The sequence below is a fragment of the Chitinophaga sp. GbtcB8 genome, from assembly GCF_019091455.1.
Taxonomy (GTDB): Bacteria; Bacteroidota; Bacteroidia; order Chitinophagales; family Chitinophagaceae; genus Chitinophaga.
On the sequence record NZ_JAGXJN010000005.1, the window covers coordinates 173,014 to 216,417 of the forward strand.

Genomic DNA, 43,404 nt, shown 5'->3' on the forward strand with positions numbered 1-43,404 from the left:
CGCAACTATGTGGTGCAGGGCGCCCTGCGGGCTTATGTAACAGATGAAAATGGCATAGATAACACCATACAGTTTGCAGTGGAGGACTGGTGGATCACAGATTATAACAGCTATATATACCAGCAGCCGGCTACTATGTTTGTAACGGCTATTGAAGACAGCCTTATTTTACAGCTGGATTTTGAAAGCGAAAAAATGCTCAAGGCAGCAAACCATAAATTTGAAACTATTTTCAGGATCATGGCTGAGCGCACGGCTGCTTTCCAGCAGCGCAGGATCATCTCCGCCCTTACCCGTACCGCTAAAGAACGTTACCAGGATTTTGCAGACCGGTACCCTTTGGTGCTAAACCGGCTGCCACAGTATTCCCTGGCCTCTTACCTGGGCATGAGCACTGAGTTCCTTTCCAAAATACGCAACAATAAGGTGTAGGAAAAATTGAAGTAGTTCAAGCAATTTGCATTAACTGGTTCATTTTCCAGGCGGCTGATCCGCGGCAACTTTGTGTTATCAAAAATGCAAAGTATATGTCAGCAAAACTTAAGAACAAAGTAGCCATTGTAACCGGCGGCAGCAGTGGCATTGGATTAGCAACTGCAAAATTATTTGCCGCAGAAGGCGCAATGGTAGCCATTACCGGCCGTAACCAGGCCAACCTTAATAAAGCAATAACAGCTATCGGCCCCAATGCCATTGGCATACAGGGAGATGTAGCCAATCTGGCCGACCTGGACCGCTTATATAAAACCGTACAGGAAAAATGGGGTAAGGCCGATGTGCTGGTGGCCAATGCCGCGGTATATGTATTAGCGCCATTAGCCAATTTCACGGAAACAATGTTTGATACGGTAAGCAACATTAATTTCAAAGGCACCTTTTTTACCGTGCAAAAAGCATTACCGTTCCTGAATGATGGTGCTGCTGTTATACTGATCTCCTCCACCGTAAATGAAAAGGGAGTTCCTAACCATGCGGCCTATGCTGCATCCAAAGCAGCGGTACGTTCCCTGGCCCGCAGCTTTTCTGCAGAGCTGCTGGACCGGAAGATCCGTGTGAACGCGCTAACACCCGGCCCTGTTGATACGCCTGTTTTTGAATCAGTGAGCGGCAGCAAGGAAGAAGCCCAGGCAATGGCAGATGGTATGGCCGCCTTTACTCCCGCCAAAAGAATAGGCACTCCCCCTGAAATAGCCGCAGCAGCCCTGTACCTGGCATCAGATGAATCTGCGTACATGATAGGTGCAGAGTTATTGGTGGACGGTGGTTTACGTTCCCTGTAATAAAAAGGCCTGCTGTTATGTTGAAAAACATAGTAGCAGGCCCTTTATCATTAAAATGCAGCAGCGCCCCCTTAGCTACCTAAGTTGTAGAATAACTTACTCAGTTTAAATGTTATCCCTATAAATGCCCTCCTTTGCAGGAATGGTATATGAATTGCCTTCTGATATTCATACATTCTGCTTTAACACCCATTCAATTGAATAAAAAAACCACCAGGGAATCAGGCATTAAAAGATTCCTGAAAATATTAGGGCCCGGACTGATCACCGGCGCCAGTGATGATGATCCCTCCGGCATTATCACCTATACACAGGCCGGCGCTGGTTTTAAGTTCGCCACCCTGTGGACGGCCCTGATCACCTTTCCATTAATGGCTGCTATACAAGGCATGTGTGCACGTATTGGCATGGTAACAGAGGAAGGGTTATCCGGTATTCTCCGTAAACATTATCCCCGGGTTATATTATATATCATGATGCTTTTCAGCTTCCCGGCTATTCTTTTAAACATCGGCGCAGATATACAGGGCATGGGCGCTGTGGCTAACCTGCTGCTGCCGCGTGTTCCGGCATGGGCATTCAGCATCATCTTTACAGGCGCGCTGCTGTTCGTGATCATTAAATACCCGTATGGCAAAATTACCCGCATCCTGAAATGGCTGTGCATTACCCTGTTCCTGTATATGATAGTACCTTTTATGGTGCATGCAGACTGGAAAGATATTGGTAGGCATACCCTTATCCCCACCTTTCACGCGGATAAGGAATACCTGCTTATCCTGGTAGCTATACTGGGTACTACTATTTCGCCTTACCTCTTTTTCTGGCAGGCCACCATGGAAGCAGAGGATATGAAACACGAAAAAAAGGTGATGGTGAATAAACGTATCCTCAGCGATATGACAACAGATGTGAACACTGGTATGTTGTTCTCCAACCTGGTGATGTTCTTCATGATCGTTACTACCGGCGCCGTGTTGTATAAGGCTGGCGTGCGGGATATTACCTCCATTGACCAGGCGGCCAAAGCGCTGGAACCACTCACCGGCAAGCTTACCTATATACTTTTTAGCCTGGGAGTGCTGGGCACGGGCTTCCTGGCAATCCCGGTATTAGCAGGCTCTATGTCGTATGTACTGGCTGAAGCATTTAACTGGCAGCAGGGGCTGGACAAAAAATTCCAGCAGGCCAAAGGTTTTTATATTTCCATCATTATTGCGCTGCTGGTAGGTTTGCTGCTGGAATTTTCGGGTATCAGTCCCGTACATGCATTGCTGTACACTGCAGTGCTGTATGGTTTAACGGCGCCGGTGATGATCGTTATCATCATCCATATCTGCAATAATAAAAAGATCATGGGTAAACATACCAATACCACTTTATCGAATGTATTGGGCGTATTAACTTTTATACTGATGCTGGTGAGCGCCGTGGCACTGGTGTATTACCAGTTCAAATAAGCGTGTTTAATCCACTAAACCATCTTCCCTTAATTTTTCAAAAGCTATTAATACACCCGGCACCTGCTGCGGTTCTTTTTGATAATCAGCCAGGCTGAAATATTTAACCGCACCGATCTCTGAAGAGGGTACCGGTGTTTGTGTAAGCGCATGTATGAAACAGTCCTGCTGCATTTGCAGCCCGTTTTCACCAAAAGCAGGTGCGGAAATATGATGATACCATTGCAGCTCTTCCAGGGGGATGCGGATGTTCAGCTCTTCCGCTACTTCCCGCTGCAGGCCGTTCACGGCGGTTTCACCGGCATCTACCTTACCACCGGGCAGGTACCAGGCTTGTTTGTTATTGCTGAAAGCCAGCAGCAATTGCCTGTCTTTTACAACAATTAACCCTGCGCAATGCAATTCCTTTTTCATGAGTGCAATTTTATAACTTAAACTTGTATACTGCAAGACATGGAAATATTTATCTATATTGCAATGCTTTAATTTTAACCATGAAACTTAAACATTTTATTATTCTCCTGTTTATCAGCTTCCTGTTATACTTCACAGCTGCGGTTTTCAAGATCCAGCATTGGGTGGGTGCAAGTAACCTGCTGATAGCTGCATGGATTATAAACATCCTTGCTATTGTTGGCATAATTTATAAGTTAGTTACCCATCCGAAAATAAAAAATTTCCTGAACTGGTAAACAGGATGGCTGGCGGACTTTCCGCTATGACTGTCTGTTTAAATAGCATTACTGTTTTCCCAAATTTGCACGTCACTAAACCCGGTCTTTATAACCATCTTTGTTCCATAGACGAACAGCCTAATTAAAAGCATCAAAAATGAAAACATTTATTTTAAGCATCCTCACGGTATGCACGGTACAAATTACATTAGCCCAGAGCCTCAACAAAATGTTATGGTTCAACGAACCGGAAAAATGGGAGATCAAAAACAATCGCCTGAGCATGACGGTAACGCCGCAAAGCGATTACTGGCGTATATCCCATTATGGATTCACGGTAGATGATGCTCCCTTTTATTATGCCACTTACGGCGGGGAGTTTGAAGCAAAAGTGAAATTAACCGGCGCTTACAAAGCCCGTTTTGACCAGATGGGGTTGATGATCCGCGCGGATCATGAAAACTGGATCAAGGCAGGCGTTGAATTTGTGGATGGAAAATTAAATGTAAGCTCCGTAGTTACACATAAAACCAGCGACTGGAGCGTAATAACGCTGGATAAGGTTCCGCCCTTCATCTGGATAAAAGTTGTAAGAAAGTTAGATGCGGTAGAGATCTATTACTCTTTTGATGATAAGAACTATATTATGACGCGCAATGCGCCGCTGCAGGATAATCACCCGGTAATGGTAGGCTTAATGGCTGCCTGCCCGGATGGCAATGGGTTTGACGCTACGTTTGAAAGTTTTACGGTAAAACATTTGCCGGATCAGCGCAGAGTGGAATGGTTGAAAAAACATGCGGAGTAGAGCAGAAAGCAAAAAGCAGAAGATAACAAAGGCTGACACGGTATACGTGTCAGCCTTTTATTTTATAACGTTAACCACTTACTTCTCTGTAAAACAACCCGGGTACTCCGCTCCTTCCCCACCCGGCATGGTAAGCCCCATTAAATGCGCTACCAGCGGTGCAATATCTTCCAAACCCATTGCAGGAATGATCACATCCTTTTTCAAGCCAGGGCCGTAGGCAATAAAGCCGGTCTCTATATTATGAAAGTCCGGGAAATAGCCATGGGTACCACCTTTAGCGGGCTTTAAGGGCTCTCCGCCTGCAGCATCGCTAAAGGCAATGCCTTGTTTGGCGGCCAGCGCCAGCTGCACTTCCGGATCAGCGCCTATTTTGGTAAGCTCCTCTTTTTCTACTATCCTGAACAGCTTTTGCTGAGCGGCGGGCATAGATCTTAAGACCTCTTTTACCTTATTCAGCGTTTGCTGGTCATTCTTATCTTTCAGGTACAGGAAAGTGCTGCCACCCTGCGCATGAAAGGTAGCTTTCCAGTTGCCGCGGTCTTTTTTATCCTCCATCAGGCCGGCTTTTGCCAGCCATACATTCGGTGCAAATAAAGTGTGGATGTCCACAAAACCATGATCCCCTACTATCATGATCACGGTGCTGTCTTTAATGCCGGCTTTTTCCACGGCTTCCATAATGTGGCCTACAGCGCGGTCGGCATTGGCAATAGCTCTGTCTACACCTAAGCCATGGCGGCCGCCCAGGTGCTCAAAATGGTCCACACAAACCAGGTGTACGGTGGTAAAAGAGGGTTTATAGGTTTGTACCAGGTAAGATGTGAGGCGGGCAATATCTTCATCCAGGCTCAGGTAGTCGCCGCCTATATCTGCTGTATCCAGCTTGCCAACTGCATTTTTTTTTGCTTCTTCAAACAAATCTTTGGGTGTAGAAGCGTCGCGCATAGGCTTTAAGGGATCTTCCCCTGTTTTTCCTTTGGGCGATTCCGGCAGGTTATAATCTATATAGGTAGCGCCTACAGTTACCGGCCAGTGTACAGCAGCAGTGGTGCCCCCTTTTTGCTTAACGGCCTGCCATAAAGTAGTTGTTTTTATGAGGTTGTTGTCCCAGTTCCAGCGGCCGGTCTGTCCTTCGCGCTCAAAAGGTGTATTGTAATAGATGCCATGGCGGGCGGGCATTACACCGGTCATAATGGTGGTGTGGGATGGATAGGTTACGGTAGGCAGCACCCCTCTTACACCATCGGCAGAAACACCTTCTGCCGCCAGCCAGTGCAGGTTGGGCGTGGGCCAGGAAGCTTCGCGGTAAAAATCCGGGCGCAGGCCGTCAATGCTGATCATCACTACATACTTTGCCTTTTGCGCCTGGGCTGCAAATGCGCAGGCCAGCACCAGCATTACGGCCAGGGCTATACGTTTACAATTCCAATTCATGATACAATAATTTGCTACGTTTATGTACTTAAACAGAAGCGGCCAAATTACTGCAAAAGAAAAGTTGGTTAGGTTATCATTATGTTATGAATCATGTGAGCAGCAGCTAGAAATCTATAGGCTCCATCTTCGGCGTAAGCCAGTGGATCAGCAGCCAGGCCAGCAAAAAGGAAAGACTGCAAAAGATGAATATAATGTTGTACCCCGCGGTAATATTATCCAGCGCTTTGTAATGGTCCAGCACTGCGCCAATACCCATGGGAAACAACACCCCGCCTATAGCGCCCGCCATGCCTCCGATACCTATCACAGAGCTTACTGCCTTACCCGGCAGCATATCAGATACAATGGTGTAAATGTTAGCGCTCCATGCAGCATTACCGGCAATGGAAAGACTGATCAATCCTACCACTACCCAGATATCCTGCGTGTACCGCGAAGCAAAAATAGGCAACACTGTTAACGCAGATACCAGCAGCGCATACTTGCGCGCTTTATACACCGGCCAGCCTTTTTTTATAAGCATAGATGAAAGATAACCTCCGCCCAAAGCGCCTACTGTGGCCGCTGTATAAATAATGATCAGGGGCGGCGTAGGTTTTTTCAGGTCCAGGTGAAAGGCGCTGGAAAAATAGGAAGGCAGCCAGTACATGAAAAAGTACCAGATAGGATCTGTAAAGAATTTACCAATGATGAATGCCCAGGTTTGTTTCAGCCCAAACAGCTTAAACCAGGAAACGCCCTGCCCCTGCGGCGTTAAAGGATCTGCATCACTTTCAATATACGCCAGCTCCTGCGAGGTTATTTTTTTATGCTTAGCCGGTACCTCATACATGAACAGCCAGGCTATTAACCACAAAATGCCTAAGCTACCGGTAATAATAAAAGCGGCCTGCCAGCCATAAATGCCCAGCAGCCAGGGAATTACCACCGGCGCCAGTACAGCGCCAATATTGGCGCCCGAATCAAAAAAACCGGTAGCCAGCGCCCTTTCTTTTTTAGGGAACCATGCTACCACTGTTTTAATGGCGGAAGGGAAATTGCCGGATTCGCCCAAACCCAGGCTGGCCCTTACAATGCCAAAACCCAGCGTAGTCTTTACCACAGCATGCAGCATAGCGGCAATGCTCCATATGGCAATGGAGATACTGTATCCCAGCTTGCTGCCCAGCTTATCTATCACACGGCCAAACAGCAGCAGCCCAAAAGCATAGGCTGCGGTAAAGGCCATTACTATATGGCTGTAATCTGTTTCGGTCCAATTAAATTCCTTTTCAAGTATAGGTTTCAGGTAGCCTACCACCTGCCGGTCCAGGTAATTGATGGTGGTTGCAAAAAACAGCAGGCTGCAAATAGCCCAGCGGTAATGGCCTGTTTTGTTAGTCATGTAAGGTTATTTAGCTTGTTTCTTTCCTGCATTGCTGTAATAGATCAGGAACCCGTATGCCGGTATTAATATACAATAAGCGTATTGATTGTTAAAAATAGTTGCCAGCCAGCCATATAATAAAGGCATCAGCGCGCCGCCGGCAATGCCCATGATCAGCACTGCGGAGCCACGGGCCAGCGCTTTACCTTCCAGCCCTTTTAATGCCTGTGGCCAGATGGCGGGCCATAACATGGCGTTGGCAAGCCCCAGCAAGGCTACGCCTGCAATAGAGGCTTTTGCAGGTAATAGTATAACCAGCACCGTTAGCATGAGCCCCAGCCAGGTAGATGCATAAAAAGCTTTTTGCTGCGATACATAACGCGGAATGGCCCACACACCTGCAATATAACCTACCATCATGCAAAACAATGCATAGGAGGTAAAGTTCTTGGCTATATCCAGGCTAATGCCGTGGTACAGGCCATAATTGCCGATGGTATCACCGGCCAGCACCTCTGCACCTACGGCAAAAAAGATGGCGGTAAACCCCGGCAGAAAACGCATACTACCGGTAACAGGCGCAGTGGCAGCGGTTTCCGGCGCTGCGGGTTTAATATCCGGCAGGTGTGCAAAGCGCAGTAAAATTGCTACCAGCACCAGTATGGCAGTGAGTATACAATACGGCAGTATTACATCATGCGCCAGCTCATCCAGCCGCAGCTTTTTTTGTATTTCGTTCATTTGCGCCAGCTCGCTGATAAGGCCCCCTGAATTTTTGAGGATAATGCTGCCCATGATCAGCGGGGCCAGTATACCGGCCACCTTATTGCAAATACCCATAATGCTGATACGGCGGGCCGCGCTTTCCGCAGGGCCCAGTAAAGTAACGTAAGGGTTAACGGCTGTTTGCAATAGTGTAAGCCCGCCACCGGTTAAAAATAAACCGGTCAGGAACAGGCCATAGCTGCGGGTAAGCGCTGCCGGCACAAACAATAAGCAGCCGGCTGCCATAATGTATAAGCCGGCGCTCATGCCCCGGATCATACCGGTTTGCTGCAACAAACGGCTGGCCGGTATGGCCATGGCCGTATAGGAAATATAAAAAGCAAAAGTAACCAGGTAAGCCTGCCACTCCTGCAGCTCACAGGCTATTTTCAGGTAAGGGATTAAAGTGCCGTTGATCCAGCTGATGAACCCGAAAATAAAAAAGAAGATCCCGATCAGCAGCAGGTTCTTCCTATAGCCGCTACCGGTAGTGGTGCTGTCTTGTATGCTTACTGCTACTGCCATTCCGTTTATTTACAGGTTGGTTAATGCCGCCTGCACGCTGCCATATTGCAGCAGCAATGCTTTTGCCTTTTCATAATCAGCGATGCCGCCGGTTTCCATTAACATACGCGTGCCACGGTCCGTTAATTTCTCATTGGTGATCTGCATGTACATCATGCGGTTATCAAACACACGGCCTATGCGTATCATAAGGGCGGTAGAGATCATGTTCAGCAGCATTTTCTGTGCAGTGCCGCTTTTCATGCGGGTGCTGCCGGTAATAAATTCCGGGCCTGTTATTACTTCAATGGGATAATCCGCATAGCTGGCCACCGGCGATCCGGGGTTACATACAATACAGCCTGTAGCGATGTTATTTTTACGGCATTCCTTCAAAGCACCAACTACATAAGGTGTGGTGCCGCTGGCTGCAATGCCTATTACAAAATCATTGGGTTGTATGTTATGCTCTTGCAGGTCCTGCCAGCCGGTTTCATAACTGTCTTCTGCATCTTCAATCCCAAAACGCAGCGCTGCGTCCCCGCCGGCCATCAGCCCGTTAATAATACCTGCATCCACGCCATAGGTAGGCGGGCACTCACTGGCATCCAGCACGCCTAAACGGCCACTGGTACCGGCGCCCATATAAAAAACACGTCCGCCTGCTACCAGTAGTAAGGAGGCGGCTTCTATCAGCGCCGTAACAGCAGGTAATACTTTTTTTACTGCCAGCGCTACTTTCTGGTCCTCTTCATTAATGGAGCGCACAATTTCCTCTGTAGACATCTGCTCTATATGCCGGTAAGGCGAGGGCGATTCGGTGATCCGGTTCTCCTTTTTCATGCAAACGGGTTATGATTATACCTGCTGTTCAGCAGGGCTTTCATGTAAAGGTTTATTTCCCACTGGCTGGCCACCGGCTGCTGTGTGTAAGGCAGCACCGGCATATAAGGGGGTGGCCCAAATTCAGCCGTTACCGTTAGCTGCTGCAGGCCGGCCTGTTTGTTTATGCGCACTACCTCATCCCAGCAATCCAGGTGCACCTGTAATGCGGCTTCCCATTCCGGTGCACGCGGGTCGCTAACCTGCGCCCCCTGGGTATGTCCTACCCTGGCATGAATATGACGCGTACGGCTAACAGCCAGCGCTACGGCCGGCTGCTGCTCCTGCAAAAAACTTTCTGCTACCGCTATCCAGTGGGAAAGGTCCAGCGTTAGCTGCAGGCCGGGAAATTGCTGCAGGTATGCAGCAGTAACATGCGCAGCAAAACTGAATTTGCTGCGGTGCGTTTCATGGTATACCGGTATACCTGTTGCTGCAGCCACCTGCGCCGCTGCATCTATTAATTGCCCGTTCTGCTCCATGGTGAAAAAGTCCCGCCCGGTTTGTGAGTTTATGCATACAGGTGATACAGCAGCCATACGCTGCAGTCTTTCCACATAAGCCGGCAGGTGCACGTCGAAATCCGGCGTTACGGTTTCCCAGTGCTGTGCTACCAGCAGCAGGCCGTGTTTTGCAAGTGTTTCCAGCAGCTGCTCCCGCTCCTTTTCATCAGCCGGTACATCTGTCTCCACGCCGTCGTACCCGGCTGCTTTTACCTGTTGGGCAAATACATTCCAGGGTACATGTGCATGCCCCCAGCGGGGGCAAAAGAATAATATTTTCATCTAAAGCTTTTAGTCGGGTTGCTGATCCGTTTACAGCTGTGCCGCCGGGTCAAATAACAGCGGGTAAAACTGTCCTTTCATTTTTTCTCCTTTGGGTATGCCCGGCGTTTTAGGCAGCAGCTCCTTATCTGAATCGGACAAAGTACCGTCTGCAAATACATTCAGCACAAATGCCCGCCGGGAATGCTCCGATTTATTCGCATATGATCCATGCACCATTAAAGGATGATGGAACGCAGCGTAACCTTTCTTCAGCTCAATAGGAACGGGTTTAAAAGCAGCTTTCTGTTCCGGCGTCAGGTAATCCAGCACGCCTTCCATATCGCCCGCCAGCTCCGGTTTGTCCAGCAAACCCCAGTGCTGGCTGTAAGGCACGTAATAAAGGCAGCCGTTTTCCGTAGTGGCATCATCCAGCCCTACCCAGCAGGTTAAATGCTGCAAAGGAGTGGTACGTGTCCAGTAGGAATAAACCTGGTGCCAGGCCACTACCCCGCCATGCCGTGCGGGTTTGCAAAACAGCAGGTCGTGCCAGAAACGTACGGCCTTATTACCCAGCAGCTGGCTGGCTGCCATTACAAAAGCAGGGTTCCACAAAATATCGTGAAACCCTTTTGTAATACGCCAGGCGCCCAATGCATGGAATAATACCGTGTTAGCATCGGATGATTCATTAGAGGCAAACTCGTAAAACAGTTCATTACCGGGATGCGCAGGATCTGTGATGCCTGTCAGCTCTCCGTTCAGCTGATCCACCTGCCATTCTTCCAGCAATTTTATGTTACTCACATAACCGTACTCGTTAAAATGCGCTACCTGCTCATCTGAAAGCCGGTACTGCTCCCATTCAGCGGCGGTTTGCGGCCATTTGAACAAGTTGCTGGTCAGCTGGTGATACACTGACAGGTCTTCAATTAAAGGCTGTTCCATGTATATGTTTTTTAAGGTTTCCTGCTATTAAATTTCATGCTTCTTCAGCTAATAATCAGCGGGCTGTGCCTGCAGCTACGATCTTTTCTGCGCTGGGTTTGTCCAGGAACAACACTGCGTTGGCATGTGTGCGCAGGATGGTGGATGGATATTCTTCTGAAATATCATCGTTCAGCGTATGAAATACTGCTTCTGCTTTAGAGGTACCGGGCACCATACAAAAAATGTAACGCGCTTTCAGCAGGGCCGGTATAGTTAACGTAAACGCATCTACGGGTACCTGTGCTGTATTTTCAAAACAGCCTTCATTTACCTGCTGCTGCTTACATGCTTCATCCAGGTCCACGATCTTTACCAGCTGCGGATCGTTAAAATCCGCTACATGCGGGTCATTAAAGGCCAGGTGGCTGTTTTCGCCAATACCCATACAGGTAATATCCACCGGGTATTGCTGCAGCAATTTTGCATAACGCTCACATTCTGCGGCACGGTCTGCAGCCTGCCCGTTAAGATAGTACACCTGTTTGAAAGGCACCTTACCAAAGATCCTTTCCTTCAGGAAAATGCCGAACAAGCGGCTGTCATTTTCCGGCAGGCTGGTGTATTCATCCATATGAAAAGCCTGCACCTGCTGCCAGTTAATGTTCTGCTGCACCAGCGCTTCCAGGAATTCGTTCTGGGATGCTGCTGCGGCAAAAATAATGTTCACTGTTCCCTGCGTCTGTAACAGTTCCCGGATGCAGGCAGCTGCCATTTCCGCAGCTGCCTGCCCCATGGCTTTCCTGCTCTCGTAGATCTGTACTTTTAACTGTTCCGCTAATAACTCTGTCATGGTTTTACGTTATATTTTGTGTCTTAAATGGGATTACAATTACATCCTGAATTTTACACCTGCCCGTCCCCAGTAGGAATAAAATTGTTTTTCGTAGATGCGGTTCTTTTGCCCGAAATAGGCCCGCTGCGGCGCATTGGTAAGGTTCTGCGCTTCTACGTATATGGTAAACCGTTTGCTGATCTGGTAAGATGCGTTGGCATCTATCTGTGTGCGTGCATCGCGGATCACGTCTGTTTCTGCATCTTCACCCAGGCTTACAATGTAGGATCCATTGTAGTTCAGGTTACCCTGAATGGTAAAACCTTTCAGTGAGTATGCCAGGGATGCGTTGGCCGTGTGTGTAGCCTGGCCCGGCAGGCGCAGGTCCTTACGGAACTGGGCATCTGCATTGGAATGGCTGTAAGTATAGTTGGCAAATACGGTGAAGCCTTTCAGGAAACCGGGCAAAAAGGTGAGGTTAGCCTGTGCATTCAGCTCTAACCCGTATACATTAGCTGTGTTACCGTTCAGGATCTGGTAATAACGCCAGTTGGTATATTTATCGGCGCCGTCAAATTCATTACCGTTAAGCGTGGTTACGCTGTTATACTGGAACTTGTCGATCTTCTTATAAAAAAGACCGGCAGAGAGAATGCCCAGGTTAGATAAATATTTTTCCGCCATCAGGTCCAGGTTGGTGGAGAATGCAGGCTTCAGCTCCGGGTTGCCATCCGTGAGTGTTTCGCTCAGGATGCTGACAATACGGCCCGGCACCAGGTCCACAAAGTTGGGACGGGAATAACCAAATGTTAAACCGCCGCGGATCAGGGATGATTTTGTAAGATCATATTTGGCCTGGATGTTGGGCAGGAAACGGGTATAGCTGTTCTTTTTCTGCGTAAGCGTGGTGGATTCCCACAGCTCATCTGCATCCTGTGTGATGATGTTGCCTTTATAATCCACAGAGGTTCTTTCCACGCGCAAACCGGCCAGCAGCATTACCCTGTTGAACTGGATACGGTTCATCAGGTAACCGGCGGTAACGGTTTCCACGGCATCATAGTAATAAGCGTCCTGGCTAATGCGGGTACCGGAAGCATCCTGAGTGAAAATGCCATTGTCCAGGTTCTCATTTTCGTTGAAGTAGCTGATCGTTTTGTCACGGTCTACTCCCAAACCAAAGTTCATATTACCATCCAGCAGGTGATCATCTACCTGGGTAAGACCGGAAAAGTTGCTGAGATTACCTGCAGCCTTGTCGCCGGTATAAGAGCTTACAATGGTATTGGGCAGCTTGTAACGCTGGTTATGCATGCGTTTTACCTTGGCGCCTGCTTTGAAGATGGCTGCATTGTTACCGATCTTATAAGGGATCTGCGCATTCAGCTTGGCCACCAGGTTCTTACCTTCTGTATTCCAGTAATCCCGTTCAATGGTATTATAGGTAAAAAGGGATGGATCATTGCGCCAGTCGGTGCCGGCAGCCAGCAGGTAATCGCTTGAAATATCGGCGGTGTGCAGGGGAATATTACCGGTAATAAAGTTGAAGGTATTGGCGCGGTTCTCAAATTTTGAATTGCTGTAAAACACGCCTGCATCCAGCTTTACGCGGCCTATCTGTGTTTCGCCCTGCAGGTTGTAGTTAATATTCATGTTATCTTCCGTAGCAGTTTTCACTTCGTTGTAAGAACGGCCTTTGGTAGTTACAAATTCCCCCGTCTCATCATTAAAGGTGGTGCTGCTGGTTTGCATGCGGGTACGCTTGCGGTAACGGGTAATATCATTATCACGATCGCTGTACATAATGTTAGCCACAATGCTGGTCACCGGGCTAAAGTTATAATCAATGGTAGCGGATGCGCCGGTACGGTTACGCTGATTCTCTACAAAAAGGTAGCGCACATCCGTGGGAAAGTAAATTTCACCTTTGCTGCCGCCAAAATCCTTTTGCTGCCATACCTGCGCGTTCACCTCATCATAACCATTGGTGGTGCGGTAATAGCTGCCTGTTAACATGATGCCTAAACGGCCGTTAGGATTGGATTCATCCTGGAAAAAACGTTTACCTACAGCCAGGTTGCCAATACCGTTCGACTTCTTGCGTAAGCCGTTATAACCCAAACCGGCATCTACTGACAGCTTGGTTTTGAGCGAAGTGGCGGTAGGAGATTTCATGTTAATAGCACCGGCAATGGCATCGCCGTCCAGATCGGGCGTGAGGGATTTTATTACTTCCATGGAAGATAATACGTTGGTAGGTATAAGGTCGAGGGTGGCGTTACGTTCGCCATTTTCGCCGGTGCCCATGATCTGTTCGCCATTTACATTAATGTTGGTAAAGTTGCCGGGAGTGCCTCTGAGCTGCACGGTAGAACCTTCCCCGCTGCTGTTACGGCCAATGGTAACACCTGGCAGGCGCTGCATGGATTCTGCTACGTTCAGGTCCGGGAAGCGGCCCATTACATCTGCAGATACCACCTGTTTGATGTTATCAGCATTCCTTTGCTGGTTCAGCGCTTTTTGCTGTCCTTCCATTACGCTGGACACTGTTACGGTAGAAAGGTTGGTGGCTTTGGACGACATTTTGAAATCTTTCACCACGGTTTTACCGCCAGTTACCTCTACGGGTACTTCCAGCGCCGTATAGCCCATGTAGTTAATAACCAGGGTATGGCTGCCTGCCTTGATGCCCTGCAGCTCAAAATTGCCGGCCGTGTTGGTAGATACGCCCTGGGTAGTGCCTTTTACCTGTACAGAAGCGCCAGGCAGGGCATTCCCATCGGTGTCGGTGATCTGGCCTTTAATATTGCCAATGGTTTGTTGCGCGGAAGCGTGGAATACGCAGCACATCAGCAGCGCCAGTAAAAATACCGGCAATAGCGGCTTGTGGATACCTTTTTTCATTTGCTGATAGTTTTGGATTGATAAAATGAATGACATTACTTATTTATACTTAAACGCGAGGTAATCTGCAAAGAACCTTACTGCAAAAGAGGTCCCGATATCCCGGTTGGTGAGCCATATTTTCCCTTCTTTGGAACGGGTGCGGGTTTCCAGCACCGCGCCCCGCAGGTTCGGATCCGGATGGTCCTGTGCATAGCGGTTCTTCATTAACCATGTTGCTGACTTTTCTATACTCTTATCAAATTCCTTATAGCCGTTTTCTGACAGCGCTATCCATACAATACCTGCCAGCGCTGCTGCAGAACCGGTAGCAGAGCCTTTGTCGGAAGCGCGGCCATTGGTATAGTTATCGTAGTAGATGGTGCCGTCTTTTTTCTGCGCTTTTGCAAAAGTGCGGGCGGTGTGCGCAGCTCCTTCCAGGTATTTTTTATCACCGGTAAGCTTATACGCTTCTATCAATGATTCCGCATACCAGAGTGAAAAACGGGGATGAAAGGAATGTTCTTCTTCTGAATTGGGCATAAACCGCATCCATACCCCATCAGGCCCCTGCAGCTTCAGCAGGCTGTTACACAGCACAATGAATGCATTGCGGAAAGCTGTATCCTTTGAAAATTCATAGGCATCCTTAAACAGGGAGCCTTCGGTGTTAGGACGGGATACATCATACAGCTCCTGGTCCTTCATAGCCTTCTGCTTCCAGAAAGGGCTGTATTCTTTCAGCACCTCACCTGTTATTATGTTCAGGTTATCGTAACAGATGCCTTTATCCTTATCATACATGTTCTTCATCATCCAGGCAGCAGCGTTGGTAGCTACCTGCGCATACTTCGGATCTTTGGTTACTTTAGACAGCTCATAGATGCCGGGGGTACCATCTGATACGGTGGCAAACACCACAAAATCCGGTCCCAGCACATCGCCATGAATGGCCTTTACCATGCCATTCAGCTTGGGATTATCTTTTATCTCCATGCTGATCCAGTAGTTACCGCCTTTTTTAGCAGCAGCCAGGTAAGCTTCGTTATGGGTAACCTTATAAGCGGCCAGCAGCGCGTTCACTGCCTGCCCGGTATGCCAGGGCACTTCGTAGGGATACCACTTGCCTTCTGTAAGGTTATAATCACAGCGCGATTTTCCTTCCTCATCCAGCAGTACACCGGATACATAACCGGCGGTTTCATTAATAGCGGTAATGATCTCCTCTTTCTTCAGCTGCCCATTCACCTGTTGAGCGCCCAGCAAAGCGCCTGCCATGCAGGCCGTAAATACCGTTTTATTAATCCACTTCATATTTGGTGCTTTTAGCATTCAGTTGGTATTTATGTTTATGATTGGTGACCGTGATGTTATCCTGCAGGCGGAATGTAAAATTCCAGGGGGCCTGCCTGTTATTAACTAATTTAATGAGCAGATGGTTCACTCCTTTATTTAACGGCAGCTGTAACTGGCGTTCTGCACCGCTGCCAGTACTTTTGCAGGATATGCCATTGCAGTACAGCACTGCATTATTAGCGGCATCCAGGAATGCGGTCACTGTAACAGCACTGTCTGTTTTGATCTGGCAATAAGCATAGGTGATAGCAGCGCCGCCCTTATAGTGATAGTTCTCATCCAGGTCTACAATACCTCCATCCATGGAAGGGAATTTTTGCCAGCGGTAGATCTTATCCTGGTAATGAATAAAATCTCCCGGCGAAGGCGGTACATCCTCTTCCTTTAACGGTGCATATAAAAAACCGGGTATCACACCATATTCTTTAACCGGTAAAGGACCACATAACATCCAGTTCTTAAAATAAGTACGGTCTGTAACCATAATATTTAAGCGCGTTCTGTTAATGGGAGGCAGCTTGCCCTGCGTTGCGGCCTGCCGCAGCTGCTGCTCCAGCGCAGCCAGGGCATTGCTCTTTTTCTCATACAGCTGCATCACCACGTTTAACCAGTAAGGCTGGTTCTCCTGCAGCCAGGCCTGCTGAAACCACTGGGCAGCTGCTTTGTAACGCTCATTCAGCGCATGCAAAGTATCCGCGCAGGCTGTAACGGTTGTTACAGCCTGTTCACGGAGCATATGGGTTGACGCTGTATATTTTTTAACAACATCTGCTATGATCAGGCGGGTGGTGATCATTAGCTTGTATTGCTGTATGGCAAATTGTAAGGCGCTGATATCTGCTGCATGACTGTGCGGATTAGCCGCAGTAATGTAGCCTTCTGCCTCGTTAACGATCTGCAAAGCTTCTGTGGCAGATACATTGTTCAGGATCAGTTTTTTACCGCTGTCCGGTAATATCTTCTGCTGCCATAGCTGATCGTTCAGGTTATAGGTAAGCGGTAATGCCCGCAGCTGCATTAATGTAAACAACGCTTTCACATAATTACCGTTGCTGCTTTCGTAAGCGCAGGTTTCATAACGCTGGTCAAATGAAGCAGTGTTTGCAGTGTCCAGGTTCCAGCTTTTTTCTGCGGATACATACACGCCATACCAGTCGGCAGAGAACAGGTAAGTGCCGCCATCATCCCAGATAGTGGCAAAAGCGCCGGTAGCGCCATCCCGCTTGCCCTGCCGGTAAAAGCCGTCAATGTTGGCTTTAGCCATTACCATATCCGGAAACATGCGGTAAGAGTTGAGGATCCCGGAACATACCATGAACTCCAGCTTACGTTTGGCAAAAGGTTGCGTCCAGGCATCATAGTTCTGCTGGTCGCCATACTCCCAGCTCAGGTAGATCACATCTTTAGGCAGCAGGTCCAGCACTTCCTCATGCTGCAGGGCAATATCACCCCACATCATCATTTTCTTGCCATGCTTTTTTACCACATCATATAAGAACTGCAGGTGGTCCGCATAGTATTTTGCTACGCCCACACTATCTACATAGGCTTTTGAATATCCTTTTCCCAGGCCAAATGTTTCATCACAGTTCACATTAAACCAGGGTGCGCTAAAGGCGTCGCATAACTCGCCGATCACGTCTGAAAGGAACTGCCGCGCCTTGGCGCTCAGTGGTGATATTAAGCTGGATGTTTCGCCCATGGAGCGGTACTGCGGCAGTGAAAGTATTTTTTCAAAATGCCCGAACGACTGAAAGCTGCCGATCAGCTGCATATGATAGGTGGCTGCATAAGCCGAGAGCTCTTTGATCTGTGCAATGGTCAGCTTCCCGTTCTCCGGTGCAAAGTCTGGGTGGGAAAGCGGCTGCACCACATGTTCTATGTAAAAGGAAAGGTAGTTGATCTTCAGCTCCGCCATCCGTGTTATCTGCTCTTTTATATAGGATACGGTGGAAATGGGCCCGCGGCTGATATCATCAAAGATCACGCGGCGGCTATAGGCCGGCCAGTCAACAATTGTTAACGCGGTTTGCCAGCTGGCACGTGTGAGCTGTTTCAGTGTTTGTAAACCGTAGAATAAACCGGTTTCCGTATTGGCGGCAATGAAACGGTATTGCTCATTCATTACCAGTATATATCCCTCCTGCCCAATAGTTTTGATGGCCGCTGCTGCATACTGGCGTACCAAAGCATCTGCGCCTTTATCTTTCCCTAATAATACCAGGTTAACTGTAGCTGGCTGGCCGGCGCCTGTTTTTGCGGTAGTGGCAAATAATTTCCAGTGTGCTTCCAGGCGGGCATTCATCAGCGCATCCGTTCCTATACCGTGTAAACGCAGCTGTGCGGGAAAACCTACTTTCTCCGGCCCTATGCTTACCTGCTGCGGGTAAGGCAGCACGGGCAATATCATACACGTGGCGTACATTCCATGCAATAGCATGGCCAGTAATAGAAATATCTTTCTATAAACAGTCATTACTTAATGTCCTAAATTTTACTTCGCTGATTTAGTTGTTGGCTCGCTTCCGGTAATTTAAAAATGTCCCCCCAATCTAGTGTAATACTCCGGATCAAAAAAAGAAAAACTTCCTCTATAAAACTCGATAACTCTAATATAAAACAATTTTTCGGTAACGTACCCGTAAATTACAAAAAACATAGAAATATTATTCTTTCGTGTTATCATCTACCATGAAATATAATGCGTCTTCATTATTCAATGCTGTAATTTCAGGTTGTTCTCCGTCAATTTTAATTCTCACCAAATGCTTTCCAGCAGCCGCTTTCCAGTGAAACAATATTTGTTGTGTACGCGCCTGCAGATCATCAGGCGCTTCCAGTGAAGTGATCACCGTGCTATCTTCCACTACATCATCTACATAAAATTTTACCCGGCTGTTCACCGCTGCTGTATTTCCAATATTATGCAGCGTGATCTGTACCACGTACATGTTATTTCCGGCACCTGGTTTTATCACAATATCCTTAGCGGTAAGTGCCGGATCTGCTTTAGGTGCAGGGCTGCCGGGGTAAGCCTGCAGCTGTTTTACAGCCACTATCAGCAGCTGCCTGGCGGGCAGGGTAAGTGAAAGATCTTTCACCCGTTCTGTAATAGTAATGGTATCAGTGCTAAGCGCTTCATCCATGCTATCATCTCCATTCTTATCAAGACCGGTGCTTACGCAATACCGGCCTGGTTGCAGCTGCCAGGTACGTAATTGTACCCTTCTCTCCTGCTCAAAATTGTATAACGTTGCCTGTAAAAAATGTTGGTCGCCGCCATTCACAAGAATGGCTACATCCTTACCGGTATTTTTCCAGGAGGCCAGCAGGCTGGGATATTCATACCCTGCGCCAAAATGCCCCAGGTACATACCGGATAACAAGCTGTTATTGGGAATGTACACGCGATCCGTAAACTTTACTTCGCTGGTCAGCAAAGGAAAATTGTACCGTAAGCTGTTCAGCATTTCTTCCAGTCCCTGTTCAATTACTTTTTTATCATGATGCAATGTATACCGGTTATAATGCGCGCCGTATTTATCCACCAGGGTATCATAACGGCTGCTGTTACTCAGCTGCCGCGCCATGGCAAACAGCTTGCCCATTGGGTTGCTGCCGGCTGCATGGTCTATACCGCCGCTAAGCAGCTGTTGCTGCACCCAGTACAGCGAGCCGGGTGTAGTATCTTTTTTCTGCAGGGGCGGCGTCATTAACCTTGCATTCGTATTAATGGTCTGCAAAAAAACTGGCTTTTGCGTAAGCGCATATAACCCTGCCAGCAAATATTGCAGCTCGTTCACATGCCCCAGGTGATCCCAGTTGTAATACGTATAGGTAAGCTGAGGGTCATACCACTGTGCGGAATGGCCCCCTATTCTATCCTCCTGAAAGGCCACCGCCGACGGGATCACTCCCGCCGGCTTACCATTGATGGCCCTGTTGGCATCGGTTATCCATGCCTGTCCCCATTCACTCAATAACTTTATTAAGGTAGGATTGTTATTATACCAGGCGGCCCATAAACCAGGCAGCAGCGCCCTTGCATTCATAGCTACATCCACATCATATGGATAATATGCTGATACCGCTGTGGCGGATAAATAGTAAGAACGGAAATGCCGGTGCCCCATGGAAGTAATACCGGTCCACACATCCCTGAAATTTTGCATGCTGGTCAAACATCGTTCTACATATTCCGGATCACCGTATTTGATCAGGAACATACCGGGATGGGTATCCCGGAAAAGCTCTGCGGCATGTTCCACATCATCTATTCTTTTTGCAAAGCCGCGTTCCAGCACGCCGCTGTTCCATACACCATCTGCCAGGCGGGTATAACCCACACGGGCCAGGCTGTCATCCGCACCCAGCACCGGCGGCAGCCACCAGCGCAGCATTTCCACATCGTCCCCGTATTTGCCGCCCATTTCTCCGTTAGCAGTTTGTTTTACGCCTACCCACCAGTGAATGATCTTTAGTAAACGGTACATTACTTCCCGTTGATACACGGCCCATAAGGGTGCGTTTTGCGGGGCTGCCGGTATATTACAGGTATCCGCTACCTTTTGCCCGGTATACATTTTAAGCAGGTTATTATCCGGGTAGCTTTGCTGTAATTTTTTAAAAAGCTCCCGGGCTTTTGCCTGCTGCCAGCTGTTATCATCTTCCTGGTCCAGCCAGTAGTAGGTGCGCGCCAGCAGGTACAGGGCACGGTTATACAACGGATCGTCCGCATCAGCGGTTACCTGCTCCAGCAGGCCGGCTGCGGCATTCATACGGTATATTAAACTCAGCCCGGTTTCGTGTACTGCCCATGACCAGCCGCCACCCTCAAAATATTTGCAGGCCAGCAAATATTTTCGGCACATATCTGCCTGGTTGGTAAAGGCTATATTGTTACTGTCGGGCTGTTGCAGGAACTCTTTTACCACAGCAGTATCTTCTTCCAGCGGCGTATCAAACTGTATATCACGGTTACGGGTACACGGCCTTAATTCCAGCGCATACAAACCTACCGGGGTGCCCTGCCCCCTAATACTTATGACCGTATTGGCTTCTTTCACGGTTATTTTCCGGCGTAAGGTATGGTAAGGTAAGCGGTACAGGGGCGTGTTAATGGTATCCGGCAGGGACCTGTGATCCACGGCCACCGTCATTTTCAGGTTCACAGAATCTTTGCAGCCCAGGCTCAGGATCATAAAGTAATCACCGGCCGGCACATCTGCCCGGAATACCAGGCTGTCTTTTGCCCATACGCCGCTGCGGAAAATGGGGCTGTATAATTTTTCATTGGCAGTATCAAACGTGCTGGCCGGCGCCTGCAGCCATCCAAAACCCTTTTGCGCATTGTATTGCATAACAGGCGTAACGCGGGTATAACCCGGCGCTACGGCCTGCTGTTCACTGCCCATATCAAACAGGTAGTTCTGTGGCTGTTTACCGCAGGCGCAAAGGACCATGATCCCACATAAGTATAAAAATGTTTGCCGCAATGCCTATTATGGTTTAAGTTCCGCGATTGCTATTCCTGCCATGATCACCGCGCCCAGGCCGCGGGGATCGTTATTAATCGTTTTCCTGTTTATATAGAATTTTTCGTCTGCACCTATTTCCGTGCCCTGGCAAATACCGTGCACCACGCCGCTGCTGTCTATTTTAGCTGCTACTCCTTCCCAGGCCTGTAAGGCATGCTGTTTAAAACCCGGGGCCAGCCAGCCATGCTGCACACCTTTAGCCATGGCATAGGCAAAAATGGCGGTACAGGAAGTCTCTTCATAACTCGCCGTACAGTTTATGAGCTGATGCCACCTGCCGCTTGCTGCCTGGTAGCGTAACAGGCTGGCCATATGCTGCTGAAAAGATCTTAATATTTTCGTATAGGCGGGATGTGTATCCGGCAATGCTTCCAGCAGCACTACCGTGGCCCATGCTATCCAGCCGTTGGCGCGGCCCCAATAGGCTACCGACTGCCGGCCGGTAGTACTGAACCAGCCGTGTTTGTATAACCCGGTTTGCGGATTGTACAAATATTTCCGGAACTGCAGCACCTGTTTTACGGCATCTTCCAAATACTGCTGCCTGCCGGTGGCCTGGCTCATGATCACCAGGAAGGGTACGCTCATAAAAAGGTCATCGGCCCATACCGTAAATTCAAGTGGCTCCGGGCGGCAAAAAGTGCTATCCGGTAAGCGTACCTGCTTATCCGTTATATACTGCAGCAGGGGGCCCAGTAAGGTGTTATAGGCTGCAGCATCTTTTTCCTTTTGGTACAGGGCCGCAAAAGGCAGGGCCGCCGCCCCGGCATCATCCAGCATGGTGCGCCGGAATACGCGGTGGTAGCTGCCCCGCCAGGCATACAAAGAATCGTATTGAAACTGAAGATTAGAATAGTTATCGAACAAGAACCGGGTATATCTTTTTACAAAGCTGCCATAACGGCTGTTGTTTGTTGCTTGTTGCAAAGCCAGCAAGGTCCATACAGCAGTGCCGTGGGAGTAATGCCAGTTAGCATAGGATTCCCGCTGGTAGACCGCAGTGCTGTCTATCACCAGCTCCGGCAGCCAGCGTTGCGGCGCTGTTTGCCAATAATTATATGCCGCCTGTGGGCTAAATGCAGCTTGTGCAGGATTAATTACCTGCGTGGTGTATAACCAGGGCTGCGTGCTGAATTTTACAGCTGTTTCCTCATCGCCGGCAGCTGTTATTGCGCGTAAAAAAATAACCGCCTGCGAACGCGTATGGATCAGTATTTCATTTCTGCCTTTATGCAGCTGAGCGGTAAAATATTTATTGAAAGTAAAACGGTTGTAGGCAATCTCTTTGGGGTTTACCACCCTGGCAGCATCCTGTTCATACACCCGCTGCTGGTTGATCCATACCTGTACCGGGCCTGCAGTGGTAATGCCAAAACGTACCAGCGTATCTGCCATTACATTGGCAAAACGAACTGCATAGGCGCCCTGTTGCGTATTCAAAAACCGGGCATCAATCACCTGCATGCCCAACACTTCTTTTTGCGGCTCCCAGCTCCATTCAAAACGGGTATCCTTTATAAGCTTGTCAGCCACTTTGCAGGCCAGCTCCAATGCAGGCGCCTGCTGCGCTACCGCGGTATGCAGCAACAATAAAGCCATGCCTAACAGGCCTGTTATTTTACTTTGCTGCTTCATCCGCTTTAATATTGGTGGATTGTTGATCCTTGATCCATACACGCTGCACCGGGTAAGCATTGCGGCTGTTGCTGATGATACCGTCCTTACTGTTATTAATGTACACGGCAGCGGGTGTGCTGCTGCTGGTTTGCACATCCAGCGCATTCAGAGTGAACTGCTGCGTTTGTGCTACCACTACACCGGGGCGTGTTTCTTTTCCTGCATTACGCAGTGTAATGTCAGATAAGCGCACATCTTTTGCATACCGGATAAAAAATCCATAGGATGGCAGGTTGCCGAACATAGTAGCTTCCGGGTATTCTGTTTCTTTTTCTACTACCGGCTCATACAGGTTCACCTTTGCCCCATCCCCATCGCCTTTGGTTTCTATGTAAATATGTTCCAGTGAAATATTTTCCAGCGGCGCTTTTGCAATACCGCTGATAGAGCAGCCTGTTTCATCTGCGCCGGTGGCGGTAATGTTAGACAGGTGAATGTTACGCGCACGGCCCGGCGCAGGTACCGGCGAATCTTTTGTATGCGGCCTGGCCCTGTTGCCCAAACGCACAAACAGCGGCACCTGCGGCCCTTCTATCACTATGTTGCTGATGGTAATATTTTCCATGATACCGCCATCCACCATTTCCAGCGAAATGCCGCTGTTACCGGCCGGTTTACCGTAAATGGTGGTCGGTTGCGCAGAGGGTTTGATCACACAATTGCTTACTGCAATATTCCTGAAACCACCGGTTGATTCTGTTCCGAACTTTAATGCATTGCAATGGCTGCTAATGACACAATTGCTGATGGTAATATTCTCTGAGATATGCGGAGAGGTACTTTTAATGGTAATACCATCATCATCCGAATCGCCGGTTATACCGGAAATATGTACATTCCGGCAACCATCAATATCCATCATGTCATTGTTCTTGTTAGAGTGGTTCCAGATACGCACGCCTTCTATCCACACAAATTCACAGCCCAGGTAATGCTGCATCCAGAAGGCGGAGTTACGCAGCGATACATCCCGCACCTTTACATTTTTGCAGTTGATGAACCAGAGCAAATAAGGCCGGTCGCGGTAACGGTCCGGTTTTTTATTGGTAGTAATTACAAATGCGCCGCCCTGCCCGTCAATAGTGCCGCTGCCTTCAATGCCTACGTTCTCCTGGTCTTTACAAAAAATAAGACTTTGTTTAGCCCACTCATCTCCATAAAAACGGATGCCGGCATCCTGGTAGGGATATTGTTTTGTATCTGTATGGCCCAGAATAGTGGCGCCTGCAGCTACATGTAGAGTTACATTACTTTTCAGATAAAGGGTAGCGGTTAAAAATCTGCCTGCGGGAAAATATACTTTTCCGCCCGTGGCTGCACAGGCATCTATTGCTTTTTGTATAGCTTTTGTATTATCTGTTGTACTATCTCCTATTGCGCCATAGCGGGTTACATCATACCACTGGGCTTTTACGCTACCGGTAACACCTATGAACAGGCAGCATAACAACAGGGCGTGGAATATTTTTTTAGTTACGGGAAACAATTGCATTCGTTTTTCACTTTTACAGATAAAAATAAGATCTGGTTCGAAAATAAGCCTTTTTCGGGTACGTACCCGTTTTTAATCATTTTATTTGTCCGCTGATGTATTTAACACCTGCAGGCAATAGGTTACACTACGGGAAATGGCCTCCCCTTCCGGTTGTATCTCCAGCTCCAGGGGCCAGGCTTTCAGCGCCGGGTAAGGCGCCCAGTAATGAGCCGCCTCCCGCCCTGCAATCCAGCGCGCTTTACCGGATAAGATCCTGAGCGCCCATTGTTTCTGGCCGGCATGGATCAATATGGTACGGTCATCCTTTTGTTCAAAGCTCATACCTGCATATTGTATAATGGGCTCAATCACATGCACTACCGGCCAGGCATCATGCCAGGTAACGGTAATTGTTTTTTGCAGCGCACTGCCGGTGAACAGGTAATTCAGCTGGTACCCTACCCCGCCGGTAAGCCCGTTCTTATCTTTCAGCTCACCGCTAACATTTACGGTATACTGTTTTTTTGATGTTTCATGAAATGATAAACGGCTGTCAAACTCATACAGGTTAGTGAAATAACCCGCGCTATCCGTATATTCTATCCTGGGCGTAAGCGGCAGCACACCAGGTGCTTCCGGGAAGCTCATAGGCTCGGGCCGGCTGTATACCGTAGGGCTGGATGCTGTTATAAAACCATGTCCTGCTGCCCACAGATGGCTGATAGCACCACCATCAGGACGGTACATGTATTTACCTTTAGCGCCTGCCGGGTCTTTATAACGGTAACCAGTGATCGTAGCCATAAATTGCTGCGTGCGCACTTCAATAACATCCAGCGTGGCAAAGTGTTTTATCCAGCTGCTGCTATCAGCCGGAATGGCTGCCAAAGGCCGCGTAGCTCTGGTTTCCAGCGTATAGGCCAGCGCCAGGTTCTTGGCTTTGGCAAAGGTGGGATAAATACAGGGCGGCGTATTAAACAGCTTCGCATGCTGCGGGCCATAACCTACCAGGCCAGCTATTATATTTTTACGCAGGAATAATAAGTTCCGCAGGGAAGCATTGGCATAACGCGGATCTTCATCGGCATACAGGCTGAATAAAACCTGGCTGCCATCAGAGGTGGCGCTGCCATAACCTGTCCATTTATTGGAGCGGATACCCCAGGAAGCATCCAGCGAACCATCCGGATAAATAAAATATAAATGATTTTTCAACGCTCTTTTTACATAACCATTCACCAATGTATCGGCCGTCAGGCGGGCGTATAGGCCCAGCCCCCATAACGACATTTCCATATCATAACCCAGGTCCACTCCCATTTTATTGCCATGGCTGCGGCCTCCTTCACCGTTCAGGAAGCCGTCTTCATCCATTTTGGCAATGGTTCTGCGGGCCAGCTGCCAAGCTTTTTGCGTATAGGCCTGCTGGTGTAACACCAATCCTGCTTTGGCTAAGGTAGCAGTAGTGGTGGCTACATAATTAATGCTGGCAAATTCCGGCGTCATTACCCTGTTAAGATAAGCGGCGGCTTTTTCCATGCTGCTGCGCCATTGTGTTTGTTGTGCGGTAGTTAGCTGCGGGGATAATTTTTCGTAGGCTAATAATAACATTAACAGCTGGTCAGTAGTAGTGCCTGTCCATTCTTCCGGGGTTTCTTTCCAGCTGCCATCTGCCTGCTGCTGGCGGAAAAGCCAGTCAGCCGCCCGTTTTGCAGCCTGCACATAACGGGCATCACCGGTAATACCAGCACTAATTGCAAACGGGTACACTGCTTCTGCTGCGCGGGTATGCCATACCTTGCAATGCGCGCACCAGATACCACCGGCATTGCTCCCGGCGCTGTCTGTGGCCTGCCGTTCCAGTAACGCATTTGTTAAGGTTAGCAGCGTGGCGGCATATTCTTTTTTGGGTGATAGTTCCTGCGCACTGGCCGGAACAGCTATTCCCGGCAACACTGCCAGTAAAAGATATATAAGAACACGGGTCATAAGCATTTGCTGTTCATACCTGATGCCTTTATATACCCCTTACCGTTAGTTGCGGTAAAAAAGGTAATTCTCCCTGGTGATAATATCAATAGGCATCAGGTAGTTTTTCTCAATAACATTGGAATATACCAGGTGTTGAAAAAGCGTCATAATACCCCGGTATCCCTGCTCCTGCGGTTTTTCGCAGATCAGGAAATCTATATTGTCTGCTTTAAGGTGTTGTACATTATCGGTTGTAAAATCATAACCTAACAAAATAATATCCGTACGGCCGGCAGCTTCCAGGTAACGGGCCACCAGCGATACACGGGAATTGGTGACAAAGATGGCTCCGATATTTTGTTCCTGTTTGACCAGCTTTGCCAGCTTACGTGATACCCCGGCGTATTCTGTTTCCTTGGAATCCAGCGTTAGCAGCGGGTTTTCCAGCTTGCGGTCTTTAAAATAAGCCCTGAACCCTTCTTCCTTACGCAGAATGGCGTAGTTGGTGCTTATTTCCCTGGCTATTTTAGCGATCACTATTTTCTTATCCCGGGCCGTGCAATAGTGTACCAGCTGGGCAGCCAGGTAACCGCTGTGAAAACTTTCAGGTCCTATATAACACATGGCATCATAGCCCGGAATATCAGTGTTAATGAGCACATACGGGATCCCGGCTTTTTTGCTATGCTCTGTCAGCTGCACCGCCGGATCCGGAAAAGTGGGTGTAAACAAAATGCCCTGCGGTTTAAAACGGATGATCTTTTTCACTTGTTTTTCAAACGTACTTTCATCATTCTGATCAAAATAAAAGTAGTGAATATTGACCCCGTATTGTTTGATCTCGCTTTCCGCTTTACTGATGCCATCCCTGGGCGCCTGCCAGAACTCTGTTTCCGGGGATATAACCGGCAGCAATACCGCCAGGTTAATAGTGCCGCGGGTGGCCAGTGCCAGGCGTTGCGCCAGTACATTGGGCTGGTATCCCAGCTTATCTATGATAGCCTGTATCTTCGTTTTGGTTTTTTCCGACACTCCTTCCCTGTTGTGGATCACCCTGTCAACCGTAGCGATGGATACCTGTGCAAGCCTTGCTATTTCCTTTACGCCGGCAGCAGCTTTGGCATTATTTTTCTTCATAAAGCTTCAAACGTATGTAACAAATATAGAAAAATAATCAGCCGCCCGGTTATTAACGTTAGTCTTTGGCGCTGGTATTCCGCACCTCCCGCTCACCCGTGTGGTCAAAGCCACGCTCCCGCTCAAATTGTATCATGGCTGCAGGCCTGAAGTTGTTAATGAAGGCACGGCGGCGGTTACCCGTACTGTTACCGCGGCTGTAATGCAGTGTAGCGCCCTGGTGCCATACGCAGGAACCTGCTTTTATTTCTACGGCCACTCCTTCCCTTTCTTCGGCATCGCACATTAACGCACCACCACCACTGCCGGCCGGCCGGTGTGCGCGAACGGGCTGCCTGTGCGAGCCCGGTACGTACCACATACAACCATTCTCTTTCACCGCATCATCCAGCGCTACCCAGCAGCTGGCAGCTCGTGTGTCCGGCATGCTGATCCAATAAGCGCAGTCCTGGTGCCAGGGTGTAGGCGTATTGGTGAAAGGCGCTTTATCTATCAGCATATCAAAATCCATATCCATATCGTCCCCTAACAGCTCTTTGGCAATAGCCAGCGTTCTTACATGCAATACCTCATTCAGCAATGAGGGCAATAACCTGCCCGGTAACATGATCTGGGTAATACGCTCCCGGGTAGCGGAAGACCGGGTGCCATCGGAAAAGCCACCCAGGTCTGAACGGAACTTACCTGTATTGATCTTATCATCCAGGAATTGCTGGTATATATCCCGGTAATAATTGATCTCGTCCGGTGTCAGCAGATCGTTCACTACCAGGTAACCGTCGTGGTTAAAGGCTTCGATCTGGGCTGCGGTAATAACCCCCATAATATATTTTTTTTGTCCCTGTTCAAATGTACTATTGTATATTTAAGAACTATTTCAACATAGTACTTCAATACTATTTTATACATGGCAAAACGTACAGCCTTAGATATTCATTCCACCGCAGAGCGCCATATCATTGACTTCCGGCAATGGGGCTGGAAGGATATTGCCGTACTGGGGAAATATCATTACAAGCAAACCCGCAGCTCGCTGGATGCACACTCACACCAGCATATGCTGGAGATCTGTTTTTGCAGCAAGGGAGAGCAGGTATATAAAGTGAACAAGACCCTGTATAAAATAAAAGGCGGTGAGCTGTTTGTTACCTATCCCGGTGAATTACATGGCACCGGCGAATTCCCGGAAGAAAAGGGAGAAATGTACTGGATCATCATTAACATGGATGCTACCCGCAACGGGCGGCGTTTCCTTCATTTTGACGGTAAGCTGGCTGCTGAATGGAAGCGGCAGCTGCTACAGCTGCCCCGGCACTTTAAAGGGAACAGCAAGCTGAAAACCACGCTGGAACAGGTATTTCAGCATCATGCGCAAAACAGCTCCCTGCTGCACCAGATACATGTGCAGCACCTGCTGGCGGATTTCTTACTGTCTGTGATCAGCTGCTCACAATCTGCTACGGTACGCAGGATAGAGGAACGGATGGATAAGATAGATGCCTACATCCACGACCATCTGGATGAACCGGCCGTATTACCCGAGCTGGCCGCGCAGGCAGGTTTATCCCTTTCCCGCTTTAAAACCTGGTTTAAAGAAGCTACCGGCACTACCCCGCTGGATTATGTATTAAAGTATAAAATTCAAAAAGCGCAGGAAGCCCTGCTGAAAGGAAAGCTCTCTATTGCCGGTATTGCCTATGAAACCGGCTTTCAGAATGCACAGTACTTTGCTACGGTCTTTAAACGGTTCACAGGTTTAACACCCGGCGCGTATAAACAACGTGCAGGCGGTAACGTTAAAAAAAGCTAGTGGCCGGTTTGGGATGGCGGAGCCTGCCCTGCTCCATGCTGGTAATATCTAAGTTTTTATAACTGTTATGAGATTAGCGCTTTTCTGAGTATTTTAGAACAAAGCGTTCCCACCATGAAGCAACTATATTTACTGGTACTTTCCCTCTGCGGTATAACGGTATCGGCTATAGCCAAACCATTGCCCCGTATTGCCATTACCGGGCTGGCTATAGAATCCAGCACCTTTTCACCCGCATTAACCAATGAAGCCGCATTCCATGCAAAATATGGTGAGCAGATCTTTACCTCTTACCCGTTCTTTGCACCTGATTCCTCCTTGCGGAAACAGGCCTTGTGGCTGCCTGCAGTAATGGGCCGCTCCTTACCCGGCGGCGCAGTTACACGCGAAGCATATGAATCATTAGTAAAACAAACACTGGAAGCGCTGAAAAAGAACATGCCCTATGATGGATTGTTCTTTGATATACATGGCGCCATGAGCGTGGTAGGGCTGGATGATCCGGAAGGAGATCTTATTACCCGCATCCGCGCAGTGATAGGCAAACAAACGCTCATCTCCACCTCCATGGACCTGCATGGCAATGTATCCTGGCGGCTGGCGGAAAATACAGACCTCATTACCTGTTACCGTATGGCGCCGCATGAAGATGCCATGGAAACCAAACGGCGCGCTGTAAGCAACCTGCTGGAAAGGCTGGAAAGCGGTAAAGGCAAACCGGCATATAAAGCCTGGATCCCCATTCCAATACTGCTGCCCGGCGAAAAAACAAGCACCCGTATAGAGCCCGGTAAAACCGTGTATAAGGCTGTGGCCCCGGCTTCCAGGCAACCGGGTGTTATTGATGCCGCCATCTGGATCGGTTATGCCTGGGCCGATGAACCGCGTAACCATGGCGTAGTAATGGTAACCGGCGATGATAAGGCAGCAGTGACCAGCACTGCGGAGCAGCTGGCAAAAGGCTTTTGGAATGCCCGTAAGGATTTTGCTTTTGTAGCGCCCACCGGCGATCTCAAAGAATGTTTGGATAAAGCGCTGGCCAGCGATAAACATCCGTTTATGATCAGCGATTCCGGCGATAACCCTACGGCCGGCGGCGCAGGGGATGTTACCTGGACCATTACCCAGATCTTAGCGCGGCCTGAATTTAAAAATGAGAACGGCCCTGCATTGATTTATGCTTCCATACCCGGCCCTGAGCTGGTGCAGCAAGCCCTTACAGCTGGTGTTGGCGGCCATGTGGATGGTTATGCCGGCGCAAAGGTAGATGCACGTTATGCACCGCCCGTACATTTGGTCGGCACCGTTACCGCTATTAAAAAAGGCGATAAGGATGCGGAGGTAGAAGTAGTGGTAAAGGTGGGCAGTGTAAGCGTGATCGTTACCCGGAAAAGAAAACCCTATCATAAGGAAAAGGATTTTACCGACCTGGACCTGCAGCCCCGCAAAGCGGCTATTGTAGTGGTAAAGATCGGTTACCTGGAACCGGACCTGTATAATATGCGGGCTGACTGGTTACTTTCTTTAACACCGGGTGGTGTGGACCAGGACCTGGAACGCCTGGGTTATAAACGTATTCAACGGCCCATGTTCCCATTGGATAAAGATATGCCTGAACCGGATCTTACAGCGAAGCTGGTACCGGCATCGGATAAGGCGAAGTAGCATCAACTGCCAACCGCTCCGCGAACTGTGGACCATGGACCGTTTTAATTACGTAAATTTAACTTTAGTTAAAACTTCTTACCTTTTATTTCATCACCTTTACATCCATAAAATCATACAATATGAAAAGAACAGCAAATGCCCACTGGACGGGCAATCTCAAAGAAGGCAAAGGAGAAATATCTACACAAAGCACCGTATTGAATAAAACGCAGTACTCCTTCAATACCCGTTTTGGCGATGGTGTAGGCACCAACCCTGAAGAGCTGCTGGGCGCCTCTCATGCAGGATGTTTTACAATGGCCGTGAGCGCTGCGCTTACCCAGGCTGGTTTTACCGCCGGTACCCTGGATACCAAAGCTACCGTAGAGCTGGATCCTGCTGCAGGTCCCAAGATCACCAATATAAAGCTGGAGCTGACTGCTTCTAAAATTGAAGGTGTATCTGAAGAGCAGTTTAAAACCATTGCCAATGGCGCTAAAGAGAATTGCCCCATTTCAAAAGCGCTGAGCGCTACCCCCATCACCCTGGAAGTAACTTATCAATAATATTTCCGCTACCAGGAAAAAAGAAATTGCCCGGCCTGCATGAATGCGGACCGGGCAAATGCTTTATAAAATAATGGTTATATTTATACGTAGCAGTCCCTGCCCGGATTGATCAATGAAGGAGTAAAAGATGTCAAAGCAGAGTAGCCTGTCAAAAGATATTGAGAAAGTAAACCAGATCCCGATCGTATCTACGATGCTGGAAGTAATTTGCCGCACAACCGGAATGGGGTTTGCTGCTATTGCACGGGTAACCACTGAGCGGTGGATTGCCTGCAGTGTGCGGGACGAAATTCAATTTGGCCTGGAACGCGGCGGCGAGCTGGAAATAAGCACTACCATCTGTAATGAAATAAGAGAACACCGGCAGCCGGTGGTGATCGATCATGTAGCGGAAGATGCGCTGTATGCCAACCATCATACCCCTAAGCAATACAGGTTTCAGAGTTATATTTCCATACCGATTTTCCTGAAGAACGGCGCTTTCTTTGGCACGTTATGCGCCATAGATCCTAAACCGGCCCAGTTAAAGAATACAAAGACCATTGGCATGTTCAACCTGTTCGCAGAGCTGATCGCCTTTCACCTGCATAGCCTGGACCTGATGGAACAAAGCAATGCCGCCCTGGTAGAGCTGAACCGGCAGCTCACCAATTCAATGGACGAGAACCGCCAATACAATTACATTTCCCATCATAACCTGCAGGAACCGCTGCGGAAGATCCGCATATTCAGTGATATGCTGATGAATACTACGGCTACGCTGCCGGAAACTGATAAAACAAAAGACCTTGCGTTAAAGATCAACACCAGCGCACAAAGGTTTTCTATGATGATCAAGGATCTCTCCGAATATTCAGAGCTGAATGATAAGGATATCCTGTTTGAGGAAGCAGACCTCAATAAGATCATCAGGGATGTATGTGCACAGCTGCAGCCACAGCTCACCATCAGGCAGGCGCTTTTTAGTGCGGATGTGCTGCCTGTAATACCGGCGCTGCCGCTGCAAATGGAGCAGCTTTTTTATCACCTGGTACATAATGCGCTGAAGTTTTCCAAAAGGAATATAACGCCGGTGATTCATGTTTCTGCCACAGCGCTGTCCCCGGACCACAGCACCCACCTGCCTGCATTAAAGTCTGGCAGCAGTTATTTTGAGATCCGCATAACAGATAATGGAATTGGTATTGACGCACCGCAGCTGGAAAAGATCTTTGATATTTTTTCCCAGCTCTCCTATAATGAATATCCTGGCGGCTTTGGCATAGGCCTTGCCTATTGCCGTAAAATAGTCCGCAACCACCGGGGTATTATTTCTGCCCAGTCCGAACCCGGTAAAGGAACTACGTTTTCCATCATTCTGCCGGCTGGCCTGCCCGTTCATCATTAGTACCGGCAGCTGCTGTTGATAATTACAACGGAAGTGGCTAACTTTTAATTTATTGCTCACTACAATTGCATAAGCTTATGCCGTTAAATGGACCTGTTCTCATCATCGACAATGACCTGGAAGACCAGGAATTTATTTCGGCCATACTGAAGGAAATAGATCCGGCCATTAACACCCACTGCTTTCATGATGGGCAGGATGCGCTGGATTACCTGCTTATAACCACCCAGCAGCCTTTCCTGATCCTTTGCGATGTTAAAATGGAAGGCATGAACGGGCTGGAATTACGTGCCCACATAAACAACAATGAATTCCTCAGGAAAAAATCTATCCCCTTTGTATTTCTGAGTGATTATGCCACGCAGGAAAATGTGAATAAGGCATATGATCTCACCGTACAGGGATTTTTTGAAAAAGCCAATACCCATAACGGCCTTAGAGTGCAGCTGGACCTGATCGTTAAATACTGGAAATCCTGCATGCACCCTAACCGTTATTTTATCAGCTGATGTTAATCCGCTACTATTGCCGCCTGCTTTAATAAATTCAGCTGCCCCATATGATAGGTCATATGTGTAATACGCCCCAGCAGCACATTCAGCTTATTCCGTTTAGGATCCAGCGCAAAGTCCTCTGCAGAAACACGCGTATGCCGTTCCAGCCACTGCGGGGTGCTGAAGTTTGAGAAATGATTGGTTAACGCGCTGGTCACATCTTCCCAATAGCTTTTTAGCTCTTCAAATGAAGGGAGCTCCGTATCCGGCAGCTGTTTATCAGGCGTGCCCAGGAAAAGGGATTCCAGCTCAGGATGCAGCCGCTCTCCCAGTCCCAGCATAGGCAGCAGGCTGTCGTTGGCAGCAGTCAGGTGGCCCAGCAGGTATACTGCACGGTTACGGCCCGCAGCCACTTCCTGGTAATAAAAATCAGTATCGTATTTGTTGAAATAACCGGTAACAGCTTTCACCTGTACATTCCAGGCATTTTTAATTAAGCCGGTAATTTGTTCTGATAAGAGCAGATCTGACATGGTGGGATCAAATTTAGTGTGTGATGTTTAAAGATGGGGATCGCTTATGCCAGCATACCTCCATCCACGGCAATAGATTCGCCGGTAAGGAAAAGCGATTTGCTGGTACCCAGGAACACAATGGCCTGCGCTACTTCTTCCGGCGAACCGGCGCGTTGTAAAGGAACAGTGGATAACAGCCCGGATTTATATTCTTCATTATGACCTACAAAACGGTTCAGCATACCCGTTTCAATAGGGCCGGGCGCTATTACATTCACACGTATGCCGGCGGAGGCTACTTCCAGCGCAGCAGAGCGGCTAAGACCTTCCACCGCATGTTTGCTGGCCGTGTATACTGATGCGCCTGCGGCGCCCTGCCGGCCCAGTACGGAAGATACGTTGATAATGCTGCCATGCCCCTGCGCTACCATTACTTTCAGCTCATGCTTTAAGCTCAGTAATACGCCCAGCACATTGGTCTGGAAAATGGCTTCGTAAGTTTCCAGCGTTTGCTCCACTACCGGGCCAGGCTGCCCTTCTGTTCCGGCATTATTAACGGCTACGTCTAAACGCCCGAATTTTGCAACGGTTTGCTCAACCAGGTTTTGTACATCCGCCTCTTTTCTCACATCGGCATTTATATATTCTGCGTCTACACCCAGCTCACGCAGCTCTGCTGCCAGGGCCTGCCCTTCTGCATCACGGCGGCCGCTTACTACTACGTTAGCGCCTTCCTGGGCAAATGCAATGGCCGTAGCGCGGCCTATACCGGTAAGCGCACCGGTTACCAGTACCACACTTTGTGAAAGGTCTGGTTTAGATGTTGTTTTCATTTGTTGATATTTTATTATTGTCAGAAGATATTAGTTTATCTGCGGGCGCTTTGGCCACATACGGATGCAGGAGCTGCAGGTATGTTTCAAAGCGGTTATTATTAATGCGGTACCGGGTGGTACGGCCTTCCTTTTCTGCTATTAACAGGCCCGCATCCACCAGCTGTTTGGTGTGGTGCGAAACCGTTGACTGTGCCAGGTGTAACATGTCCATAACGGCAGCGCATTGCATCCATCCTTCTTTGCAGATGGCCTGCACGATCTTCAGCCGGTACGGATCACCCAGGGCTTTGGATATTTTTTCAATTTCACGGTTACTCATATTACCTGCTTTTAATGGAACAGCGCCAGCAACTTATTTATAAATCGAAATAAATCGATTAATAAATTCAAAAAAAGGGCCGGTGGTGTACATAACACTTTCCCCGGGCCCTTTTTCATGATCCCTTATAGCTAAATATCTAAACCTTTCAATCTTCTAATTCCACGCTGCCGCTTTTGCTGATACAAAGTTATACAAACAAATCGATTAAACGAAATATTTCGATTAATAGAGATAAAAAATTTTTACCGCTCAAACTTCCTTAAAAAATCCACATAGTCGTTAAAGCCTTCCCGGTTCACCTTATACTTAGTGCAGCGGCCATCCTTTTCCGTATGCAGCAGATCCGCATCCACCAGCTGCTTCAGGTGGTGCGAAACGGTAGACTGGGCCAGGTCGAACATGTCCACAATAACGGTACACTGCATCCAGTCCGGCTCCTTTTTGATGGCCTCCATGATCTTAATCCGGTAAGGATCGCTTAAGGCTTTGGAGATCCGCTCAATCCGCTTTAGGTCAAATGATGAATTCATTGTTGCAAATTTATCGATTTATGGGCAAAGGACCAAGCCATATCAATATCGTACTGATGCGGGACATTTTTCCTGCTGACCACCATCATAGGCCAGGAAAAAACACGGTATTAAATTGCCATGAAAACTTTCTATAAGCAATGAGAAACGGAAAACCCGGGGAGCTGATCGCAGATAACGAAAACTGGAAAAACGAGCTAAAAGTGCTGGAAGACGGCATTATACGTTTTAAAACAAAGCTGGCGGGCATCCTGGAAGCTGATCTTCAGCTGTATGAGCTGGAACAGCTGGAATATTTCCAGAACAAGTTCCTGAAAATGGATGATCAGATCAGCCTGTTGCGCCATGAAGTAAGGGAGCAGCTGCACCTGCTGCAGCAGCTATCACAGTCCAGCGGCCCCCAGCTGAAAAAGATCCTGGACCTGCAATACAGGCTGGAAGTGAAGATGATCATTATCCAGGGGAACTTTGACCTGCTGAGCTCCGAATTTAGCGGTTACCTGCAAAAAACCTGTTCTTAATACAACAGGGCGCCCAGCTTTTTTTCATTGAGTATAATGATGGCCCCATCTTTTATATCGATGAGTTTTTCTTCCCGGAAATCGCCCAAAGTGCGGATCAGCGATTCAGTAGCCGTACCGGCAATGGCGGCCAGGTTATCACGGCTGATGTCAATGGCAAACGGTCCTTCTTTGTGCCCGCTGTATTTTTTGTGCAGGTGCATTAACGCTTCGGCCACTTTTTTGCGCAGGGAGTTATACGCCAGGCCCAGTAGCTGCTGCTCTTTGCCGGTAATATTGCGGGCCAGCAGCCGTATGAACTGCACGGCTACCTCATGGTTGTTATGCAGTAGCTCTTCAAAATCTTCACGGGGAATAACGGCTATCTCGCATTCTTCCATGGCCTCAGCAGTTTCTTTATACACCGTTCCTTCCAGCAGGGCTATGTAACCCAGGAAATCGCCTGCATTATACAGCTCCACTACCAGCTCTTTACCATCCTCATTCCGCTTAAATGTTTTTATTTTTCCTTTTTGAATATAGAACAGGTGGGCAGGATGGTTCCCTTCCATATAAATAACCTGCTTCTTTTTAAACTTATCTGTATTACGCCCTTCAGACAGCAGCTGCAAAGATTCTTTACCCGTAGCAGCCTGCATCAGCTTATTCAGCCCTTCGGGGTTAGAGGCAAATTCCTGCTTCTTCAGCAGGGCTTTTTTCAAACGGCCTTCTATAGCATGCAGCAGCTCTGTACCGCTGAATGGTTTGGTAATATAATCATCTGCCCCCATTTCCATGCCTTTTCGGAAATCGGTACGCTCTGTTTTGGCTGTCAGGAAAATAAAGGGAACATCCTGCAAATCATCATTACGCTGCAGCATATGCAAAACGCCAAAACCATCCAGCACCGGCATCATAATATCACAGATCACCAGGTCCGGCTTTTGCTGCAAAGCCAGCTCCACACCCAGTTTTCCGTTTTCCGCGGTTAATACTTTATACCCGGCCAGGTCCAGGATCTCTGCCGTGTTTTCCCGGATGTCTGTATTGTCTTCTATCAGCAAAATGGTTTGCATATTAATAGCTGGCTGTTTCGTTATGTAAAGAAAAATCAATGGTAAAAGTAGTGCCCACGCCTAATTCACTCTCACAGGATATGCGGCCGTTCATCAGCTCACTGTACTTGCTTACAATATGCAGCCCCAGGCCGGTACCCTGTATATTGCTTACATTGGCGCCGCGGTAAAACCGTTCAAACAGGTGCTGCTGGTCCTCCTGCGACATGCCTATACCATTATCCTTTACCTGCAGCTGAAAAGTGTTGTAATCTTTTTTAGTGTAAATGCCAATAGTAGCGCCGGGGGCGGAGAACTTGATGGCATTGCCCAGCAGGTTCATGATAATATGTTTCATTAAAGAAGGGTCCAGCAATACTTCCGGGGTGCCGGTATGAAAGTAGCTGATCTCCTGCCCTTCCTTGATCATACCGTGCATTTCCTGTATTACGGTGTTAATGTTATCTGCAATATCAAAGCTGCTCATGCGCACCTGGATCTTACCTTCCTCAATCCTGCCTACGGATAAAAAGTCGTTCAGGATATCTGTAAGCAGGTTCACGGAAGTGACTATACGCTGTATGTGCTTGTTCCGTTTGGGCTGATCAGCCTCCGCGGCATATTGTTTTACTAAAAAAGCAGATGACAGGATGGTGCTGAGCGGGGTGCGGAACTCGTGGGAGGCCATGGACACAAACCGCGTCTTTAGCTCATTCAGCTCCTTTTCCTTACCCAGGGCAAGGGTAAGCTCCTCTTTGGAAAGCTCCAGCTGCTCCAGCGCTTTGCGCAGCTGCAGGGTGCGGTCCTCTACCATTTGCTCCAGCTCATTGTTCAGCCGCTCCACTTTTTCTTCCGCTTTTTTTCTTTCCGTAATATTATTTACGTAGGCGATCACAAATGCGCCTTCTTCATTCTGGTAGTGGCTCAGGCTTATTTCTACGGGAAACTCCGAACCGTCCTTCCGCACGGCAAACAGGTCTAAACCTATGCCCATAGGGCGGTTCTGCGGATGCTCATTAAAGCGGGTGCGGTGGCCTACATGCCGGTGGTGCGCACGGGCAGGGATCAGCACTTCTACCTTTTTCCCGGTGAGCTCCTGCCGTTGATAACCAAACTGGTTCAGCGCAAAATCATTGATCAGTACAATCTCTCCTTCTTTATTGGTTACCAGGATGCCAATGCTGGCATAATCAAATAAAGCCCCGAAACGCTGCAGCTCCTTGCTTAGCAGCTGCTGGTGGCGGGTATCTGAAGGCAGGGTGGTAATGCGGAAAGCACAATAGTCCTTGCCTGCATGCCTGAATGAAATATCATCATACGAACCGGAAAAGGTTTCCCCTGCCAGGTTGGTCCACTGCCGCTCTTTTGACGGTTCCCTTTTTTCCGTGCCGGGCCTGCAGATGCCAAACCCGTGCTTATCCAGGATGCCCTGTAAGACGGCATGATCATCGGTGCCCAGCATTTTGATACCGGTTTCATTAATATACAACAGCTGCCCGCTCGCCTGCTCCCGCACAGCCACCAGCCCGGGTTCCCGCTCCAGTACAGCAGCAAAAACAGAAAGCTGGAAATTAATATCAAGATCGTGAATGGAAAAGTTCATATCATTAAAGTAATGTGAAAGTTACAGTTTTTTCCGGCTGTATCATTACGGCCCAAAGTGCAAAAATCCCCGGGAAGGATATATGATCACAATCATTACCCTCCCTGACAGCCATCATTGAGGGGCAGGCAGCAGCAGCTTAACATTGCAGTGTATAAACCTTTAACCATGGAGATCTATATAAGCGAGGACGCCACCATTGCCACCCTGCAGCATGAGTTCCAGGAGGCTTATCCTTATCTGAAGCTGGAATGCTACCGGCAGCCCCACAGCGAAGGCCAGGCCTGCGCCATGGCCGATAAGCTGCCGTCAGCAACACCCATAGAAGATATACGTATGATACACAATTTTGGCTGGCTGGATATTGGCCACCACCGTACGGCAGCAGCAGTAGAACATGACTTTTTTCACAAATATGGATTGAGCGTACAAATACTGCGCAAATCCGGCGATCTGTGGCTGCAAACCACCGTCACCGATAACTGGACGCTGGGACAAATGAACGAAGAAGGACAGCTGGCGGAAAAGAACATTTTTTATTACCCGGGTGAACCAGTGGAATAATTTTTACCTTTTCATAATCTATGCTCAGATAAAACCGGTATTGCTTTAAAGCAGCCGGTTTTTTTGTGCCGCTTTTTACCATACCTGATAAATATCATCCCCGGATATGATGTCCGTCATTGCCGCCCCTGCCCCCTCCTTTTACTTTTGAACTTATAACCGAAAGGCATGATAACCGTTGAAACCAGCTGCTACCATTGCGGCGAAACCTGTGAAAATACAGACATTCTCCTGGACGATAAGCCGTTTTGCTGTGAAGGTTGTAAGCTGGTATTTGAGCTGCTGAACGGTAACGGGCTTTGTACCTATTACCAATTGAACGGGCAGCCGGGCGCACCCCAACGCAGCCTGGCAAGGCCTGATAAATTTGCCTTCCTGGAAGATGAAAAGATCCGGCAGCAGCTGGTACAGTTCCGCAATGATACCCATACCCATGTTACCTTTTATATTCCGCAGATACATTGCAGCTCCTGCCTGTGGCTGCTGGAGCACCTGCATAAGCTGGATGATGGCGTGCAGCGCGTAACCGTGAATTTTGCGCGTAAGGAAGCGCAGGTGATCTTTCAGCAATCCCAAACCTCTTTACGTAAGGTGGCGGAGCTGCTTACCAGCATTGGGTATGAGCCTTACATCAGCCTGCAGGACCTGCAGCATAAAAAACCGGCAGTGAACCGGCAGCTGATCTACCAGCTGGGCGTAGCTGGTTTTTGTTTTGGCAATATTATGCTGCTTAGCTTCCCCGAATATTTTTCCGGCAACGGTGGTATGGATACCCATTTGTTCCGTTACCTGAACCTGCTGTTATCCTTACCCGTGTTCCTGTACAGCGCGCAGGCATTTTACCGGTCGGCCTGGGGCGGCCTTAAACATGGGTTCATGAATATAGATGTACCCATTGTACTGGCCATTATAGTCACCTTTACCCGCAGCCTTATTGATATTGGCACTAACAGCGGGGCCGGGTATTTTGATGCCATGACCGGCATTGTGTTCTTTATGCTGGCAGGCCGCGTGCTGCAGGATAAAACCTACCAGGGCCTTTCCTTTGACCGGGACTATACCAGCTATTTTCCTATAGCCGTTACCGCTATACGCGGCAAAAAGAATGTGCCCGTTGCCCTGCCGGATATAAAGGAAGGAGAAACCTTACTGATCCATAATAATGAGCTGGTACCGGCAGATGGGATCCTCGTTAAAGGCAGCGCGCTGATCGATTACAGCTTTGTAACCGGCGAGGCCGATCCTGTGCCCTGCCTTACCGGGGATCTTATTTATGCCGGCGGCCGGCAGCTGGAAGGCAATATACAGCTGCACACTATTAAAGCCGTAGCGCAAAGTTACCTCACCAGCCTGTGGAACCGGCAGGAGCTGCAGCAGGACACGCACAAACAACCCTCTTTCATACACCTGCTGGGCGGCCATTTTACCTGGGTGGTACTGGGCATTACCGTGTTAACAGCCGCCTGGTGGGGCTTTCATAACCCGGCAAAAATATGGCCCTCTGTAACGGCTATATTAATTATTGCCTGCCCCTGCGCCCTGCTGCTGGCAGCATCCTTTACCAACGGGCACATTTTAAGCATATTAAGCCGGCATAAATTATACCTGCGTAATGCGGCCGCTATTGAAAGGCTGGCCGCTACAGATCATATTGTATTTGACAAAACCGGCACGCTTACAGACAAGCAAAAAGCCATTACTGTTTTTAACGGGCGGCCGCTTAGCCGCCATGAACGGCTGCAGGCAGCAGCTTTGGCAGCACAGTCCACTCACCCGCTAAGCCGCATGGTGCGCGACTTTTGCGGCAGCAACCATATACCTGTAAAGGACTTTGAACAGGTAACAGGCATGGGTATCAGCGGTACGGTGATGAAGGATACCATCCGCCTGGGTAATGCAGCTTTTACTGATGCAGCGGGTATTGCCACTACAAATGGCAGCGTGGTATACCTTTCCATTAACGGGCAGGTACGCGGTTATTTCAGCATCCGCAACGGCTACCGCACCGGCATACCGTCCTTAATACTGCAGCTGCGGAAAAAATATAAGCTCACCGTACTCTCCGGTGACCATGCACGGGATGAAAGCACGCTGCGCAAGCTCATGGGCGCTAAAGCCACCCTGCGCTTTTTACAACAGCCGCAGGATAAGCTGGATCATATACTGGCCCTGCAGCAACAGGGGCAGCGTGTGCTTATGGTTGGCGATGGACTGAATGATGCAGGCGCCCTGAAACAAAGCGATACCGGCATTTCCCTTACGGAGGACAGTAACAATTTTACCCCTGCCAGCGATGGCATTTTAGCAGCCGCTAACCTGCCGCTGCTACCCCACTATATACAATTATGTAAAACCAGCAAACGCATTATACTCACCAGCTTTATTTTTTCGCTGGCATACAATTTCACCGGTTTGTTCTTTGCCGTACAAGGCAAGCTATCCCCCCTTACCGCAGCTATTTTAATGCCCGCCAGCTCCATCAGCATTATACTGCTTACCTGGAGCCTGAGCGCAATGGCAGGCAAAAAGCTGCACCGTAAAGCATTACAGCTCACAACTGACGAAGATCAGTCATTTGCCTGCGCCAGGTCATAGTGGCCGCAGCCCGGGCATGCTAATTTTGAACTGTTCAAAAACAGATATCCATGAGCGTTATCATACTGTTGCTGGGAGCCAGTCTTACCGTAGGGATCATTTTCCTGGTTGCCTTTTGCTGGGCCGTAAAAAGCGGGCAGTTTGAGGATGACTATTCACCCGCCCACCGCATCCTGTTTGATGAGCAGGCAAACGACCAACAACCATAAACCGGATAAAACAACAAGCTATACTTATGTCTCTGGAAAAGTTTTCTTATGACAACCGCACCGTAAAATGGTTTGCTTATGCTGCTACCTTCTGGGGGCTTATTGGCATGCTGGCCGGGCTCTGGATAGCCCTGGCGCTGGCATACCCTCCCATGAACCTGGGTTATGCGCCCACTACCTTCGGACGTTTGCGGCCGGTGCATACCAATGCCGTGGTTTTTGCTTTTGTGGGTAATGGCATTTTTATGGGCGTGTATTATTCTTTACAGCGCCTGTGTAAAGCCCGTATGTTCAGCGACCTGCTGAGCAAGCTGCATTTCTGGGGATGGCAGGCCATTATAGCCGGCGGCGCACTTACCCTGCTGTTAGGTTATACTACCGGTAAGGAGTATGCGGAGCTGGAATGGCCTTTTGATATAGCCATTACCGTGGTTTGGCTCATATTCGGTGCCAATATGCTGGGCACCATCTTACGGCGCCGGGAAATGCACCTGTACGTAGCCATCTGGTTTTACATAGGCACCTGGGTAGCTATAGCCATGCTGCATATTGTAAACTCCTTTGAGCTGCCCATATCCCTGTTTAAAAGCTACAGCTGGTATGCCGGTGTGCAGGATGCGCTGGTACAGTGGTGGTACGGGCATAATGCCGTAGCCTTTTTCCTTACCACGCCTTACCTGGGCCTCATGTATTATTTTATTCCCAAAGCGGCCAACCGCCCTGTTTATTCCTATAGGTGGTCCATCATACATTTTTGGGCGCTCATATTTATTTATATATGGGCCGGGCCACACCACCTGTTATATACTGCCTTACCGGAGTGGGCGCAATCATTGGGTACGGTGTTTTCCATCATGCTCATTGCGCCCTCCTGGGGCGGTATGCTCAATGGCTTGCTTACCCTGCGCGGCGCATGGGACCGCGTGCGGGAAGATGCTATCCTCAAATTCTTTGTAGTAGCGCTTACCTGTTATGGCATGGCCACTTTTGAAGGCCCCATGCTGGCCCTGAAGAACGTGAATGCTGTA

At 48.7% G+C, this 43,404-nt stretch carries 37 protein-coding genes (1 of these 37 only partly in view); 14 read left to right on the forward strand and 23 right to left on the reverse strand.

Annotated elements, in window-relative coordinates; genetic code table 11:
* The 3 genes from KVT36_RS08195 to KVT36_RS08205 all read left to right on the forward strand — a co-directional run.
* Positions 1-432, forward strand: partial view of a Crp/Fnr family transcriptional regulator gene (locus KVT36_RS08195; protein ID WP_217603005.1) — the 3' portion only. It extends 153 nt beyond the left edge of the window; only the last 432 of its 585 coding nucleotides appear in the window; its start codon lies off the left edge, out of view; it ends in the stop codon at positions 430-432.
* 95 nt (positions 433-527) lie between these two features.
* Positions 528-1,280: an SDR family oxidoreductase gene (locus tag KVT36_RS08200; RefSeq protein ID WP_217603006.1), complete on the forward strand. Its 753-nt coding sequence runs from the start codon at positions 528-530 to the stop codon at positions 1,278-1,280.
* A 197-nt stretch (positions 1,281-1,477) separates the two neighbouring features.
* Positions 1,478-2,740, forward strand: coding sequence for an NRAMP family divalent metal transporter (locus KVT36_RS08205; protein WP_254639904.1), 1,263 nt, complete (start codon positions 1,478-1,480; stop codon positions 2,738-2,740).
* A gap of 6 nt (positions 2,741-2,746) precedes the next feature.
* On the opposite strand, the gene KVT36_RS08210 is transcribed toward KVT36_RS08205, so the two are convergent.
* Positions 2,747-3,154 (reverse strand): NUDIX domain-containing protein, encoded by a 408-nt coding sequence (locus KVT36_RS08210; RefSeq protein ID WP_217603007.1) that lies wholly within the window; start codon positions 3,152-3,154, stop codon positions 2,747-2,749.
* Between the two features lie 417 nt (positions 3,155-3,571).
* Here KVT36_RS08210 and KVT36_RS08215 point away from each other — a divergent pair, with 417 nt between their 5' ends.
* Positions 3,572-4,222, forward strand: coding sequence for a DUF1349 domain-containing protein (locus KVT36_RS08215; protein WP_217603008.1), 651 nt, complete (start codon positions 3,572-3,574; stop codon positions 4,220-4,222).
* A gap of 78 nt (positions 4,223-4,300) precedes the next feature.
* Here the strand turns inward: KVT36_RS08215 and KVT36_RS08220 are convergent, their stop codons facing one another.
* The 16 genes from KVT36_RS08220 to KVT36_RS08295 form a co-directional block, all read right to left on the reverse strand.
* A complete protein-coding gene (locus KVT36_RS08220; RefSeq protein ID WP_217603009.1) occupies positions 4,301-5,659 on the reverse strand; it encodes an alkaline phosphatase family protein in 1,359 nt (452 codons plus the stop codon).
* Between the two features lie 106 nt (positions 5,660-5,765).
* A complete protein-coding gene (locus tag KVT36_RS08225; RefSeq protein ID WP_217603010.1) occupies positions 5,766-7,046 on the reverse strand; it encodes an MFS transporter in 1,281 nt (426 codons plus the stop codon).
* A 6-nt stretch (positions 7,047-7,052) separates the two neighbouring features.
* Positions 7,053-8,318, reverse strand: a complete 1,266-nt coding sequence (locus tag KVT36_RS08230) for a sugar MFS transporter (RefSeq protein ID WP_217603011.1) — start codon at positions 8,316-8,318, stop codon at positions 7,053-7,055.
* Positions 8,319-8,327: 9 nt separating this feature from the next.
* Positions 8,328-9,140, reverse strand: a complete 813-nt coding sequence (gene murQ, locus KVT36_RS08235) for an N-acetylmuramic acid 6-phosphate etherase (RefSeq protein ID WP_217603012.1) — start codon at positions 9,138-9,140, stop codon at positions 8,328-8,330.
* The gene (locus KVT36_RS08240) at positions 9,137-9,964 is read right to left on the reverse strand and encodes a sugar phosphate isomerase/epimerase (RefSeq protein ID WP_217603013.1); all 828 of its coding nucleotides are present in this window, start codon (positions 9,962-9,964) and stop codon (positions 9,137-9,139) included. The genes murQ and KVT36_RS08240 overlap by 4 nt, the downstream gene beginning before the upstream one ends.
* A gap of 30 nt (positions 9,965-9,994) precedes the next feature.
* Entirely contained in the window at positions 9,995-10,891 is an 897-nt protein-coding gene (locus KVT36_RS08245; protein ID WP_217603014.1) for a phytanoyl-CoA dioxygenase family protein, read from the reverse strand.
* Positions 10,892-10,946: 55 nt separating this feature from the next.
* Positions 10,947-11,723 (reverse strand): 6-phosphogluconolactonase, encoded by a 777-nt coding sequence (locus KVT36_RS08250; RefSeq protein WP_217603015.1) that lies wholly within the window; start codon positions 11,721-11,723, stop codon positions 10,947-10,949.
* A 39-nt stretch (positions 11,724-11,762) separates the two neighbouring features.
* Positions 11,763-14,609: a TonB-dependent receptor gene (locus KVT36_RS08255; protein WP_217603016.1), complete on the reverse strand. Its 2,847-nt coding sequence runs from the start codon at positions 14,607-14,609 to the stop codon at positions 11,763-11,765.
* A gap of 39 nt (positions 14,610-14,648) precedes the next feature.
* The gene (locus KVT36_RS08260) at positions 14,649-15,902 is read right to left on the reverse strand and encodes a hypothetical protein (protein ID WP_217603017.1); all 1,254 of its coding nucleotides are present in this window, start codon (positions 15,900-15,902) and stop codon (positions 14,649-14,651) included.
* Positions 15,889-18,420 (reverse strand): glycoside hydrolase family 20 zincin-like fold domain-containing protein, encoded by a 2,532-nt coding sequence (locus KVT36_RS08265; protein WP_217603018.1) that lies wholly within the window; start codon positions 18,418-18,420, stop codon positions 15,889-15,891. The genes KVT36_RS08260 and KVT36_RS08265 overlap by 14 nt, the downstream gene beginning before the upstream one ends.
* 190 nt (positions 18,421-18,610) lie before the next feature.
* Complete coding sequence (locus tag KVT36_RS08270) at positions 18,611-21,406, reverse strand: CARDB domain-containing protein (protein ID WP_217603019.1); 2,796 nt, start codon at positions 21,404-21,406, stop codon at positions 18,611-18,613.
* A gap of 39 nt (positions 21,407-21,445) precedes the next feature.
* Positions 21,446-23,116, reverse strand: coding sequence for a glycoside hydrolase family 105 protein (locus KVT36_RS08275; RefSeq protein ID WP_217603020.1), 1,671 nt, complete (start codon positions 23,114-23,116; stop codon positions 21,446-21,448).
* Positions 23,100-24,650, reverse strand: coding sequence for a glycosyl hydrolase family 28 protein (locus KVT36_RS08280; protein ID WP_217603021.1), 1,551 nt, complete (start codon positions 24,648-24,650; stop codon positions 23,100-23,102). The genes KVT36_RS08275 and KVT36_RS08280 overlap by 17 nt, the downstream gene beginning before the upstream one ends.
* 81 nt (positions 24,651-24,731) lie before the next feature.
* Positions 24,732-26,621, reverse strand: a complete 1,890-nt coding sequence (locus KVT36_RS08285) for a hypothetical protein (protein ID WP_217603022.1) — start codon at positions 26,619-26,621, stop codon at positions 24,732-24,734.
* A gap of 45 nt (positions 26,622-26,666) precedes the next feature.
* Positions 26,667-27,740, reverse strand: coding sequence for a LacI family DNA-binding transcriptional regulator (locus tag KVT36_RS08290; RefSeq protein ID WP_217603023.1), 1,074 nt, complete (start codon positions 27,738-27,740; stop codon positions 26,667-26,669).
* A gap of 58 nt (positions 27,741-27,798) precedes the next feature.
* The gene (locus KVT36_RS08295; RefSeq protein WP_217603024.1) at positions 27,799-28,563 is read right to left on the reverse strand and encodes a phytanoyl-CoA dioxygenase family protein; all 765 of its coding nucleotides are present in this window, start codon (positions 28,561-28,563) and stop codon (positions 27,799-27,801) included.
* Positions 28,564-28,647: 84 nt separating this feature from the next.
* On the opposite strand from KVT36_RS08295, the gene KVT36_RS08300 reads away from it, so the two are divergent.
* The 5 genes from KVT36_RS08300 (at position 28,648) to KVT36_RS08320 (ending at position 33,662) form a co-directional block, all read left to right on the forward strand.
* Entirely contained in the window at positions 28,648-29,550 is a 903-nt protein-coding gene (locus KVT36_RS08300; protein WP_217603025.1) for an AraC family transcriptional regulator, read from the forward strand.
* 114 nt (positions 29,551-29,664) lie between these two features.
* Positions 29,665-31,215 (forward strand): M81 family metallopeptidase, encoded by a 1,551-nt coding sequence (locus tag KVT36_RS08305; protein WP_217603026.1) that lies wholly within the window; start codon positions 29,665-29,667, stop codon positions 31,213-31,215.
* Between the two features lie 122 nt (positions 31,216-31,337).
* Positions 31,338-31,763, forward strand: coding sequence for an OsmC family protein (locus KVT36_RS08310; RefSeq protein WP_089908652.1), 426 nt, complete (start codon positions 31,338-31,340; stop codon positions 31,761-31,763).
* Between the two features lie 130 nt (positions 31,764-31,893).
* Positions 31,894-33,153: an ATP-binding protein gene (locus KVT36_RS08315; RefSeq protein WP_217603027.1), complete on the forward strand. Its 1,260-nt coding sequence runs from the start codon at positions 31,894-31,896 to the stop codon at positions 33,151-33,153.
* Positions 33,154-33,230: 77 nt separating this feature from the next.
* Positions 33,231-33,662, forward strand: a complete 432-nt coding sequence (locus KVT36_RS08320; RefSeq protein ID WP_217603028.1) for a response regulator — start codon at positions 33,231-33,233, stop codon at positions 33,660-33,662.
* Between the two features lie 2 nt (positions 33,663-33,664).
* Here KVT36_RS08320 and KVT36_RS08325 read toward each other — a convergent pair whose 3' ends face one another.
* From KVT36_RS08325 to KVT36_RS08340, 4 genes are all read right to left on the reverse strand, one after another.
* Complete coding sequence (locus KVT36_RS08325; protein ID WP_217603029.1) at positions 33,665-34,180, reverse strand: DinB family protein; 516 nt, start codon at positions 34,178-34,180, stop codon at positions 33,665-33,667.
* Between the two features lie 44 nt (positions 34,181-34,224).
* Positions 34,225-34,995 (reverse strand): SDR family NAD(P)-dependent oxidoreductase, encoded by a 771-nt coding sequence (locus tag KVT36_RS08330; RefSeq protein WP_217603030.1) that lies wholly within the window; start codon positions 34,993-34,995, stop codon positions 34,225-34,227.
* Positions 34,979-35,317, reverse strand: a complete 339-nt coding sequence (locus tag KVT36_RS08335) for a helix-turn-helix transcriptional regulator (RefSeq protein ID WP_217603031.1) — start codon at positions 35,315-35,317, stop codon at positions 34,979-34,981. The genes KVT36_RS08330 and KVT36_RS08335 overlap by 17 nt, the downstream gene beginning before the upstream one ends.
* 245 nt (positions 35,318-35,562) lie before the next feature.
* The gene (locus tag KVT36_RS08340) at positions 35,563-35,850 is read right to left on the reverse strand and encodes a helix-turn-helix transcriptional regulator (RefSeq protein WP_217603032.1); all 288 of its coding nucleotides are present in this window, start codon (positions 35,848-35,850) and stop codon (positions 35,563-35,565) included.
* Between the two features lie 140 nt (positions 35,851-35,990).
* On the opposite strand from KVT36_RS08340, the gene KVT36_RS08345 reads away from it, so the two are divergent.
* The gene (locus tag KVT36_RS08345; protein WP_217603033.1) at positions 35,991-36,371 is read left to right on the forward strand and encodes a hypothetical protein; all 381 of its coding nucleotides are present in this window, start codon (positions 35,991-35,993) and stop codon (positions 36,369-36,371) included.
* Here the strand turns inward: KVT36_RS08345 and KVT36_RS08350 are convergent.
* Positions 36,368-37,426 carry a response regulator gene (locus KVT36_RS08350; RefSeq protein ID WP_217603034.1) on the reverse strand — a complete coding sequence of 353 codons (1,059 nt, stop codon included), beginning with the start codon at positions 37,424-37,426 and terminating at the stop codon, positions 36,368-36,370. The genes KVT36_RS08345 and KVT36_RS08350 overlap by 4 nt on opposite strands.
* Before the next feature lies 1 nt (position 37,427).
* Entirely contained in the window at positions 37,428-39,008 is a 1,581-nt protein-coding gene (locus KVT36_RS08355) for a PAS domain-containing sensor histidine kinase (RefSeq protein WP_254639905.1), read from the reverse strand.
* Between the two features lie 168 nt (positions 39,009-39,176).
* On the opposite strand from KVT36_RS08355, the gene KVT36_RS08360 reads away from it, so the two are divergent.
* From KVT36_RS08360 to KVT36_RS32650, 4 genes are all read left to right on the forward strand, one after another.
* Complete coding sequence (locus KVT36_RS08360; RefSeq protein ID WP_217603035.1) at positions 39,177-39,572, forward strand: hypothetical protein; 396 nt, start codon at positions 39,177-39,179, stop codon at positions 39,570-39,572.
* Between the two features lie 168 nt (positions 39,573-39,740).
* Positions 39,741-42,167 (forward strand): heavy metal translocating P-type ATPase metal-binding domain-containing protein, encoded by a 2,427-nt coding sequence (locus KVT36_RS08365; protein WP_217603036.1) that lies wholly within the window; start codon positions 39,741-39,743, stop codon positions 42,165-42,167.
* A gap of 50 nt (positions 42,168-42,217) precedes the next feature.
* Positions 42,218-42,376: a cbb3-type cytochrome oxidase assembly protein CcoS gene (ccoS, locus tag KVT36_RS08370; RefSeq protein WP_217603037.1), complete on the forward strand. Its 159-nt coding sequence runs from the start codon at positions 42,218-42,220 to the stop codon at positions 42,374-42,376.
* 26 nt (positions 42,377-42,402) lie between these two features.
* On the forward strand, positions 42,403-43,404 hold a 1,002-nt coding region (locus KVT36_RS32650), incomplete at its 3' end, for a cbb3-type cytochrome c oxidase subunit I (RefSeq protein WP_254639906.1).

Excerpts from the sequence above, each read along its gene's own strand:
- KVT36_RS08250 (WP_217603015.1), bottom strand. The coding sequence starts at position 11,723 with ATGACAGAGTTATTAGCGGAACAGTTAAAAGTACAGATCTACGAGAGC.
- KVT36_RS08365 (WP_217603036.1), top strand. The coding sequence starts at position 39,741 with ATGATAACCGTTGAAACCAGCTGCTACCATTGCGGCGAAACCTGTGAA.
- KVT36_RS08245 (WP_217603014.1), bottom strand. The coding sequence starts at position 10,891 with ATGGAACAGCCTTTAATTGAAGACCTGTCAGTGTATCACCAGCTGACC.
- KVT36_RS08305 (WP_217603026.1), top strand. The coding sequence starts at position 29,665 with ATGAAGCAACTATATTTACTGGTACTTTCCCTCTGCGGTATAACGGTA.
- KVT36_RS08210 (WP_217603007.1), bottom strand. The coding sequence starts at position 3,154 with ATGAAAAAGGAATTGCATTGCGCAGGGTTAATTGTTGTAAAAGACAGG.
- KVT36_RS08275 (WP_217603020.1), bottom strand. The coding sequence starts at position 23,116 with ATGAAGCAGCAAAGTAAAATAACAGGCCTGTTAGGCATGGCTTTATTG.
- KVT36_RS08220 (WP_217603009.1), bottom strand. The coding sequence starts at position 5,659 with ATGAATTGGAATTGTAAACGTATAGCCCTGGCCGTAATGCTGGTGCTG.
- KVT36_RS08360 (WP_217603035.1), top strand. The coding sequence starts at position 39,177 with ATGGAGATCTATATAAGCGAGGACGCCACCATTGCCACCCTGCAGCAT.
- KVT36_RS08310 (WP_089908652.1), top strand. The coding sequence starts at position 31,338 with ATGAAAAGAACAGCAAATGCCCACTGGACGGGCAATCTCAAAGAAGGC.
- KVT36_RS08260 (WP_217603017.1), bottom strand. The coding sequence starts at position 15,902 with ATGAAGTGGATTAATAAAACGGTATTTACGGCCTGCATGGCAGGCGCT.
- KVT36_RS08215 (WP_217603008.1), top strand. The coding sequence starts at position 3,572 with ATGAAAACATTTATTTTAAGCATCCTCACGGTATGCACGGTACAAATT.
- KVT36_RS08335 (WP_217603031.1), bottom strand. The coding sequence starts at position 35,317 with ATGAGTAACCGTGAAATTGAAAAAATATCCAAAGCCCTGGGTGATCCG.
- KVT36_RS08320 (WP_217603028.1), top strand. The coding sequence starts at position 33,231 with ATGCCGTTAAATGGACCTGTTCTCATCATCGACAATGACCTGGAAGAC.
- KVT36_RS08240 (WP_217603013.1), bottom strand. The coding sequence starts at position 9,964 with ATGAAAATATTATTCTTTTGCCCCCGCTGGGGGCATGCACATGTACCC.
- KVT36_RS08345 (WP_217603033.1), top strand. The coding sequence starts at position 35,991 with ATGAGAAACGGAAAACCCGGGGAGCTGATCGCAGATAACGAAAACTGG.
- KVT36_RS08325 (WP_217603029.1), bottom strand. The coding sequence starts at position 34,180 with ATGTCAGATCTGCTCTTATCAGAACAAATTACCGGCTTAATTAAAAAT.
- KVT36_RS08315 (WP_217603027.1), top strand. The coding sequence starts at position 31,894 with ATGTCAAAGCAGAGTAGCCTGTCAAAAGATATTGAGAAAGTAAACCAG.
- KVT36_RS08255 (WP_217603016.1), bottom strand. The coding sequence starts at position 14,609 with ATGAAAAAAGGTATCCACAAGCCGCTATTGCCGGTATTTTTACTGGCG.
- KVT36_RS08230 (WP_217603011.1), bottom strand. The coding sequence starts at position 8,318 with ATGGCAGTAGCAGTAAGCATACAAGACAGCACCACTACCGGTAGCGGC.
- KVT36_RS08270 (WP_217603019.1), bottom strand. The coding sequence starts at position 21,406 with ATGGTCCTTTGCGCCTGCGGTAAACAGCCACAGAACTACCTGTTTGAT.
- KVT36_RS08285 (WP_217603022.1), bottom strand. The coding sequence starts at position 26,621 with ATGACCCGTGTTCTTATATATCTTTTACTGGCAGTGTTGCCGGGAATA.
- ccoS (WP_217603037.1), top strand. The coding sequence starts at position 42,218 with ATGAGCGTTATCATACTGTTGCTGGGAGCCAGTCTTACCGTAGGGATC.
- KVT36_RS08265 (WP_217603018.1), bottom strand. The coding sequence starts at position 18,420 with ATGACTGTTTATAGAAAGATATTTCTATTACTGGCCATGCTATTGCAT.
- KVT36_RS08300 (WP_217603025.1), top strand. The coding sequence starts at position 28,648 with ATGGCAAAACGTACAGCCTTAGATATTCATTCCACCGCAGAGCGCCAT.
- KVT36_RS08225 (WP_217603010.1), bottom strand. The coding sequence starts at position 7,046 with ATGACTAACAAAACAGGCCATTACCGCTGGGCTATTTGCAGCCTGCTG.
- KVT36_RS08355 (WP_254639905.1), bottom strand. The coding sequence starts at position 39,008 with ATGAACTTTTCCATTCACGATCTTGATATTAATTTCCAGCTTTCTGTT.
- murQ (WP_217603012.1), bottom strand. The coding sequence starts at position 9,140 with ATGAAAAAGGAGAACCGGATCACCGAATCGCCCTCGCCTTACCGGCAT.
- KVT36_RS08350 (WP_217603034.1), bottom strand. The coding sequence starts at position 37,426 with ATGCAAACCATTTTGCTGATAGAAGACAATACAGACATCCGGGAAAAC.
- KVT36_RS08295 (WP_217603024.1), bottom strand. The coding sequence starts at position 28,563 with ATGGGGGTTATTACCGCAGCCCAGATCGAAGCCTTTAACCACGACGGT.
- KVT36_RS08200 (WP_217603006.1), top strand. The coding sequence starts at position 528 with ATGTCAGCAAAACTTAAGAACAAAGTAGCCATTGTAACCGGCGGCAGC.
- KVT36_RS08290 (WP_217603023.1), bottom strand. The coding sequence starts at position 27,740 with ATGAAGAAAAATAATGCCAAAGCTGCTGCCGGCGTAAAGGAAATAGCA.
- KVT36_RS08340 (WP_217603032.1), bottom strand. The coding sequence starts at position 35,850 with ATGAATTCATCATTTGACCTAAAGCGGATTGAGCGGATCTCCAAAGCC.
- KVT36_RS08330 (WP_217603030.1), bottom strand. The coding sequence starts at position 34,995 with ATGAAAACAACATCTAAACCAGACCTTTCACAAAGTGTGGTACTGGTA.
- KVT36_RS08280 (WP_217603021.1), bottom strand. The coding sequence starts at position 24,650 with ATGCAATTGTTTCCCGTAACTAAAAAAATATTCCACGCCCTGTTGTTA.